The organism is Streptomyces sp. NPDC098781 (assembly GCF_044759995.1).
Taxonomy (GTDB): Bacteria; Actinomycetota; Actinomycetes; order Streptomycetales; family Streptomycetaceae; genus Streptomyces.
In genome coordinates this window covers 112,383-170,053 of record NZ_JBIWAK010000001.1, presented here as the reverse complement: position 1 = coordinate 170,053, position 57,671 = coordinate 112,383, and the positions used below count along the sequence as shown (strand labels likewise).

The 57,671-nt window shown below is 71.5% G+C and carries 42 protein-coding genes, 2 pseudogenes and 2 riboswitches (2 of these 46 cut by a window edge); of the genes and pseudogenes, 19 read left to right on the top strand and 25 right to left on the bottom strand.

Features of this window, described 5'->3' with window-relative positions; genetic code table 11:
• The 4 genes from ACIQWG_RS00765 to ACIQWG_RS00750 form a co-directional block, all read left to right on the top strand.
• Window positions 1-1,500, top strand: partial view of an alkaline phosphatase D family protein gene (locus ACIQWG_RS00765; protein WP_404088787.1) — the 3' portion only. Its footprint begins 75 nt before the window's first position; only the last 1,500 of its 1,575 coding nucleotides appear in the window; the start codon falls outside the window, past its left edge; the stop codon is at window positions 1,498-1,500.
• 234 nt (window positions 1,501-1,734) lie between these two features.
• Window positions 1,735-3,144 carry an SWIM zinc finger family protein gene (locus ACIQWG_RS00760; protein ID WP_404088785.1) on the top strand — a complete coding sequence of 470 codons (1,410 nt, stop codon included), beginning with the start codon at window positions 1,735-1,737 and terminating at the stop codon, window positions 3,142-3,144.
• On the top strand, window positions 3,141-5,804 hold the full coding sequence (locus ACIQWG_RS00755) for a DUF6493 family protein (protein ID WP_404088783.1): 2,664 nt from the start codon (window positions 3,141-3,143) through the stop codon (window positions 5,802-5,804). The genes ACIQWG_RS00760 and ACIQWG_RS00755 overlap by 4 nt, the downstream gene beginning before the upstream one ends.
• A 130-nt stretch (window positions 5,805-5,934) precedes the next feature.
• Complete coding sequence (locus tag ACIQWG_RS00750; protein ID WP_404088781.1) at window positions 5,935-7,368, top strand: GNAT family N-acetyltransferase; 1,434 nt, start codon at window positions 5,935-5,937, stop codon at window positions 7,366-7,368.
• Between the two features lie 12 nt (window positions 7,369-7,380).
• On the opposite strand, the gene ACIQWG_RS00745 is transcribed toward ACIQWG_RS00750, so the two are convergent.
• Entirely contained in the window at window positions 7,381-8,604 is a 1,224-nt protein-coding gene (locus tag ACIQWG_RS00745) for a trans-sulfuration enzyme family protein (protein ID WP_404088779.1), read from the bottom strand.
• Between the two features lie 59 nt (window positions 8,605-8,663).
• Between ACIQWG_RS00745 and ACIQWG_RS00740 the strand changes: the two genes are divergently transcribed.
• Together ACIQWG_RS00740 and ACIQWG_RS00735 are read left to right on the top strand one after the other, a co-directional pair.
• Entirely contained in the window at window positions 8,664-9,155 is a 492-nt protein-coding gene (locus ACIQWG_RS00740; protein ID WP_404088777.1) for an Lrp/AsnC family transcriptional regulator, read from the top strand.
• Between the two features lie 33 nt (window positions 9,156-9,188).
• Entirely contained in the window at window positions 9,189-10,877 is a 1,689-nt protein-coding gene (locus tag ACIQWG_RS00735; RefSeq protein ID WP_404088775.1) for a DUF885 domain-containing protein, read from the top strand.
• A 15-nt stretch (window positions 10,878-10,892) separates the two neighbouring features.
• On the opposite strand, the gene ACIQWG_RS00730 is transcribed toward ACIQWG_RS00735, so the two are convergent.
• From ACIQWG_RS00730 to ACIQWG_RS00720, 3 genes are all read right to left on the bottom strand, one after another.
• The gene (locus tag ACIQWG_RS00730; RefSeq protein ID WP_404088773.1) at window positions 10,893-11,726 is read right to left on the bottom strand and encodes an SDR family oxidoreductase; all 834 of its coding nucleotides are present in this window, start codon (window positions 11,724-11,726) and stop codon (window positions 10,893-10,895) included.
• Window positions 11,727-11,789: 63 nt separating this feature from the next.
• Window positions 11,790-12,305, bottom strand: a complete 516-nt coding sequence (locus ACIQWG_RS00725; RefSeq protein ID WP_404088771.1) for an immunity 21 family protein — start codon at window positions 12,303-12,305, stop codon at window positions 11,790-11,792.
• Between the two features lie 57 nt (window positions 12,306-12,362).
• On the bottom strand, window positions 12,363-12,842 hold the full coding sequence (locus ACIQWG_RS00720; RefSeq protein WP_404088769.1) for a rhodanese-like domain-containing protein: 480 nt from the start codon (window positions 12,840-12,842) through the stop codon (window positions 12,363-12,365).
• A 94-nt stretch (window positions 12,843-12,936) separates the two neighbouring features.
• Between ACIQWG_RS00720 and ACIQWG_RS00715 the strand changes: the two genes are divergently transcribed.
• Both ACIQWG_RS00715 and ACIQWG_RS00710 read left to right on the top strand, forming a co-directional pair.
• Window positions 12,937-13,383 (top strand): Lrp/AsnC family transcriptional regulator, encoded by a 447-nt coding sequence (locus ACIQWG_RS00715; RefSeq protein WP_404088767.1) that lies wholly within the window; start codon window positions 12,937-12,939, stop codon window positions 13,381-13,383.
• Between the two features lie 76 nt (window positions 13,384-13,459).
• Window positions 13,460-14,071, top strand: a complete 612-nt coding sequence (locus ACIQWG_RS00710; protein WP_404088766.1) for a hypothetical protein — start codon at window positions 13,460-13,462, stop codon at window positions 14,069-14,071.
• 29 nt (window positions 14,072-14,100) lie between these two features.
• Here the strand turns inward: ACIQWG_RS00710 and ACIQWG_RS00705 are convergent, their stop codons facing one another.
• From ACIQWG_RS00705 to ACIQWG_RS00670, 8 genes and pseudogenes are all read right to left on the bottom strand, one after another.
• Window positions 14,101-17,133 carry an AAA family ATPase gene (locus ACIQWG_RS00705; RefSeq protein ID WP_404088764.1) on the bottom strand — a complete coding sequence of 1,011 codons (3,033 nt, stop codon included), beginning with the start codon at window positions 17,131-17,133 and terminating at the stop codon, window positions 14,101-14,103.
• Window positions 17,130-18,293: an exonuclease SbcCD subunit D gene (locus tag ACIQWG_RS00700; protein WP_404088762.1), complete on the bottom strand. Its 1,164-nt coding sequence runs from the start codon at window positions 18,291-18,293 to the stop codon at window positions 17,130-17,132. The genes ACIQWG_RS00705 and ACIQWG_RS00700 overlap by 4 nt, the downstream gene beginning before the upstream one ends.
• A gap of 610 nt (window positions 18,294-18,903) precedes the next feature.
• A pseudogene (locus ACIQWG_RS00695) lies at window positions 18,904-19,142 on the bottom strand (transposase); the annotation flags it as partial.
• 512 nt (window positions 19,143-19,654) lie between these two features.
• Window positions 19,655-22,090, bottom strand: a complete 2,436-nt coding sequence (locus ACIQWG_RS00690; protein ID WP_404088760.1) for an SAV_2336 N-terminal domain-related protein — start codon at window positions 22,088-22,090, stop codon at window positions 19,655-19,657.
• 7 nt (window positions 22,091-22,097) lie between these two features.
• A complete protein-coding gene (locus ACIQWG_RS00685) occupies window positions 22,098-23,168 on the bottom strand; it encodes an AAA family ATPase (RefSeq protein ID WP_404088759.1) in 1,071 nt (356 codons plus the stop codon).
• Between the two features lie 38 nt (window positions 23,169-23,206).
• On the bottom strand, window positions 23,207-25,225 hold the full coding sequence (locus ACIQWG_RS00680) for a hypothetical protein (RefSeq protein ID WP_404088758.1): 2,019 nt from the start codon (window positions 25,223-25,225) through the stop codon (window positions 23,207-23,209).
• Window positions 25,222-26,463 carry a hypothetical protein gene (locus ACIQWG_RS00675; protein WP_404088756.1) on the bottom strand — a complete coding sequence of 414 codons (1,242 nt, stop codon included), beginning with the start codon at window positions 26,461-26,463 and terminating at the stop codon, window positions 25,222-25,224. The genes ACIQWG_RS00680 and ACIQWG_RS00675 overlap by 4 nt, the downstream gene beginning before the upstream one ends.
• Window positions 26,464-26,496: 33 nt before the next feature.
• Window positions 26,497-27,600 carry a GntR family transcriptional regulator gene (locus ACIQWG_RS00670; RefSeq protein ID WP_404088754.1) on the bottom strand — a complete coding sequence of 368 codons (1,104 nt, stop codon included), beginning with the start codon at window positions 27,598-27,600 and terminating at the stop codon, window positions 26,497-26,499.
• Window positions 27,601-27,720: 120 nt separating this feature from the next.
• Between ACIQWG_RS00670 and ACIQWG_RS00665 the strand changes: the two are divergent.
• The 3 genes and pseudogenes from ACIQWG_RS00665 to ACIQWG_RS00655 form a co-directional block, all read left to right on the top strand.
• Window positions 27,721-28,245 (top strand): annotated as a pseudogene (locus tag ACIQWG_RS00665) (winged helix-turn-helix domain-containing protein); the annotation flags it as partial.
• A 12-nt stretch (window positions 28,246-28,257) separates the two neighbouring features.
• A complete protein-coding gene (locus ACIQWG_RS00660) occupies window positions 28,258-28,647 on the top strand; it encodes a Fur family transcriptional regulator (protein ID WP_404090742.1) in 390 nt (129 codons plus the stop codon).
• A gap of 300 nt (window positions 28,648-28,947) precedes the next feature.
• Window positions 28,948-30,348, top strand: coding sequence for a hypothetical protein (locus tag ACIQWG_RS00655; RefSeq protein ID WP_404088753.1), 1,401 nt, complete (start codon window positions 28,948-28,950; stop codon window positions 30,346-30,348).
• Between the two features lie 451 nt (window positions 30,349-30,799).
• Here the strand turns inward: ACIQWG_RS00655 and ACIQWG_RS00650 are convergent, their stop codons facing one another.
• From ACIQWG_RS00650 to ACIQWG_RS00595, 12 genes are all read right to left on the bottom strand, one after another.
• The gene (locus ACIQWG_RS00650; protein ID WP_404088751.1) at window positions 30,800-31,735 is read right to left on the bottom strand and encodes an L-tyrosine/L-tryptophan isonitrile synthase family protein; all 936 of its coding nucleotides are present in this window, start codon (window positions 31,733-31,735) and stop codon (window positions 30,800-30,802) included.
• A gap of 151 nt (window positions 31,736-31,886) precedes the next feature.
• Complete coding sequence (locus ACIQWG_RS00645; protein WP_404088749.1) at window positions 31,887-33,131, bottom strand: cytochrome P450; 1,245 nt, start codon at window positions 33,129-33,131, stop codon at window positions 31,887-31,889.
• Window positions 33,132-33,144: 13 nt separating this feature from the next.
• A complete protein-coding gene (gene asnB / locus ACIQWG_RS00640; protein ID WP_404088747.1) occupies window positions 33,145-34,965 on the bottom strand; it encodes an asparagine synthase (glutamine-hydrolyzing) in 1,821 nt (606 codons plus the stop codon).
• Between the two features lie 17 nt (window positions 34,966-34,982).
• Complete coding sequence (locus tag ACIQWG_RS00635; RefSeq protein ID WP_404088745.1) at window positions 34,983-36,392, bottom strand: MFS transporter; 1,410 nt, start codon at window positions 36,390-36,392, stop codon at window positions 34,983-34,985.
• Between the two features lie 123 nt (window positions 36,393-36,515).
• A complete protein-coding gene (locus ACIQWG_RS00630) occupies window positions 36,516-36,740 on the bottom strand; it encodes a hypothetical protein (protein WP_404088743.1) in 225 nt (74 codons plus the stop codon).
• Between the two features lie 21 nt (window positions 36,741-36,761).
• A complete protein-coding gene (locus ACIQWG_RS00625; protein ID WP_404088741.1) occupies window positions 36,762-37,592 on the bottom strand; it encodes an ABC transporter ATP-binding protein in 831 nt (276 codons plus the stop codon).
• 60 nt (window positions 37,593-37,652) lie between these two features.
• Window positions 37,653-38,720, bottom strand: coding sequence for a FecCD family ABC transporter permease (locus ACIQWG_RS00620; RefSeq protein ID WP_404090739.1), 1,068 nt, complete (start codon window positions 38,718-38,720; stop codon window positions 37,653-37,655).
• Window positions 38,721-38,737: 17 nt separating this feature from the next.
• Window positions 38,738-39,793: an ABC transporter substrate-binding protein gene (locus ACIQWG_RS00615; RefSeq protein WP_404088739.1), complete on the bottom strand. Its 1,056-nt coding sequence runs from the start codon at window positions 39,791-39,793 to the stop codon at window positions 38,738-38,740.
• Between the two features lie 108 nt (window positions 39,794-39,901).
• Entirely contained in the window at window positions 39,902-40,423 is a 522-nt protein-coding gene (locus ACIQWG_RS00610; RefSeq protein WP_404088737.1) for a copper chaperone PCu(A)C, read from the bottom strand.
• Window positions 40,420-42,705, bottom strand: a complete 2,286-nt coding sequence (locus tag ACIQWG_RS00605) for a heavy metal translocating P-type ATPase (RefSeq protein ID WP_404088735.1) — start codon at window positions 42,703-42,705, stop codon at window positions 40,420-40,422. The genes ACIQWG_RS00610 and ACIQWG_RS00605 overlap by 4 nt, the downstream gene beginning before the upstream one ends.
• Window positions 42,705-42,962 (bottom strand): hypothetical protein, encoded by a 258-nt coding sequence (locus ACIQWG_RS00600; protein ID WP_404090737.1) that lies wholly within the window; start codon window positions 42,960-42,962, stop codon window positions 42,705-42,707. Before ACIQWG_RS00600 ends, ACIQWG_RS00605 begins: the two co-directional genes overlap by 1 nt.
• A 140-nt stretch (window positions 42,963-43,102) precedes the next feature.
• Window positions 43,103-43,327: a heavy-metal-associated domain-containing protein gene (locus ACIQWG_RS00595; RefSeq protein ID WP_404088733.1), complete on the bottom strand. Its 225-nt coding sequence runs from the start codon at window positions 43,325-43,327 to the stop codon at window positions 43,103-43,105.
• 332 nt (window positions 43,328-43,659) lie between these two features.
• Here ACIQWG_RS00595 and ACIQWG_RS00590 point away from each other — a divergent pair, with 332 nt between their 5' ends.
• Both ACIQWG_RS00590 and ACIQWG_RS00585 read left to right on the top strand, forming a co-directional pair.
• Window positions 43,660-44,346: a hypothetical protein gene (locus ACIQWG_RS00590; protein WP_404088732.1), complete on the top strand. Its 687-nt coding sequence runs from the start codon at window positions 43,660-43,662 to the stop codon at window positions 44,344-44,346.
• A 222-nt stretch (window positions 44,347-44,568) separates the two neighbouring features.
• Window positions 44,569-46,092, top strand: coding sequence for a PepSY-associated TM helix domain-containing protein (locus ACIQWG_RS00585; protein WP_404088730.1), 1,524 nt, complete (start codon window positions 44,569-44,571; stop codon window positions 46,090-46,092).
• A 48-nt stretch (window positions 46,093-46,140) separates the two neighbouring features.
• Here ACIQWG_RS00585 and ACIQWG_RS00580 read toward each other — a convergent pair whose 3' ends face one another.
• On the bottom strand, window positions 46,141-47,553 hold the full coding sequence (locus ACIQWG_RS00580; RefSeq protein ID WP_404088728.1) for a short-chain fatty acyl-CoA regulator family protein: 1,413 nt from the start codon (window positions 47,551-47,553) through the stop codon (window positions 46,141-46,143).
• 384 nt (window positions 47,554-47,937) lie between these two features.
• Between ACIQWG_RS00580 and aceA the strand changes: the two genes are divergently transcribed.
• The 6 genes from aceA to nrdE form a co-directional block, all read left to right on the top strand.
• Window positions 47,938-49,221: an isocitrate lyase gene (aceA, locus tag ACIQWG_RS00575; protein WP_404088726.1), complete on the top strand. Its 1,284-nt coding sequence runs from the start codon at window positions 47,938-47,940 to the stop codon at window positions 49,219-49,221.
• 100 nt (window positions 49,222-49,321) lie between these two features.
• A complete protein-coding gene (gene aceB / locus ACIQWG_RS00570) occupies window positions 49,322-50,914 on the top strand; it encodes a malate synthase A (protein ID WP_404088725.1) in 1,593 nt (530 codons plus the stop codon).
• Window positions 50,911-51,780, top strand: coding sequence for a 3-hydroxybutyryl-CoA dehydrogenase (locus tag ACIQWG_RS00565; protein WP_404088723.1), 870 nt, complete (start codon window positions 50,911-50,913; stop codon window positions 51,778-51,780). The genes aceB and ACIQWG_RS00565 overlap by 4 nt, the downstream gene beginning before the upstream one ends.
• A gap of 183 nt (window positions 51,781-51,963) precedes the next feature.
• A riboswitch (cobalamin riboswitch) is annotated at window positions 51,964-52,185 on the top strand.
• A gap of 165 nt (window positions 52,186-52,350) precedes the next feature.
• A complete protein-coding gene (metE, locus tag ACIQWG_RS00560; RefSeq protein WP_404088722.1) occupies window positions 52,351-54,669 on the top strand; it encodes a 5-methyltetrahydropteroyltriglutamate--homocysteine S-methyltransferase in 2,319 nt (772 codons plus the stop codon).
• 124 nt (window positions 54,670-54,793) lie between these two features.
• Window positions 54,794-55,017, top strand: a riboswitch (cobalamin riboswitch).
• Between the two features lie 175 nt (window positions 55,018-55,192).
• Window positions 55,193-55,624 (top strand): class Ib ribonucleoside-diphosphate reductase assembly flavoprotein NrdI, encoded by a 432-nt coding sequence (gene nrdI, locus ACIQWG_RS00555; RefSeq protein WP_404088720.1) that lies wholly within the window; start codon window positions 55,193-55,195, stop codon window positions 55,622-55,624.
• Window positions 55,582-57,671: the 5' portion of a class 1b ribonucleoside-diphosphate reductase subunit alpha gene (gene nrdE, locus ACIQWG_RS00550; RefSeq protein WP_404088718.1), read on the top strand. 118 nt of this gene lie beyond the right edge of the window; only the first 2,090 of its 2,208 coding nucleotides appear in the window; its start codon is at window positions 55,582-55,584; its stop codon lies beyond the right edge, outside the window. The genes nrdI and nrdE overlap by 43 nt, the downstream gene beginning before the upstream one ends.

The following is a 57,671-nucleotide window of genomic DNA, read 5'->3' as shown; positions in this document are numbered from 1 at the left end:
CCCACGGCACTCGGCTCGGCACCGGCGTTCGCCCTGTCGGGGCGCCCCAAGGCCGGCTGGGGTGTGCAGGCGGGTGACGTGACCTGCGACTCGGGGCTGGTGTGGGTGCGCTCGGACCGTCCGGCCCGGATGATCGTCGAGACGTCCGCGACCGCGTCGTTCCGCAACTCACGCAGATGGCGCGGCCCGTTGCTGGGCGCCGGCACGGACTTCACCGGCACGACCCGGCTGCGCGGCCTGCCGTCCGGTGAGCAGATCCACTACCGCGTGCTGCTCGCCGACCCGGACGACCCGCGCCGCACCGGCGAACCGGTCACCGGCACCTTCCGGACCGCCTCCGCGCGGCGCCGTGACGGCATCCGCTTCGTCTGGTCCGGCGACCTGGCGGGACAGGGCTGGGGCATCAACCCCGACTTCGGCGGCTACACCATCTACAACGCGATGGGCAAGCTGGACCCGGACTTCTTCCTGTGCAGCGGCGACAACATCTACGCCGACGGCCCGATCACGTCGTCCGTGGTCCTGCCCGACGGCAGCACCTGGCGGAACATCACCACCGAGGAGAAGTCGAAGGTCGCCGAGACCCTCGCCGAGTTCCGCGGCAACTTCCGCTACAACCTGCTCGACGACAACCTCAAGCGGTTCAACGCGCAGGTCCCGTCGATCATCCAGTGGGACGACCACGAGGTGACCAACAACTGGTACCCCGGGGAGATCCTCGGCGACACCCGCTACACGGAGAAGAACGTGGACGTCCTGGCCGCCCGTGCCCGGCAGGCGTTCTCGGAGTACTTCCCCATCTCGACGCTGCGCCGCCCCGACGGCCGGGTGTACCGCACCGTCCACCACGGCCCGCTGCTCGACGTGTTCGTGCTGGACATGCGCACCTACCGCAACGCCAACTCGCCGGACAACCAGACCACCGACGCGCAGGGCATCCTCGGCGCCGAGCAGCTGAGGTGGCTCAAGGGCGAGCTGGCCCGCTCCCGGGCGGTGTGGAAGGTGATCGCCTCGGACATGCCGCTGGGCCTGGTCGTACCGGACACCGGCGACGGCATGCCGAACATCGAGGCCGTCGCCCAGGGCGACCCGGGCAACCCGCTCGGCCGTGAGCTCCAGATCGCCGAGCTGCTGAGGTTCATCAAGCACCGCAGGATCACCGGCACGGTGTGGCTGACCGCGGACGTCCACCACACCTCCGCCCAGCACTACCAGCCGTCGCGGGCGGCGTTCGCCGACTTCGAGCCGTTCTGGGAGTTCGTCACCGGCCCGCTCAACGCGGGCGCCTTCCCGGCCAGCGCGCTGGACGACACCTTCGGTCCGGAGCGGGTGTTCGTGAAGGCGCCGACCGCCGCGAACGTCTCCCCCGCCGGCGGCTACCAGTTCTTCGGCGACGTCGAGATCGACGGCCACAGCGGTGAGCTGACGGTGCGGCTGCGGGAGCAGGACGGCACGGTGCTGTTCACCAAGGTGCTCCAGCCGGGACGCGTCGGCCAGTAGGTCGCCGGGCCCGACAGCCCGGTCCCGTACAGCCCGGTCCGGTACGCCCCGGTCCGTACACCCCGGTCCCGAACGCTCGTGACAGTGCCGCGCATCTGAGTCATCCCCTGGTGCGCGGCACTCGCGTATCCGGCGCCGAACGTATGTGATGTGAACTCCCTGACATCAAAGCGTTTTCGCAGGCCTTTTCGCAGGTCGGAGCCGATTGTCAGTGGTCGCCTCTACGGTTTTCCCATGACGCGATCTTTGCAGGCCGTGGCCTACCGACGACCCTCCGTGCTGGAGTCCGCGACGACCGGACAGCGGCTGGGCCTTGAGACCTCGCGGGGTGCGACGCCCTCCGGAGTCCAGGACCATCCGCAGTTCTTCGCGGGGTTCCTGACGTCTCCTCAGGTGGCGTCGGCGGCGCTGCTCGCGGTGGCCGACGTGGCGTCGGCGCGGTACTACCAGCGCCGGCTGCCCGCCTCGCTGGACCCGGTGGTGACGGGCAACGGCGACCGGCTGCGCTTCGAGTCCTTCTCCGGCTGCTGCGGGGTGTACGCCCGCCTGGACGTGCTGGAGCCGGGCCTGGACGGCGGCGAGGTGGGGCACGGCACGACGAACGTGGACGTCAACAACCCGCTGCGTGAGGCCCTGTCCAGGATCGGCTCGGACGATCCGCTCCATCTGCGGGTCGGTCCCGAGGAGTTGGCGGTGACCACGCTGGACGGGCCGGTCGTGGAGAAGAAGGTGCCACTGCCCGACCGCTGGCTGCGCGGCTTCGCCGAGGCGCAGGTGATCGCGGCCGGCTTCGACCTGCGGGCGGAGCTGCCGGCCGCCGAGGCGGTGCGGTTCCTGAGGGCGCTGCCGCGCGGTGGGGCGCGGGGTGCCTCGGCCGGACCGCGGTGGGTGGTGCCCTCGGGCGGCGGACTGCGGCCGACCACACGCGCGGTGCCCGGTGCGGTGTGCCTGCCGGGTCCGGAGCGGCTGGTGGCGCTCCAGCGGGTGCTGCGCCACGCCACGGCCCTGCGTGTGTACGGCCCCTCGGTCGCCGGAGGTACGGCTGCCACGGCCAGTGCCTGGGAGGCGGTGCTGCCCGGCATGCGGCTGACGCTGACGCTGTCGCCCGACGCCTCGCGCGGCTTCTCCGGCGAGGGCGGCGTTCTGGACGCGCTCGCCACGGACGAGGCCGCCGAGGACGCGGAGCTGATCGCGGTGCTCCTCGCGTGGGAGCCCCGGGTCGATGTCGCCGACCTGGCCGCGTCCTCGGGTCTCACACCGGAGCGCGTCAGGGCGGCCCTGATCCGCCTGGGCACTTCGGGGCGGGTCGGGTACGACACGGCGGAGGCGGCCTACTTCCACCGCGAACTGCCCTACGACGCCGAGCGCGTGGAGCGTCACAATCCCCGGCTGCGCTCGGCGCGGGCACTGGTGGCGGCGGGCGCGGTCGCGCTGGACGGCGTCATAGGCACGGTGACGGCCGAGGACGGGCATCTGCACCGGGTGCGGGACGAGTCGGGAGTGCTCAGCTGTAGCTGTCTGTGGTGGGCGAAGTACCGGGGCGGGCGCGGGCCGTGCAAGCACGCGCTGGCGGTGCGGATGGTGCGGCGCGGTGTCGCCGCGACGGAGCGGGACATGGCACGGGTCGAGGGGGACGCGCGATGACTTCACTGATGGATGCGGTAAGGGCGGGGCGGACGGCCGAGGTGGTGAGCCTCCTGGACGGGATGACGGACCCCGAACGGCGGGCGGTCTTCCCGCAGTTGAAAGCGCTGCGCAAGGAGCTGCGGGCGGACCAGTGGACCGCGCAGGCCCGCCGCGCCTATCCCGCCCTGCATGCGGCCGGAGCCGCGTGCCAGACCGGCGCGGCCGGTGTGGCGAGCTGGCTGGCCGCCGCCGACATGCGCTGGTGGCCGGCGTCTCCCGGCGTGCTGATCGACGTCCTGGGCGACCGTGCCCCGGCGTGGCTGGGCGATGTCGCGCACCGCATCGCCGAGCGGCCGCCGACGGCGAGAGTGCCGTACGAGCTGATGGCGGGCCTGGTCCGGCTCTCGGGCTGTCCGGTACCGGCGACGGAGGCGTACGTCCACGGCTGGGTGGACCACATCGGCCACACCTGGCAGCGCGGCGACACGGTCCTGGCCCGGCTGCGCCAGGACCCGCACCTCGCACAGCTCACGGCCGCGCTCTTCGAGACCGACGACATCGGCGGCCGGCTCGCGTGGGCGGCCGGCGAGGGCCCGAACAGCTGGACCGGGGCGATCGCACGGCTCACCGTGGACGGGGTGCTGGACCGCGGGGCGACGGTCGACGCTTGTGTGGCCCGGCTGCTGCGCGGCGGCCCGGTCGCCGATCACCGGGTGTTCCTGCGCATGCTCCAGGCCCTCGCACTCACCCGGGACGAGGAGCGGGAGCGCACGGCCGACTGGCTTGCGCTGGCCGCCGATGCCGCGCCCGTCGTGGCCGCGCACGCGCAGTCCGTGCTGGCGTCGCTCGCCCTGGACGGTGAACTGCCCGCGCGTCGGCTGGTCGAGATGTCGGGCGCGGTCCTGTTCCGCACCGAGAAGAAGCTCGTACGCGCCCAGCTCGTCCTGCTCGGCAAGGTGATCGCCCGTGACCCGTCCACCGCCGAAGAGCTGCTGCCCGCCGCCGCCCAGGCGTTCGGACACGAGGACTCGGACGTCCAGGAGCGTGCGCTCAAGCTGGTGGAGCGCCATGTCCGCAAGGTCGGCACGGCCGAGGTCCGGGAGGAACTCGCGGCGGCGGCCGACCAGTTGATCCCGACGCTTCGCACGCGGGCGACGCGGAGTCTGGGTGCGTCCCCCGTGCCCTCGACGCCGGTGACGTACGAGGAGGTCCTGCCGCCCGCACCGGCGCCGGTGCGTCTCGCGCCCGCACCTGAGTCGGTGACGGAACTCGCCGAGGAGGTCGGGGCGTTGCTCGCCTCCGGCGGTGACGTGGCGGAGTTCGAGCGGACCCTGGACGGACTCGTGCGGCACGCGTACCGCGATCGTGAAGCGCTCCTCAAGGCGCTGGAGCCGGTCGTCGCACAGCGCTGGTGGGCCGAGCCGAATCCGCAGTACGCGTACCACGCGGGGGACTACTTCACCAGGCGCAACGGCCTCTTCAACGCGGCGCACGGCCTCGAACTCCTCCTGGCGACTCTGCGTGAGAAGGTGCCCGTCTCGACGCTCCACGACGTTCTCCGGCGCGGCACGACCGTCGCCGGCGACTGCGGCCACTCTCCGCTCGCCCGAGCCTTCGAGGCCCGCGTCTGGGAGGTGGCGCACCGGATCGCCACCGAGCCGCTGCCGCTGCTGCTGTCGACGCCCACCTGGGGCACCGGGCTGCTGGAGCAGGATGAGTTGGTGGCACGCCTCGACGAGTACCGCCGCCTGGGCGCGCGGGTGTCGGCGGCGGACTTCGCTCAGGCCCTGCTGCGGGTCCGGCGCGGCGACCGCGCGGCGGCCGGGGTCGCCGCGGAACGGGCGGCGGCACTCGGCACGGCGGAGGGCACGCGTCTCGCCCGGTGGCTGACCTTCGGCGGTCCCGCCGAGCCCACGTACCGGCGGCGGACCTCGGGCGACCGCGTACTCGTCGAATGCGGAGAGATCACCGAGCTGCAAGACGACTTCCCGGCCGATTTCAGCCCGTTGGGCCGGCCCGTGACCGTCTTCCGGGACCGGTGGCACTGCTACCACTGGAACGACGACATGCGGCCGCACTGGCTCGCCCTGCTGCCCGAACAGCGCGAACTGGTGGCGGTCAGGATGCTGCGCGAGCTCTCGGCGGCCGCGGTCGACGACACCCGGGGCGCGGCGGCGTTCCTGCCCCGGCTGGCCGAGTCGGGCGGCGCGGCCGGTGAGGCGACGCACCTGTGCCTGGCATACGGGCTCGGCGCGCGGCACCCGGAGGACCGGCTCGCCGCCGTGGACGCCCTGCTGGTGCTCGCGGCGCGGGGGCAGCTCGACAGGGACCGGCTGGGTTCGGATCTGGGGCAGTTGATACGCAGCGGTGCGGTGAAACCGTCGCGGCTGGTCGACTCGGTGCGGACGGCGGTGGCCACGGGCGCGCACGCCACCGTCTGGGCCGTGCTGCGGCACACCCTTCCCGCCCCGCTCGGTGACCTCGTGACCGGCGCGGCAGCCGCCCCGGCGCGGGGACTGGCCGACCTTCTTGCCGTCGCGGCGGAATGCGCCGAGCGAACAGGGGCACGCGAGGAGCTGCCACACCTGGCGGGAACGGCGGAACGCCGGGGTTCGTCCCGGATCGTGACGCAGGCCCGGCGGCTTCAGAGCGCGCTGGCGGAGGGATTGGCCGCCTGAGGGGCGCGCATCCGTCCCGGCCGTTTCATCCCACACAGTTGAATAAGCCACAAAAAAGACATAGGCGGTCTTTACCGCCCGGTCACAAAGCGTTCGTGATCACGCAACACCGTTCCTTCACAGTGGGTGCATGAGTCGAGACATATCTGATGTGACGCGTGCGAGGCATGGCCGTCCCGTCCACCACCGGCGGCGCAACGTCGTCGAACTCGCCGCGGTCCTTTCGGCGGTGGCGGTGGCCGAGGCCGTGGCAACTCTGAACGGACACGGGCCCCGTGTATCGGCGCTGCTGCTCACCTCGGCGGCCCTGCTGGTCGCCGGCGCGGGGTTCCACGTATGGCGGACACGTCGCCACGGTCACGAACCCCCGACGAGCGATACCGGTGCCCGGCCGCGCTCCGAGGAGCCGGCCGGGCCGTCGGACCAGCCGCGGGAGACGGCCGCGACGGTGTCCGAGGGGGGTGCGCTGTGGCGGATGCGGACGACGGTGCGCGACGAACCCGGGTCGCTGGCCGCGCTGTGCCTGGCCCTCGCGGAGTTGCGGGTCGACATACTGAGCCTTCAGACGCATCCGCTGGCCGAGGGCACGGTGGACGAGTTCCTGCTGCGGACGCCCGCGGAGCTGGCGGCGGACGAACTCACCCGTGCGATCGCGGCGGCCGGCGGTGACGGCACCTGGATCGAGCGGGCCGACGCGCATGATCTGGTGGACGCGCCGACCCGGGTGCTGAGCCTCGCCACCCGTACCGCCCTGGACGCGGCGGAACTTCCGCTGGCACTACGGCAGTTGCTGGGCCGCTGCACCATCCGGTCACTGCCCGCGACGCCTGCCGTGGGCGGCCGGGGTGCCGAGCCGTTGCCGGTGGAGGGGGCGCTGGAGGACACCGTGATGCGGCTGCGGGCACCGGAAGGCGGAGTGATCACCGTGGAGCGGCCGTATCTGCCGTTCACGCCGACCGAGTTCGCGCGGGCGCGGGCGCTCGTGGAACTGGACGCCCGGCTCGGCCCGCGCGTCCCGCGGAGTGAGGATGTGCTGACGCTGCCCAGGGGCAACGACATCACCGTGCGCCGGGCCGACGCCGGTGATCTCCAGGCCGCGAAGGAGATGCACGAGCGGTGCTCGACGCGGACGCTCGGGATGCGGTATCACGGGCCGGTCGGCGACGCCGACCGCTATCTGCGGCACCTGCTGAGCCCCCGTTTCGGGCGGACGCTGGCCGTGCAGTCGGCTTCGGGGCGGATCGTCGGTCTCGGTCATCTGCTGTGGGACGGTGACGAGACGGAGGTCGCGCTGCTCGTCGAGGACACGTGGCAGCGGCGTGGCATCGGCGCGGAGTTGCTCCGCAGGTTGGTGGCGATGGCCGCGGCGGCCGGCTGCGAGAGCGTGTACGCCGTGACGCAGTCCTCCAACACCGGGATGGTCGCGGCGATGCGTGGGTTGGGGCTCCCCCTCGACTATCAGATCGAGGAGGGGACCCTGGTCATCACGGCTCGTGTGGGTGCGTCGCTGGAGGAGCCGGTCGGGAAGCGGCTGTCGGGTGCCGGTGAGTTGGGGACGGCCTGAGCGTCGTAGGGGTCAGGGCCTGAGGGCGGCCGCGGGTTGTTGGTAGCCGGTCGCGCTGTTCCCCGCGCCCGTGTGGGCGCGCTCCAGCGCGGCGTCCAGATCCGCCCACAGGTCCTCCACGTCCTCCAACCCCACCGACATCCGCAGCAGTCGGTCGCTCACCCCCGCACCCCGGCGGTCATCGGCGTCCACGATCCGGTGACTGATGGACGCCGGGTGCTGGATGAGGGTGTCGACGCTGCCGAGGCTCACGGCGGGGGTGATCAGGCGGACGCCGGCGATCACCTCGTGCGGGTCGCCGTGCACCTCGAAGGCGATCATGGCGCCGCCGATGCGCGGATAGTGGACGCGGGCCACACGCGGGTCGGCGGCGAGGCGGCCGGCGAGTTCGGCGGCGTTCGCCGAAGCGGCCCGGACCCGGACGGGGAGGGTCGACAGGCCCCGTAGCAGCAGGTAGCCGGCCAGCGGGTGCAGGACGCCGCCCGTGGCGAACCGCACCTGCCGCAGCCGTCCGGCGAACTCCTCGTCGCAGGCCACCACGCCCGCCATCACGTCCCCGTGTCCGCCGAGGTACTTGGTGGCGCTGTGCAGCACCAGCCGCGCGCCCTGCTCGGCGGGGCGCTGGAGCACGGGAGTGGCGAAGGTGTTGTCCGCGAGCAGCGGGACGGAGCCGCAGGCGTGGGCCAAGGCCCGCAGATCGAGTTCGGCGAGGGTCGGGTTGGCCGGGGACTCCACCATGACCAGGCCGGTGTCCGGGCGCAGCGCCTCCGCTATGCCGGCCGGGTCGGTCCAGGTCACCTCGGAGCCCAGCAGTCCGGCGGTGAGCAGATGGTCGCTGCATCCGTACAGCGGGCGTACGGCGACGACGTGGCGCAGGCCCATCGAGCCCCGTACGAGAAGGACCGCGCTCAGCGCCGCCATCCCGCTGGCGAAGGCGACCGCGGCCTCGGTGCCCTCCAGGCGGGCCAGGGCCGTCTCGAAGCGGGCGACGGTCGGGTTTCCGAGGCGGCCGTATACGGGCGGGCCGTCGGGCTCGGCGCCGGTCGTCGCGAAGGCGTCGATGCGGGCGGCCTCGCCGCGGCTGTCGTAGGAGGGGTAGGTGGTGGACAGGTCGATCGGCGGGGCGTGCAGGCCCTGCCGGGCGAGGTCGTCACGGCCGGCGTGCACGGCCTCGGTGGCGAGTGCTCGGGACATGGTGCGCGTGTCGTCGTAGGCATCCCTGCTCAATGCGTCCATGGGCGAAGACTGAACACCGGCCGGGTCCCAGGGATCGAATGCCGTGCTACGTTCGGCCAATGGCCGAATCTGTCGTACTGGATCCGGTGGATCTCCATCTGTTGCGGCTGTTGCAGAACGACGCCCGGGCGACCTACCGGGATCTCGCGGCCGAGGTGGGGGTCGCACCGTCGACGTGCCTGGACCGGGTGACCCGGCTCCGGCGCGCGGGCGTGATCCTCGGACATCAGCTGCGACTGGATCCCGCCAAGCTGGGACGTGGTCTCCAGGCCCTGCTCTCCGTGCAGGTCAGGCCGCATCGGCGGGAGCTGGTGGGGCCGTTCGTGGAGCGGATCCGGGCGTTGCCGGAGTCCCTGACCGTCTTCCATCTCACGGGCCCGGACGACTACCTGGTCCATGTCGCGGTCGCGGACATGACCGACCTGCAACGGCTCGTGCTGGACGAGTTCACATCCCGGCGGGAGGTGGCCCGTGTGGAGACCCGTTTGATCTTCCAGCAGTGGGACTGCGGGCCGCTGCTTCCGCCTTCGCCCACAGCTCAATCCGGGTGACGTCCGGCGGCCCGTCGTATGAGGATGGACCGCATGTCTGAGACCAACAGCCCGCTTCCCCGTGAGGTCGCCGACGCGTACGTCGACGAACTCATCGCCCTCGACCCGGTCACCGGTACGTATCTCGGCGTGAAGGAGAGTTCGGGCAAGCTTCCCGACCTCTCGCCCGCGGGCCAGGAGGCGCTCGCGCGGCTCCAACGGGCCACGCTCGCCCGGCTCGACGAGGCCGAGCGCCGGCCCGGCGCGGACAGTGACATCGAGCGCCGGTGCGCACGCCTGCTGCGCGAGCGGCTGAGCGCGGAGCTGGCCGTGCACGACGCCGACGAGGGTCTGCGCGCGGTCGGCAACATGGCCACGCCCGCGCACTCGGTGCGCGAGATCTTCACGGTCACGCCGAACCAGACCGACGAGGAGTGGGCGGCGATCGCCGAGCGGCTGCGCGCGGTGCCGGCGGCGTACGCGGGCTACCGCGAGGCTCTCGCGCTGGGCCTGGAACGCAAGCTGTACGCGGCGCCGCGCCCGACGGCCACCTTCGTCGAGCAGCTCACCGAGTGGGCGGACACCGGTGAGGGGCGTGGCTGGTTCGAGGACTTCGCCTCGGCCGGACCGGACTCGCTGCGCGCGGAGCTGGACGAGGCCGCGCGCGCGGCGACGGCCGCCGTGGTGGAGCTGCGGGACTGGATGCGGGACGTGTACGCGCCGGCGGTCGAGGGGGCGCCGAACACGGTGGGCCGCGAGCGCTACGCCCGCTGGGCCCGCTACTTCAACGGCATCGACCTCGACCTCGACGAGGCGTACGCCTACGGCTGGTCCGAGTACCACCGTCTCCTCGGGGAGATGAAGAAGGAGGCCGAGAAGATCCTCCCGGGCGCCGCTACCCCTTGGGTGGCGCTGGCGCACCTCGATGAGCACGGCCATCACATCGAGGGCGTCGACGAGGTCCGCGAGTGGCTCCAGGGCCTGATGGACGAGGCGATCGAGAAGCTGGACGGCACCCACTTCGAACTCGCCGAGCCGGTACGGAAGGTGGAGTCCCGCATCGCCCCGCCCGGCGGTGCGGCAGCCCCGTACTACACCTCCCCCTCGGAGGACTTCTCGCGGCCGGGCCGCACCTGGCTGCCGACGATGGGCCAGACCCGTTTCCCGGTCTACGACCTCGTCTCGACCTGGTACCACGAGGGCGTGCCCGGCCATCACCTCCAGCTCGCGCAGTGGACGTACGTCGCCGGGAACCTCTCCCGCTACCAGGCCACCATCGGCTTGGTCAGCGCCAACGCCGAGGGCTGGGCGCTGTACGCGGAACGGCTCATGGACGAGCTGGGCTTCCTGACCGACCCGGAGCACCGGCTCGGTTACCTGGACGCGCAGATGATGCGGGCCGCCCGGGTCATCGTCGACATCGGCATGCACCTGGAGCTGGAGATCCCCGCCGACTCGCCGTTCCACCCGGGCGAGCGCTGGACTCCGGAGCTGGCGCAGGAGTTCTTCGGGTCGCACAGCAGCCGTCCGGCGGACTTCGTGGAGAGCGAGCTGACCCGTTATCTGACGATCCCGGGCCAGGCCATCGGCTACAAGCTGGGCGAGCGAGCCTGGCTGCTCGGCCGGGAGAATGCGCGCGCACGGCACGGCGACGCCTTCGACCTCAAGGCGTGGCACATGGCGGCCCTGTCCCAGGGCTCCCTGGGACTGGACGACCTGGTGGACGAGTTGTCCGCGCTCTGACGGCCCGTCCGGTGCTCAGCGCCGGAACCCGCCCTCGGAGTCGATGACCTGTCCGGTGATCCAGCCCGCCTCGTCCGTGGCCAGCCAGGCGATGAGGCGGGCCGGGTCGTCCGGCATCCCCCAGCGCCCCGCCGGGAAGCGGTCCGCGACGGCCCGGTACGCCTCGCCGGTCAGGTAGTCCGTGTCCACCGGGCCGGGGTTGACGGTGTTCACCGTGATCCCGTGCTCGGCGAGCGTGGTCGACAGGGAGCGGGTGACGGAGGCCAGGGCACCCTTCTGCAAGGCGTAGGCGATCTCGCCGGGCATACCGCCGGCGATGTCCTGGCCGGAGGTCATCATCACCACACGGCCGCCGGGACGGACGGGCCGGAGCCGGGCGTAGGCCTGCACGAGCAGCAGCACCGAACGGGTGTCCACCGCCCAGTGCGTGTCGAGCATCGCGGCGTCGATCTCGTCGAGGGTGCCGTCGGAGCCGCTGACCGCGTGGTTGGCGACCAGGATGTCGAGCCGGCCGCCGAGCGCCGAGGCGGCCGTGGCGACCAGTTCGGCGGGCGCGGCCGGGTCGGACAGGTCACCAGGGCCCGCGAGCACCCGCGCATCCGGATCGCCGAGCGCCTCCCGGACGGAGGCGACGACGTCCTCGGGCCGGTCGGCTCCCCAGGGCATGGCGGCGTCGTGCGGCACATGGTGGTGCAGATAGACACTCGCCCCGTACGCGGCGAGCCGCCGGGCCACGGCGTGCCCGATGCCGGCGCGTCTACTGGCGCCCGTCACCAGGGCGGTACGGCCGCGCAGGGGCAGCGGGTCGCGGCGGAGGTCTTCGGGGATGGGGTGCGGGAGTCGGGGCATGGCAGACCATGGTGGACAACGGACGGGTGCGGCGCATCCGCGTTTCTCGCGCGCCCCGCGGGATCAGTGCGGCAGTCGCCGCAGCTGGACGAGCCCGAGCCAGGTCTCCGGGCCGGGCTGCGCCTGGGCGGCGCGCACGGCGTAGGCACCCGGCTCCAGAGCCACCCGCAGATGCTCGGTCCGCTCCGTCGCCGGTCCGGGCCAGGCGGAGTCGAACAGCACCACCGTCCCCGGCACCTTCCAGCGCACCTCGTGCCCCCAGTCCGCGGTGGTGAGCGCGGCCGGGACGGTGGCGAGCAGTTCCTCCTCGGAGTCGGCGGCGCACCACCGTACGAAGATGCCGTGGTCGGGGAGATAGGAGGTCGAGGCGGGCTCGTCACCGAACACCAGCGCCGCGCTGTCCCCCACGGGCAGCAGTCCCACGGAGCCGTCGACCTCGCAGGCCCGGTCGTAGTCCGACGCGGTCTCGTCGCCGTCGGCGCCCGCCCAGAACGGGAGCACCTGCTCCGGTACGGCTATCAGGGGGCCGCCGCCCGACTCGATCCACTCCACGGCGCCCGGATCCGCGTATCTCACCATGGCAGCAGAACCTACACGCACCGCGAACCCACAGGCCCACCGCGTCCGACCGGCGCCTCAGCAGCCGCAGTCGTCGGCGTCGCCCGGTGCCGTCAGCGGGTCGGGGGCACGGCGCTCACGCCCCTGCCAGGTCTCGAACTCGAAGCCTTCCCGCGCCCAGTACTCGAAGCCGCCGAGCATCTCCTTGACCCGGTAGCCGAGTTCGGCGAGGGCGAGGGCGGCGCGGGTCGCGCCGTTGCAGCCGGGGCCCCAGCAGTACGTCACCACGGGGACGGACTTGTCGAGGAGCCGCTCGGCCTGTTCGGGGACGAGGGCGGTGGGCAGGTGGATCGCGCCGGGGATGTGGCCCTGGTCCCAGGACGCGGTGGACCGGGAGTCCACGACGACGAACCCGGGGTCACCGCCGGCCGCGAGCGCGGCGGCGACGTCGGACACGTCGGCGTGGAAGGCGAGGCTCGCGCGGAAGTGGGCGGCGGCCTCGGCGGGCGTGGCGGGCGCGATGCGCAGGACGGGGTGGGCGGTGGTGGCGTTCGTCATGCCCACAAAGCTACGTACGCTGATCCACTCCCTGAACGGACAATCCCCGGCGCTCTCCTTGCACCGCCGCCGATTCCCTTGCTACTTCTCCCCCATGACCGCGTTTTCCCCGGACGCCACCGACTGGCGCATCCTCGACGTCCTCCAGCGCGACGGCCGCGCCAGCTTCGCCGAACTGGCCCGTGCCGTGTCGATGTCCCCGAGCGCGGTGACGGAACGGGTGCGGCGGCTGGAGGAGGCGGGCGTCATCCAGGGCTACGCCGCGGTGGTGGACCCGGACCGACTCGGCCTGCCGATCCTGGCCTTCGTACGCCTGCGCTACCCCAACGGCAACTACAAGCCCTTCCACGACCTGGTCGCCGTCACCCCCGAGATCCTTGAGGCCCACCACGTCACCGGCGACGACTGTTTCGTCATCAAGGTCACGGCCCGCTCGATGCGCCACCTGGAGGAGATCTCCGGAAAGATCGGCACCCTGGGCTCGGTGACGACGAGCGTGGTCTACTCGTCACCGCTGCCGCGACGGCCGTTGGGGCAGTGAGGCCGAGACGATCGTGGCCGATCGACCCGATCCGGCCTCCCGAGCCTCACCGCTTCACCATCATGGCCCTGTGACCATGACCACACGCCACGCCGCCCAGCAACTGGCGGCCCATGCAAGAACCGCCCTCGGCGACGGCCCCTTCCCGCCGCCCCGCGGCTGGACCCACATGGGCGCCGTGATCTGCGACGCCAGTTTTCACGCGCGTCGGAAGTACAGGTCCACGCTGCTGCCGAGACTTGAACGCCTCCAGGAGGCATGGCCCGACGCGGCGACGGTCCGCGGCTTCCGGGCGCGCATCGTCGGGGAAGACCTCGCCGTGGCCATGGACTTCAACGCCCCTCGAAGGGTCGCGACGGCCCACGGCATCACCGACGTGCTGGCCGCGAACAGCATCGACACCCGTGCCCAACTCCACGCGTGGCTCGACCACCAGGCCGGCCGTACCGCCCTGCGTACGGTGAAGGGCGTCGGGCCGAAGACCGTGGACTACATCGGGATCCTCGTCGGCCGGTCGCAGGTCGCCGTCGATGTGCATCTGCGCGCGTTTGCCGCGGAAGCCGGTGCGTCCGGGCTGTCGTACGCGCAGTTGAAGGCGGCGTACGAGGAGGCCGCCGTGCTGCTCGGTCACGAACCGGGTGGGTTTGAGCACGCCGTCTGGCGGCACAAGTCGACGGCCGTCCGATAGGCCGGACGGCGGGCCGGTGATCAGCGGGCTCATGCGCCGCGCTGGCGCAGCGCCGATCCCGATCGTCCCTTCACGACCTCCAATTGCGCGTGGATCCGTCGCCGCAGATCGGCGACGTGGCTGACGATCCCGACGCTGCGGTCGCGTTCGCGCAGGGAGTCGAGGACGTCGAGGACCTCGTCGAGGGTCTGGTCGTCGAGGCTGCCGAAGCCCTCGTCGATGAAGAGGGTGTCGAGGCGGACGCCGCCGGCCTCGTCGGTGACGACGTCCGCGAGGCCGAGGGCGAGGGCGAGGGAGGCGAAGAAGGTCTCGCCGCCCGAGAGGGTCGCCGTGTCCCGTTCGCGGCCGGTCCAGGCGTCGACGACATGCAGTCCGAGGCCGCTGCGGCCGCGGCCGGTGCGGTCGTCGGAGTGGACGAGGGTGTAGCGGCCGGAGGACATGCGACGCAGTCGTACGGTCGCGGCGGCGGCGACCTGTTCCAGGCGGGCCGCCAGCACGTACGACTCCAGGCGCATCTTGCGTTCGTTGTCCGCCGAGGTGCCGGCGGTGAGCGTGGCGAGGCGGGCCACCCGGTCGTACTCCGTGCGCAGCGGGGCCAGTTGACGCACGGCCGCCGCCACCCGCGTGGACAGGCGGTCGAGTTCGGTGCAGCGACGGGCGGCGGCGTCGCGCGCGGAGGCGGCCTCGCGGGCCCGCCCCGCGGCGTGGGAGGCGGTTCGCTCCGCTGTCATGACGTCCGCGGGCGGCTGCTGGGCGGCGGCCGCCGTGTCGGCCTCGGCGAGGACGGCGCGTACGGCGGCCTCCTCGGACTGCCAGGTGTCCAGCCGTCGTTGCAGATCGCGGTGCGCGGCGTCGTCGAGCAGCGCGGCGGCCGCGGCCTGCGGGGTGTCGAAGCCCGCGCGGAAGGCGGCGTCGGCGAGGCGCGCGTCGGCGGTCTTGAGCCGCTGGGCGGCGTCCTCGGCGGCGCGGGCGGTGTCGGCGGCCTCGGTGAGCAGGGCGACCTGCCGCTCCAGTTGCGCGGCGCGCGCGGCGACACTGTCGGCGGTGCCGCGGGCCTGGGTCAACTCGGCCTCCAGAGCGACCCTTTCGCGGTCCAGCCGCTCGCGGTGGCCGACGCGGGCGGCGGCCCGCACCTCCGCCTGCTGCCGGGCGGCCACGCGCCGCACTTGTTCCGCCTCGGCCCGCCGCAGTTCCTCGTGGGCGGCGTGCAGCGCCGAGGCGTCCCTGCGGGCCCGCGCGTACTGCTGCTCCAACTCGTCGGCGGCCTGCGCGAGTCGACTTGTCGGCAAGTCGTCGGCCTCCGCGGTGGCCGCGGCGAGAGCTTCCCGTACGACGCCCAGGCGCCCTTCGGCCTCGGTGTGCCGTTCCTCCGCCCGCTGGTAGGCGGACTGCGCCCGCTCCTCGGCTTCCCGGCCGACGTGCCCGGCGTCCTTGCGGGCGGGGGCGGGGTGGTCGACGGCACCGCACACGGCACAGGGCTCGCCGTCCGCCAGCTGTGCGGCGAGTTCGGCGGCGATGCCGTTCAGGCGCTGTTCTTTGACGTCCAGCCAGTGCGCCTTGGCCTTCAGCGCCCGTTCCTTCGCCTCGGTCGCCTCACGTGCGGCCGCGTCCGTGTCACCGGCCAGCTGGTCGCGCATCCGCGCGGCGGTGAGCCGCCGGCGCGCGGGCTCTCGCTGTACGGCCAGCTGGTCGGCGCGGTTGGCGGCGTCCTGCGCGGACTCGATACGCGCCTGGAGCGCGGCCCGGGTCTCCTCCCAGGCGGCGAGCCAGGCCTCCGCGTCCAGCCGGACGTCGTCGTCCGCCCGCTCCTGACGGTCCAGGTCCGTGCGCTCCGCGACGAGTTCGGCCAGCCGACGTTCGCCGCGACGGGCCGACTCCAGCCCGCCGAGTTCCTCGGCGACCCGGCGCGCGGCGGTGGCGAGCCCCGCGGCACCGGCCTCCGCGAGCGCGCCCGGCGCCGGGGAGTCGGCGCCGTCCGCTTCACCGAACGCGTCCCGCAGCAGCGCACGCGCGCGTGCCTGTGCCGTGGCCGCCTGCCGGTGTTCGGCGTCGGCGGTGTCCCGCAGTTCCAGCGCGGGTGCCACCGCCTCGGCCTTGCGGGACCGCTCCATGCGCGCCTGCGCCGCGCGATACGCGTCGGCCCGCTCCTCCAGCAGCTCGGCCCGCCCCCTCGCCTCGGCGAACCGCCGCTGCAACCGGGCCACTTCGCGTACGTCACCCAGGGCGCGGTCCGCTGCGGCCTGGGCGGACTCGGCGGCCAGCAGGCCGCAGTGGGCGACGGTGAGCTGCTCACGGGCGGTGCTGCGGGCGACGGCGGCGGCGGCGAGGATGGCGTCGGCCAGCCCGGGCTCGCCCGGCGCGAGGTCGGGCAGCGCCATGGCGTCGCCCGCCGCCTGCTGCATACGGTGGGCGTCGGCCAGCAGTGCCGTGTCGCCGTCGCGCACCTGGGCCTCGGTGGCCCGGCGGCGCTCGGCGAGGCGCTTCTCGACCTCGGCGAAGCGGTGGGTGTCGAAGAGACGGCCCAGCAGCCTGCCGCGCGCCTCCGCGTCGGCGCGCAGGAAGCGGGCGAAGTCGCCCTGGGGCAACAGCACGACCTGGCAGAACTGCTCACGGCTCATGCCGAGCAGCTGTGTGATCTCCTCGCCGATCTCCTGGTGCGAGCGGCTGAGGTCCTTCCAGCCCCGGCCCTGTGCGTCGTACTCGCGCAGCCAGGTCTGTGCCTTGTCGAGCGTGGTGCCCGAGCCGCGCTTCTTCGGACGCTCCCAGGGCGGCTGCCGGGTGATCTCCAACCGGCGTCCGGCGACGCTCAGTTCGAGGCGGACCTCGGTGCGGGTGCCGGCCGCGGCGTGGTCGCTGCGCAGGGTCGTGCCCTGACCGCTCTGCCGGGCGCCCGGGACGGAGCCGTAGAGCGCGTAGCAGACGGCGTCCAGGACGGAGGTCTTGCCGGCGCCGGTGGGTCCGTGCAGCAGGAACAGGCCGGCCGACGACAGCGTGTCGAAGTCGACGCTCTGGGCGCCGCCGAACGGCCCGAACGCCGTCATGTCGAGGCGATGCAGCCTCACCGCGCCACCTCCCGCACGGCGTCGTCCGCCCGCACCGCGTCGAAGGCGTCCCGCAGCACGGTCTGTTCGTGCGCGTCAGGTCCGGCCCCGCGGACATGCGCCACGAAGTCCTCGGCGATCTCCTGATCGCTGCGGTCCGCGAGCCGCCGGGCGTAGGACACCTCGGGGTCGTCGGGGGCCCGCTCGGGGTCGAAGACGAGGCTGAGGGTGTGCGGGAAGCGTTCGGTGAGCCGGACCATGGGGTCGGCCGGGCGCACGGCGTCGGTCAGCGTCGCCTCGACCCAGGCCTCCTGGTGCCGGTCGAGCGCCGGATCGGCGAGCAGGTCCTCCAGCGTCCCGCGGATCCGGGCCAGCGCGCGCGGCACCGGGCAGTCGACCCGCTCGGCCGTGACCGCTCCGCCGGCGTCGAGGTCGACGAGCCACATGGTCTTGCGGTGGTCGGCCTCCGAGAAGGAGTACGGCAGCGGCGAGCCCGAATAACGGACCCGCTCGGTGATCGTCTGGCAGCCGTGCAGATGCCCCAGCGCCGCGTAGTCGACGCCCTCGAAGACCCCGGCGGGCACCGCGGCCACGCCGCCGACGGTGATGTCGCGTTCGCTGTCGCTGGCCTCGCCCCCGGTGACGAAGGCGTGGGCGAGCACCACCGACCGGGTGCCGCTCGGTCGTGTGGCGAGGTCCGCGCGCACGCGGTCCATGGCGGCGGCGAGCACGGCCTCGTGTCCGGCCTTCTCGACACCGAACTCGTCCTTCACCAGGGCGGGTTCGAGATAGGGCAGGCCGTAGAAGGCGACGTCACCGAAGTCGTCGGGGAGCACGACGGGCGTGCCGCACGCCGCCGGCTCGGTCCGCAGATGGATGCCCGCCCGGCCGATCAGACCCGCGCCCACGCCGAGCCGGCGCGCCGAGTCGTGGTTGCCGGAGATCATCACCGTCGGCACACCGAGGTCGGCGAGCCGGTGCAGGGCGTCGTCGAACAGCTCGACCGCGGCGAGCGGAGGCACCGCCCGGTCGTACACGTCTCCCGACACGACGACCGCGTCGACGCCCCGCTCCCGCACGGTCGTGACGAGGTGGCCGATGAACTCGGCCTGGGCGCCGAGCATGCCGACCCGGTGGAAGGCCCGACCGAGGTGCCAGTCGGAAGTGTGCAGCAATTTCATGAAATCGCTCTGACCTGCACGTTTACCCCCACTGCACCTCAAAAACCAGCACGAACCAGCACGGGGCTCGCCGTCAACGCTTGCCACGCTAACGCATGTCACCCCCTGATCCACCACTCACCTCAGATCACCCTGGTAATTTGAAAGTCCTTTCCCGATGCCGCGGATCCGTCTTGCCTCGCTGAAAGTCGCCAGCCGCAGCAACACGTCGTGCTCGTGTGCGCTCTCAGAACTTGGCGAATCGTGTATCGAGGTAGTCCTGACACATCTCCGCTTCTTCCAAAGCGAAGTCAGCTGCTCGGTCGCAGTACTGGCAGTGCCCTCGAACGTGTTGCCGTCGGCGAAGCAAATCAGCACCCCCACCCCGTCCGAGCTCGCGGGTGGAGTGACGAAAACAGCGGTCGTGTCGCATTCAGAGCAGACGTGGCCGTCAGGCGAAGATCGGCAATCAGGCTGCGTACGCGGCCCAAGAAGTGGACCAGAACCAGTTCTCGTGGACAGAGCCGCCCGACATAGTCACGCGATGTCACCTCGTACTGCGAACGCATACATTCCCCAGTGGCGCCCATTTGGCCCGTCATGATCGTGCCCCTTGTCGTGGTGTAGCCGATCAACGGGTCGGCTTGTTCGTGATGTTGGGAAGTGCGGGGGCGCTTTCGGGGAGCTCGGGGTAGAGCTTGTCCATGCTGCCTTCGGGGAGATAGCGGCGGGGAAGGCGATCCATTCGTCGTGCATCTCGCAGAGCGCTGCGGTCGTTAGCCGTTCCAGGGCGGGCGGGTTGGGAAAGACCTGGACGACGTCGGTGCGACGCTTGATCTCGCGGTTGATCCGTTCCAGCGGGTTGGTGGACGGGACTGAGACAGGGCCATCGTGCACTCCTACCGCTTGAACTGGCGTTTTAGCAGGGAGAGTTGCACGATGGCTCGCCTTTGGTCAGGGAGCGGCCACCCGCATCAGGTGTGCGCCCCGGGCAGACGCCCGCGCACTCCCACACCTTGATCGGCTACACCACTACAAGGGGCACGATCCCCGTCATATCCGCCGTATCGCCCGCTCGTTGCTGCGCGAATGGGAGCCAGCGAAGCTGTCCGACGCCGGGGAACTCTGAGTGACGGAGCTGGTCGCCAATGTCGTGCGTCGTGTCCCGTATCGGCAATGTGCGGTACTGGTGCTGCGAGTGCCCGAAGGAGTACGGGTCGAGGTCTGCGGAGACTCTCGTCAACTTCCCTGCAGGCCACTGGAGTTTGTGTTTAGGCGGAGAGCGGGCGGGGGCGGATATTACTGGACGCGGGTGGTGGACAAGGGGGTATGAGGGTGTGGTCCGGGGGCAGACCATGTGGTGCGAGTGTCTGGGGTGAAACCTACAGCTCCTCGAACAGCTCCCACCAGGAAGCGAACCACTCCCGTGTCTCCTCCGTCCGCTCCTCGGGAAGCAGATGCAGCCTGTCCGGACCGGCGCCGGGCAGGTGGACGTGCGATGTGAGCACGGTCCGGTCATTGATCAGATACAGCTCGGTGGGGGGCTCGGTCGCGGATCTCCGCACCTGGAACGACACTTCGGCGGAGCCTCGCTCCGCCCACGCCTCAAACATGCGCTGCAGCTGCGACATATCGCTGTCGTCGGTGTTGTCACCCATGACCAGGACCCGTATGCGGATCGGCGTCTGGCGCGGTGCTGGGGTGGTCTGGTCCACGAACATGAATGCCGCGAGCAGGGCAGTGACACTGCTGACGATCGCGTCGACGGTCACCTGGGGGAAGCGGAACGCGTCGCCGATGGCACGGTTCAGCTCGGTGAGCCGGTCCACTGCCCGGGGCGACGCCTCCAGGACAGGGACAGGCGGGCGCGATACCTGGGCGATGACGATCATCGGCTTGTTCCCGCGGGATCGGACCAGACCGAGGGTGACCAAATCCCTCAGGGCACGCTGCACGGTTCCGCGGGAGACATCGAATCGGTCGGCCAGCTGCTGCTGCGGAGGCAACGCACCTCCCACCGGGTGGACGCCGTAGGCGATCTCCTGCCGCAACGCGTCGGCGACGACCTGGTACGCGGGTCGGTCGTCCGGCCCGGGAGCCGTCGTCCGGGCGAAAGGCAGGGCGTCGGAGGCGATGACACGGGTGCCGGCCGTGGCGATGGTGCCCTGGAGCGCGAGGAAGTCGCCGGTGCCGCGACGGCGGTTCAGGTAGGCGGAGACCTCCGCACGGACGAGTTCCAGCGCTCGGACGTCGGAGATCTCCTCGCGGCGCCGACCGCCCAGGAGCGCGTCGCGGACACCCGGGTGGAAACGGAACTCCGTGTACGTCGGGTCGGTCCGGTGGTCGGCGGACCAGGGGGTCAGCAGTCCGCCCAATGCCACTTCTGCGAGATGCCCGTGGTCCGATGCGGGGAGCATGGCGCGGCGCACGATGTTCATCACGGGGAGCGTGAGCGGTACGGCGGCGAGGAAGCCCGCGAGTTCTCTGGCCGTGGGCGTGGCGCTCTCCTCGAACCAGCGCACCGCCTTCAGCGCGGCCTGGTCCGCCTCGTTCACCTCGTCGCCGTACGGCTCCGAACCCCCTGGCCGGAGCGACGAATCGTCGGGGTACGCGCCCGTGAACCAGTCGGCGTCGAGAGGGAGGCAGGGCAGGTGGTGCCAGCGGCCACTGCCCGAGACGAGAGAGGCGAGCACGGACAGCGCGTGCGGTGACGCGTCGACCACCGGCAGGGCGGCCTTCGGGACTGTCGAGAAGCCCGTGCCCAGATGCGGACGGGCAGGGGGCGGTGCGGCCAGGCCCCAGGAGACGTTCGGGGTTGCGGGCCCGACGGTGCGCAGCAGACAGTGGGCCGGCTGGACGGCGGTGCGCCACCACAGCCGCTCGGGCAGGACGTTCAGCAGGGCCACCGAGCTGTGCGAGCACCACTGGCCGACCGCTTCGCGCAGTTCGGGCCAGTGCCACATGTCGGACACCGTGTCGCTGAGGATCAGGATCAGGCTGTGCCGTCGGCCGGTGGCGATCTCCCGGGGGCTGCGCGGCACGCCGCCCGGTGTGGCGGACAAGCTGATGCGGGTGCCCGGGCGCGCGTCGTCGGCAGCGCGCAGGAACCACATCCGCAGCGCCCGGAAGAGACCGGTCTGGAGAAGGAGCGTCCGCAGTTCCGCGACCAGTTCGTGCCACAGCAGCATCGAGCGGTGGGTGTCCACCACCAGGGTCAGGTCGAGCCAGCGGTCCCGGGCCGGACGCAGCACCGGCACCAGCGTGTGATGGTCGACGCTGGCCACGACGGTCAGTTCCTCGTCCAGCTCCATGCGGTTGCCGACGATGCGGCGGCGCCGCAGGGGCCGTAGGGCACGCATGACGTCGAGCGGGTCGTCCAGGTACGCGGCCCTGCCGACGCGCACCGGCGTACCGTGCTGCCGTTTCCGTTGTGGTGGTGCCTCGGCTTCAGGAGAACTCGGGGGAGATTCGGGAGGTCTTGGGTGGTCGGAGGGTTTCTGGGGCGGCTTGGGTGTCTCGGTGGAGGTGAACAGCAGGTCGCCGGTCTCCGGGCGGCCCGTACGGGGCTTTGGCGGCGGGACCGGAGCCGGAGTGGGCGGGACCGGTCCGGGATCGGGGGGCCGTCGCACGACGGGTCCGGTGGATCCGGGACTGCGGACGTCGTCGGGCTGCCCGCCCCCGGTAGCTAAGGTGTGGCCGTCCGCCGGATCCGGGCGGGTGCCTTGCAGACAGCGGGCCAGCCACAGGACGTCGGCGAGTTCCTCCGGGCCCGCCTCCACGCCCGTGTCCGCGATGATCTGCCGCAACCTGTCGATCACGGCGGCGTCACCGGCGGTAGTCGCCGGTCAGCTGCTGCAGGGCGGTGGCCAGAAGTCCCGCACGGTCGGCGGGATCGGACCAAGCGCCGCTCAGGCGCAGTTGGATGGCGTTGAGCAACTGGTCGGTCGCGAGGTCACCGTCCGCGCGCCGGTCGAGGAACTCCTGGATGAGGTCGCGGCAGGGCTCCTCGGTCGGCGACACCCCGAGCCGTTGGCGCACGATCTGTTCCAGCTTCCCCCTGGCGGGCGGCTCGATGCGCAACTGGATGCATCGGCGCAGGAAGGGCGGCGGGAAGTCGCGTTCGCCGTTGCTGGTCAGGACGATGACCGGGAAAACGCTGCACTGCACTTCGCCGCGCTCCACCCGCACATGGGGGACCGGGCTGTCCTGGGTGCCGATGCGTACCTGGGGATGGTGTGCGGCGGCACGGGCCAGTTCGGGGATCTCGAAGGCCCCCTCCTCGAAGATGGTCAACAGGTCGCCGGGGAGGTCCACATCGCCCTTGTCGAGTTCGTCGACGAGTAGCACGCGCGGCTGTTCCTGCGGCAGGAGCGCGGTGCCCAGCGGGCCCAGCCGCAGATAGGAGGCGATCGACGCCGTACGCGAAGAGGCCGGACCGGTCTTACGGGACCGGGCCGCCCGCCGCACCGACCGGTTGCGCGGCTCCGCCGCCAGATGCCTGAGGTTGGCGTCGTGCAGCCGCCCGATCGCGTCGTATCGGTAGAGGCCGTCCCGTACGGTGCTGCGGCTGGTGATCGGCCAGCGCAGCACCGGTCCGAGCCCGAGGTCGGTGGCGATGCTGTACGCCAGCGTGGACTTGCCCACCCCGGGCTTTCCGGTGACGAGCAGCGGACGGCGAAGGTACAGGGCGGTGTTGACGGCGTCGGTCTCGGCGTCGTCCGGAACGTAGCCGAGACCACGCTGCCTGGTCTCCTCCCAGGCCGTACCGCTGCGGGGCGGCCGGTAGTCGGGGTCCGGGGTGCCGGTGAAGCGGCGCCAGGGCGGCAGGCCGGCGCCGAGCCGCTCAAGCCGTTGAGCGGGGGTTCCCGAGCCTTGGTAGATCCACCAGTCCTTCACTGTGTTCCCGTCCTGAGTGCTGTCCTGCGGGGGCGTGTTCACTTCAGTGGCCGAGGCGGGAGTCTTCGGTTGGGATCGTCCCACAGGAGCACGAGCGGGTGGCTCCAGTCCTGGTCGGACGGGTCCACGCCACCGGCCACGACCCGCAGTCTGCGCAGCGCGCTCGGCAGGTTCCGCAGGTCGACCCCGGATTCGGAGGATGCCAGGGTGGTGGCCAGATCGCCCGCGGAGCCGCTCGGTGCTCCGCCCCTGCGCCACAGCACGATGGGTATCCCGGCCTTGTGGACGGCCGTCAGCGCGTCCCCCAACAGGGCGGGAGCGAGGGGGGCCAAGACACATACCGGGAGACCGTTGAGCTGCAGGAGTCCGGAGAGATTGTCCGGAATCCGGTCATCGGCGAGGAGCCAGACCGGGTGCCGGGCGTCGGGTGTCGGTGCCTCCCAGAGGCCCCCGCCATGACGTTCGTACGCCTGCCATTTCCGCATCCAAGTCCTGAGCCCGACTCTCTTGCGCTCGTCGGGACAGCGCACCACGACCTCGAACAGGAAGCCCATGGGCTCGGAGCCGTCTTCGGGCCCGGTCGGCACAGCCCAGCTCTCGAACTCCTCCTCGACCAGCGGGAGGGGGACATGGAACTCGACGCGTGCGATGTCCGGGTCGTCTCCCAGCGGGTCCCGTTCGGCGTCCGCTTCGACCAGCTTGGCCACCTGCTCGCCGATCTCGTCGCGGGCGGCCGCCAGCACCAGGGCGGTCCCGGAGTCCCACGCCGATGTGAACCCGTCCCGGTAGTGCCAGATGCGCACTAGATAGGTGTCCTCCTTGACCGCTCTGGTGAGTTGCACATGCAGGGCGGCAGGCTCCGTCGGGGGCTGCGGCGGGGCCGGTACCGGCTCGGCGCCGATCCGCTCGCGGGTGGCATCGACCCAGGAGGCCAGCCGCGCGCCCCAGTCCCGGTCCGGGGAGTGCGCGGCCAGATAGCGGACGAAGGCCAGGGTGAGCGCTCTGCCGGGCCGACCCTGTCGCTCGTCGAGATCGTGGACGATCTCGGTCAGGCCGCCCGAGGGCAGGCTGTCGGCGGGAGCGGCACAGCCGCAGACCCGGAAGGCCCATCGGTAGGCGTCGTGGACGTGGGGCGGCAGACCGCGGCGCTGTGCCAGGACTTCGAGGTCGTCCCAGGCCGCCTGGTCCAGGATCGGCGCCGGAGGCTCCGCGGCGAACGCGGGCCAGGGGTCGTCGAAGAGCGCCGAATCGTTCCATCCACGATGAATCTCGAACGTCGGCGTCTGCCAGGTCTCCCCTGTCTCGCGCAGTCTGTCGAACTCGGCCTGGAGCCGACGGGCCGCGTCCGGCAGGTGGCGGATGCTCTGCCCCACGCTCATGTCCCTCAGCGTGTGCACGAGTTTCCTGGTGAAGAGCCCGGACTGCCGGTCCGCCTCGTTCTTGGCCGCCTCGCCCGGCCGCGCGGCGTAGAGGACGAACTGGCGCCGCTCGCCAGTCAGGTCACCCCTGCCGTAGTCGAAGTTCCCGAAGGTCAGCTGCGGGATGAGCCGGTGGTCCACACGGCAGGCGTCGACGAGAGCGACCTGGTGCCGGAAGAGGCTGGGATTCACGGAGGTGGAGCGCCACCAGCGCAGCGTCGACTCCAGGTTGAGATGGCTGGTGTTCTCGGTGGTGGCGTCGGCGCAGGGCAGCAGCAGGCCCCCGCGGTGGTCCACGAAGCCGTGTCCGGCCCAGTAGATCCACAGCAGATCGCCGTCGCACGCCGGGAGTTCACGGAACAGGGCCTGCCTGATCCCCGCCTCGGTGGCGGGCCGGTGCTCCGGCAGTCCGTCCTGGTCGGCGAGGCGGGTTTCGGGCAACGGGGAGAGGAACAGCCGTACGTTGCACGACGGCACCCCGCCGGGGCCGGTGATCCACCGGGTGAAGTTCAGGGCGTCCTGAGCCGCGCCGGGCAGCTTCCAGTCACTGCTGACCTCGTCGTAGGACTCCACTCCGACCACCAGCGCGTACGTTCGCTCCGCGACGATGTCGGGCAGGTCGTCGGCCGTTCGACTCACCCGGCCGTCCCTGCGGCTATGCGCTCGTATACGTGCTCGTACAGGGAGTCGAGTTTCCAGTAGGCGCCGTGGGAGAGCGGAAAGGGCTGACGGCTGGTCACTTCCCGGTCCGTCACCCGGGTGTCGCCCGGGAACACCGGTTCGGCCCGGAACGCGAGCAGGTCCTGACGGTCGTAGACGTTCAGCCAGTCCGGGAAACGCGGCGGGAGGTGGGCGCCCGGCGGCAGCCCGGTCAGGGCCCCGCATTCGTGCAGGTAGGGGGCCTGCGATCCGACCGTGACGAGCAGCCGTACCCGCGACAACGGTTCCTTCCGTGCGGCGGCCATCGCCAGTACGTCGACCAGCGCGATCCCGCCCAGACTGTGGCCGATCACCACCGTCGGCCCGGCGGCACCGGCCAGCAGTTTCTCCAGATGCGCGCGCAGTGGGCCGCCCCGCGCCTGATAGCGCAGGATGTCTCCCAGCGCGGGCGCCGAACCGTCGGTGAGTGGCCCCCGCCAGTGGTTCAACGCCGGCTGCGCCAGCATCCGCAGGGCCAGGGTGCCGAGCGCGGCCACGGCCCGGCCGCCGGGCACCCGTGCGGTTCCGCCCAGCAGACCGCTGAGCAGATCCACCAACCGGTCCCGCTCGGCACCGGTGCACACCGTGTCCTGGCCCGCCGTGGCGAGGAGTACGGCCGTCACTGCACGGGCGGTGGCCGTGGCCACTTCGCGGGCGTCTACGACCTGGCGGGCCTGTGCGCAGGCTCCGTTGAACTCCGGCGCGTCCGCGACATGGCGCAGGGCGGGGTGGTAGTGGTCGACGACTCCCAAGGTGTCGAGCAGCGTCGGAAGTTCGTCCGGATCGCCGCTCTCCGCCTGGCCGGTGCGCCGCGCCGCGAGGTCGGTGAGTCGCTGAGCGACCGTGTCACCCGCGGACCGAACCCCGGGCATGCCGAAGCGCCCGTCGCCCGACGGCACCGCCAGCACCCGCAGTTCGCACAGCGGGTCCGCCAACAGGAGCGACCACAGGGCGACTTCCTGCTCTCCGGGCCCGGCTGCCGGCACCCCACGCGTCACCTGGGCGGAGGGGAGCGACCGCAGCCCGTCCGCCACCGTCACGCCGTAGTCGTCTCCCCAATAGCAGGGGACCGGATCGGCGTCGGGCAGATGGCGGCGCAGTCCGTCGGCGACGAGCGTGAACGACTTCTCGAAACTCGCCTGTCTGACACCCGTGCCGTGCACGAAAAGGACCCGCAAACCCGCTCGCCCCCTTGGCCCTTCCTGTTCCCGCTACGACGATACCCTCGGGGGCGCCGCGTTTGCCCAGGTGTGATCGAACCACTGCTTTGCCTTGTTCACGATGGTGAGTTGCTGGGGGTCGGCCGTGGAGTGGTGGTGGAGCGCCGCCTCGAAGCCGAGGGCGTCGTAGACCTCGATCTCCTCGTAGTCGTCCAGCAACACAGGGCGGCGTACGACGCGGTAGTAACCGGTGATGAGTTCGGTGCTGTTGAGCAGATACAGCTTCTGCATGGGCACCACCGGGCTCTCTCGACATTCAAACCGGAGCTCTGAGACCAGCCTCTCCACCTCGAGTCTCCGCAGCGCATGCCGGATCGACTCCGTGTGGCGGATCGCTATCTGCCGGAGTCGGTCCAGCATCCGGCGGTCCTCGGGGTCATGCACGGCCCTGGCCAGTTTGAAGTCGCCGTCCGTGCGTGGCAGCAACAGGCGCACGCTGATCGATTCGGGCCGGATCTCCCCGAGCCGTGTCCTCTCCATCTGCAGCCGTATATGCGTGTCGAGTGACTCACTTGTCAGGGTGAAGACGTCGAGGGTGACAGTCGGGGATGTGAAGGCGGCGGAGATGTGCGTACCCAACTGTGCGAAGCGTCCGCCCGATGGTGCTCGCCGCGTGGCAGGTGTTGCGAGCACGCGGGTTCCGCTGCCCTGTCGTGATTCGACGTATCCCTGCGAGTTCAGCTCTCGCAGTGCGCGTTGGATGGTGTCGCGTGAAATGCCGAATTCGCCGGCCAACTCGCGTTGGGTCGGCAACATCGCACCGGGAGGGTAGGTACCGTCGACGATCCGGCTGAGCAACGCAGTCACGACCTGCTCGGCGGTACGGCCTGCTGGGGCCGGGGTCGAGGTCCTGGGTGTCCTGAGCACGCGGGTTCCGCCGCCCTGTCGTGACTCGACGTATCCCTCCGCGGTCAGCGTGTGCAGTGCGCGCTGCACAGTGTCGCGTGACACGCCGTATTCCTCAGCCAGTCGCCGTTGTGGCGGAAGCACAGAGCCGGGTGGGTAGGCACCTGTGTCTATCAGGTGCAGCAACGAGGTCACGAGACGCGCGACCTCGCGACCTGCGGGCCTCTCCCCGCCGGGCCCTTCGTCCATGCCTCCCATTGTGCCGATGGTGTAGCCGGCTACACCACTTCGTCGGGAGAGCGGTACATCGTGGCGGCGGGCGCGGACGGGATCGTGAATCACAGATCGCGGGTCGCAAAGTCTACAGCCATGGCACGATCCGCCACGGCGCCCTGGACCAACGAGCCACTGGCGGTGGCGAGCGACAACAGCAGGGTGGCGACTGCCACGCCGACCAGAAGGGCAGCGCCGAGTCGCTCGTCGCGGTACGCCTCGCGTACAGAGAGGACAGTGACCTGTGGGCACCGCTTGTCATCCGTGGTGATCTCTCCCGTGCTGGGTGTGTGCTGGGTCTACCAGGAAGGCGACTTGATGGCGATGGAGGGGCCCCAAGGCGCGGCGCGGCGGCACCTCAGCCGACCGCAGCGACCGAGTCGAACAGTCGGAGGCGTGAATGCATTACGGGGCCTCGTGCTTGGCTTGGTCGAAAGTCGCGGGCTTGCTCCAGACGAGGCGTCTGAACCGACCAATTACGAACGCGTGGCAGAGGCAATCCGCACGGACATCCTGAACGGCACATTCCCCCAGGAGGACCGGCTGCCCACGCAGCAGGCCCTCGCCGACCGCTATTCCGTCTCCCGGAGCACCGTGCGCCGTGCTCTGGAGCAACTGCGTCTCGACGGGCATATCGCGAACGACCCAGCTTCCTCCGGCGTCGTCCCCGCTCGCGGCCGAGCCGCCCGCCAGCGGGCCGTCGTGGCAGCGGCCCTGGACGAGCTGAACGAGTTCCGCAGCGCCCAGGACCTCCACGACTTGCTCAAGCACAAGGGTGACTCCATCGAGTTGACGACGGTGTACCGCACCCTCCAGTCCCTCGCGGACGCTGGCGAGGTCGACGTTCTGCGTACCCCCGACGGCGAGTCCGTCTACCGTCGTTCCACCTGCGAACACGACCACCACCTCGTCTGCCGCGTTTGCGGCAAGGCCGTCGAGGTCGAGGGCCCGGACGTTGCGAGGTGGGCGGAGGCGGTCGCGGCCGAGCACGGGTACGTGGACGTTGCATGGCGTCGCTGGTGACGACGACTCCTGGCAGGTCGGCGATGGTGTCCAGCAGCGGTTGAAAGCAGGTGATCCCGTTCGTCTTCTCACCGACGTCCAGCTGGCCCAGGACCAGGCCGGTGGCGAGCTCCAGTGCGGCGAGCAGGTGGATTTTGCGGCCGTTCGCGGCGGCGCCAGCTACACCCTTTACGCAAGTTGACATCCCCCTGAATGACATGTCCGGTTTCGCGTCATGGCCGCCCCTGCGCACTTGTATGCGCCCCGATGTTCCGAACTACCGTCCCGCCGGCCAGAGCACGCGGAGACGATGGGGGACACATGGCGAGAACTGCGCGACAGATCCTGGCCGCACTCAGCCGCTCTACGAACGTTCACGTCAGGTCGACGGCCGAACTGGCCGCGCACGTGGACTCCGCGGCTGCGGCCATCGACAAGAAGCGCCAAGAGAACGGCCAGGAAGCAGTCCGCAGGAAGACCGACCTACGGCCGGTAGCGCTGGCCGAGCACGGCCGGGCCATCAACCTGACGCCGTGGCAGGTCCTGCACGCCGTAGCGCGCGGCTACGTGCTGGCCGGCCAGGGAATGGGGCGCGGGCTGGCAGAGCACTGGCTGAGCCTGAAATTCTGCGAGGCGCTGGACAGCAACCGCGCGGGCGCCATGGACCTCACCGCCAAGGGCCGCTCTTCCGAGAGCTGGTACAAGGGCATGCAGGCCCGAGAGCTGGCAGTCGGCTTCGGACTCGCCGTGGCGGAGCACGTCGTGCAGCAGCGCTACCCCGACCACATCGTCTCGGTCGTGGACACGAACACCGTGCTGCGAGCCGGCTGGCCGCTGAGCGTCTCCCAACGGAACAAGGTCTCACGGCCCCGGCCCGACTACCTCATCGAGGCATGGAAGCCCGGCGAGCCATCGAAGGTCATATTCGTGGCCTGCCGGGGAAACCACCAGAAACCGAGCAAGCGAACCGGCCGAACTCGCAGCACCACGATCCGGCAGCTGGTCAAGGGAGCCGAACTGACCGAGGGCATGCAGATCGGTCCATGGAACACCACCCCGTGCCTGATGCTGTCCACCGAGCTCATGGGCCAGGGTGGGGTCGTGGTCAATGTGCTGCAATCCCCCGGCGAAGCGCTGCTCCCCCTCCGTACACCCGGCGCTCCGGGAAACGCCGACGAGGAAATCAGAGACAGGTCCGGAATCCCCTACCCCAACGCCATTCGCATACCGGCCCGCGACGGCAGACGGGCAAGGACGGTCGACGGCTTCCAGGTGGGAGAGGACGACCTCGCCTGGTTCGGCCAACTCCTAGCCCGTACTGCAGCCGCCGGCCTGACCGCCTTCTCGGGCGGAGGGAAATATGCTGCCCGATACCTCACCGCCCGCCAAGGACGCGAGCACTACGCCGTGCCTGCCTTCGCCGCGACATCAAGCATCGACGACGCGGACATCGAAGTCGGTGACACAAAATTCGTCGGCACGGACCACGTCTTCCGCATGGGGGCCGCACGCATCGAGGCATTCTCCGGAGTGGAGTCAGGACTGTACGAACTGATCAAAGACGGCCGCATCGAAGAGTACCGGCGGGCAGTCTACGATCTCCGCTCCAAACGTCAGAAAAACCATGAGAACGGGAAATGGAAAGCCCCGATCTCATTCCAGGGCGACGGCACCGTCATGGCCCTCAGCGTCCTCCCCATCCGCCGACGGCGCCTCCTCTGAACAGCGGCTCACGGGATCTTGGCCCGTCTGCACTCACCGCTTCGGGTGCGCCAGAGCGAGCGGTCCGCCTGCCAGAGGGGGCTCCGCCACCATCGAAGCGCACCTCTCAGGACCCAGCACGGAATCAGCACGGGACAGTTGGCCAGGGATGACGAGGGGTGCCCGCAGGTCAGCACCAAACCAGCACCGGGATCAGCAGCGAGCTCATCCGGAGCGAACCGGCAACGCCCTGACCTGCGCATTTGCCGAAATCGGCAGGGTCACGCTAAGCGGCGCCCCGAAAATGTGTGCAGAATTTTCATGAAATCGCTCTGCCCCGCACGTTTACCCCTACTGCGCCTCTGGAACCAGCACGAACCAGCATGGGGCTCGCCGTCAACGCCCACCACGCTAACGCCTGTCGCCTCCTCATCCACCACTGACCTGGCCCGGGCCCGTCTCCCCCGGCCGCTCAGCCCTGCTCGAAGTGGCTCGGTCGGCCGTCGCGGTGGACCAGGCGGCCCAGTCGTTCGGCGCGGGCGCGGGGCATGAGGGTCCAGGTTCCGTCGGTGCGGCGCAGGGCGGCGGAGTGCCAGGGGGTGGTCCAGGCGTCCGGGGCGTCGAGGAGGCGGATGCCGAACTTGGGGTCGCCGACAGGCTGCGGGTGGATGGACAGCCGTACGGCGCGCGGGTGGTGCTCGGCGATCAGGGCGCCCCAGGCCCGGCTGCGCTGGATCACGCCGTACGCGCGTCTGCGGCACTCGCGTTGGAGGGCGGAGCGGGTGCCGGTGAAGTCGGCGGTGTCGTCGACCAGGAAACGGGTGATGCCCCGGTACAGGGCGAGGGTGTGGTTCTCGGAGCGGACCTCCGCGCGCAGCGCCTCCGGGGTGGGGGCGTACTGCTCGTGCACATGGGCGCGTTTGGCGTCGTGCGAGCGGTCGCCGAGGACGTCGCGCAGGTCGAAGACGGTGAGCCGGTGCAGGTCCGCGTCCCGGATGAGGGCTCTGAGGGCGTCCGAGTAGGCGTCCACGCGGTCGTCCGGGACGTGGATCAGATCGCCGAAGACATGGCCGTCGGAGCAGATGATCACGCGGGCGCCGGGGGCGTGGATCCGTTCGATCTCTCCGCAGAGCCGGTGCAGGAAGGTGAGGGACAGGCGTTCGCCCTGGTCGGGGAGGTGGCCGAGGACCTTGGCGGGGTTGGGGGACTTGCAGGGGAAGCCGGGCAGGGTGAGGACGACGGGCTCGTCGGCTCGTACGAAGTGGTCGATCCGGCGTAGCTGGTGCGGGAAGGACTCCGCGGGGGCGGGCGCCGGGTCGGTCGTGCGGTGGTGGGGCAGGAGCAGGTCGAGGACGGCGGCACTGATGCTGCTCGTGGAGCGGGTGTCCGGTGCGGTCGTCAGCGGCATGAGGTGGGGTCCTCCTGGACGGTGTGTAGGCGTGCGGGCATGGCCGTGCGGCGCCTCGGCGGGGTGGGCCGGACGCCGACGGGGCGTGGAGGCGGGGCTCGGTGTGGGCGGGCAGCCGCCGTCGGTCAGCCGGGGTGTGTCACGGGGGCGGTCAGATACGGCGGTCGTAGCCCACGGGCAGCCGGTTGGTGCCGCGGCCCAGGACCGCCGGGATCCACTCGATCCCCTCGTCCCTGATCGTCAGGCGCAGGCCGGGCAGCCTGGTGAGCAGGGTGCCGAGGGCGATCTGGAGTTCGGCGCGGGCGAGGGCGGCGCCGGGGCAGAAGTGGATGCCGTGGCCGAAGGCGAGGTGGGGGTTGGGGGTGCGGTCCAGGTCGAGGGTGTCGGGGTCGGGGAAGCGGCGCGGGTCGCGGTTGGCGGCGCACAGGGACACGATCACCGAGTCGCCGGCCGGGACCCGTGTGCCGTGCAGGTCGCCGTCCTCGGCGAGGAACCGCCAGGTGGTCAGCTCGAAGGCGCTGTCGTAGCGCAGGAGTTCGTCGACCGCGCGGGGCATCAGCTCCGGGGTGTCGCGCAGGCGGGCGAGTTCTGCCGGGTGGCGCAGGAGGGCGATCAGGGCGGTGGTGATCTGGTTGGTCACCGGCTCCTGGCCCGCGACCAGGAGCTGGAAGATCATGGAGTCCAGCTCCTCCTGGGAGAGTTCGCGACCGTCGCGGGCCACGACCAGGCGGCTGAGCAGGTCGTCGTCCCCGTGGTCACGCTTGTGCGAGACGACCTCGGCGATGTAGCTCTGCAAGCCGTGCAGCCGTGCCTCGTACCGCGGGCGCCCCGGGTCCGTCGGCCCGACCGGCTGGACGACCTTGCCCCAGTCCCGGTCGAAGCGTGCCGCCAACTCGGGCGGGAGGCCGATGACTTCGGCGAGGACCTGGAAGGGGAAGTGGGCGGCGAAGCCGGCGACCAGGTCGGCGGGGCCGGTCTCGGGCAGGGCGTCCACCAGCGCGTCGGCGAGTTCCTTCAGGCGCGGGCGCAGGCTCTCGACGCGGCGCGGGGTGAAGGCGTCGGTGACCAGGCGCCGCATGCGGGTGTGCTGGGGCGGGTCCTGGTGGAGCAGGTGGACCTGGAGCTGGGAGTGCTGCGGCTCGGGCATGATCGAGGCGCGGGCGCGCCAGCGGTCGTTGCCCCGGTCGTGGTTCTTGCCCAGGCGGTCGTCGTTCAGAGCGGCGTGGGCGGCGTCGTAGCCGGTGACGAGCCACGCCTGGACCCCGCTGGGGAAGAGGACCCGGTGGACGGGACCGGCCTCGCGCATCCGCTCGTACAGCGGATAGGGGTCCGCCTTGTAGGGGCAGCCCATGAGGGGGACGGGGTCCGGGGCCGTCTCGGGTTCCTGGATGGTCATGGAACGGGACTCCTCAGAGAGCGAGTTCGGGCTGGTGGTGGTCCAGCCACAGGGCGAGGTCGACGACACGTTCGAGGCGGAGCCGGTGACCCCATCGGAGTCGGTCGGGTGCCGTGTCGAGGCAGGGTTTGATGCGGGTCTCGTCGGCGAGGGAGCGGACGGTGTCGTCGGTGAGGGCTTCGCGGGCCAGGTTCTGGAGGCCGCGGTTGTAGTCGGGGTGGTGGGTGGCCGGGTAGTGGTTCTTGGGGCGACGCAGCACCGAGTCCGGCGCCAGGCCCGTGCTCGCCGCGCGCAGCAGGCTCTTCTCGCGGCCGTCGAAGTTCTTCAGCGACCACGGCACGGCGAAGGCGTACTCGACGAGCCGGTGGTCGCAGTACGGGACGCGTACCTCCAGGCCCTGCGCCATGCTCAACCGGTCCTTGCGGTGCAGGAGTTGGCGCAGCCAGCGGGTCAGGGACAGGTGCTGCATCTCGCGCTGCCGGTGCTCGGCGGGGGTTTCGCCGTCGAGGTGGGGCACGGCGGCCAGGGCGCTTCGATAGGTGTCGTCGCGGAACTCGCCGATCCGCAGGTCCAGTTCCGGATTCAGCGGCATCGCGGCCTCGTCGCCGGTCACCAGCAGCCACGGGAAGGTGTCGGCGGCGAGGGCCTCGGGGTCGTGGAACCACGGGTAGCCGCCGAAGACCTCGTCGGCGGCCTCGCCGGACAGGGCGACGGTGGAGTGCCGCCGTATCTCCCCGAACAGCAGATACAGCGAGGTGTCCATGTCGCCGACGCCGATCGGTGAGTCGCGGGCCGCGACGACGGCCCTGCGGTGCTCGGGATCGAGCAGGGCGAGCGGATCGAGTACGACGGTGCTGTGGTCGGTGCCGATGAACGCGCCGGCCTCGGTGGCGTACGGGGTGTCGTGGCCGGTGCGCAGCACGTCGCCGGTGAAGCGCTCGGCCTGGTCGCTGTAGTCGACGGCGTAGGAGCGGATGCGGGCGTGCGGGCCCTCGCGCAGCCGGAGTTCGTCGGCGAGCAGCGCGGTCAGGACGGTGGAGTCGATGCCGCCGGACAGCAGGCTGCACAGCGGGACGTCGGCTTCCAGCTGGCCGCGCGCTGCCGTGCTGACCAGGTCGTGGACGTGGGCGACGGTCGCGTCCCGGTCGTCCGGGTGTGCGCCGGGCTCCAGTCGCCAGTAGCGGCGCTCGCGGACGCCGTCCCGGTCCAGGGCGAGGACGCCGCCCGGCTCGACCTCCCGTACACCGGACCACACCGTAGGCCCGGTGTTGAACAGCAGGCTGTACGCCTCCCGCAGCCCGTCCGCGTCCACCCGGGGCCGTATCTCCGGGTGCGCGAAGAGCGCCTTCGGCTCGGAGGCGAAGGCGAGTCCGCCGTCGACGGCCGCCCAGTACAGCGGTTTCACGCCGAGCCGGTCACGGACGAGGAGCAGCCGCTGGGCGCGCTCGTCCCAGACGGCGAAGGCGAACATGCCGTCCAGGTGCTCGGCCACCGCCTCGCCCCACTCGGCGTAGGCGCGCAGGACCACCTCGGTGTCGCTGCGGGTGCGGAACTCGTGCCCCGACCGCCGCAGTCGCGCACGGAGTTCGTGATGGTTGTAGATCTCGCCGCTGTAGCTGAGGACCAGCTGACCGAGCGGATCGGTCATGGGCTGCGCGCCGCCCGCGAGGTCGATGACGGCCAGCCTGCGATGCCCGATCGCGGCCCGTTCACCGAGCCAGACACCGCCCGCGTCGGGGCCGCGCGGGGCGAGGGTGGCGGTCATGGCCTCGATGACCGGGGCCTGGGTGCGGGCGTCCTGGTGGAAGGACACCCAACCGGTGATTCCGCACATGGGGTACGACTCCTCGGTCAGCGGTGGGCGGCGGACGCCGCGTCGGTGGACTTCTCGGGCCGCGGCGCCGACGGGCGCGCGGGTAGCGCGAGCAGGGGTACGGCGAGACAGGCGGCGATGGCGGCCGGCACCAGGCCGGACCGCGCGCCGGCGTCCGGGCCGGCGAGGCCCCAGACCGCCGTGGCCAGGGCCGGGCCGAGCGTGAAGCCGAGGCTGCGGGCCAGCTGGACGGTGGAGCCGACGGTGGCGGCGCGGTCCGGCGGGGCCGCGCCCATCACCAGGGCCTGCGCGGGGCCGCCGTTCACCCCCATTCCGATGCCCGCCAGGGCGAGGCGCCAGGCGAGGTCGGGCGGGGACCAGCCGTCGCCCAGCGGGAGGAGCAGCAGCAGGCCGGCGGCGGTGAGCGCGGCGCCGGTGACCGCGACGGGACGGGCGCCGAACCGGTCGGCGAGGCGTCCGCCGAGCGGGCCGGCCAGCGCCATCCCGAGCGGGAAGGCGAGCACTGTCAGGCCGGTGGTGGTCGCGCTGACTCCCTCGTCGCGCTGGAGGTGCAGGGCGACCACGTAGTGCATGGCGGCGAAGCCCAGGGCCAGCGCGAGCACCGCGCCGTGCGCCCGCAGCAGCCCGGCCGCCCGCAGCACACCGGCCACCGGACGGCCGCCGGGCCCGCGCAGCCACCACCACAGCGGCGGTACGGCGACGAGGGCGAGCGGCAGCCAGGCGGAGGTGCCGGACGCCAGGGTCAGGGTCAGCAGCAGGGCGGTGACGCCGGTCGCCACCAGCAGCGCGTCGGCCAGTTGCGGCCGGTCGGGCGCGCGCAGCCGGCCGTCCCGGGGCATCGCACGCCGGGCGACGACGAGTGCCACGAGACAGAACGGGATCTTGACGAGGAAGATCCACCGCCAGCCCAGCTGGTCGAGGATCAGCCCGCCGGCCGCCGGCCCGGTCACCGCGCCCAGCGGCCCGAGTGTCGCGGGCACACTCATCGCGCGGCCACGCAGCTCCGGCCGTACGGAACGCAGCGCCAGCACCGGCATCAGGACGAACAGCACGGCGCCGCACGTGCCCTGCCCGACACGGGCGGCGATCAGCCACGCCACCCAGGGGGACACGGCAGCCAGTGCGCCGCACAGCGCGAAGCCCGCGGTCGCGGTGAGCAGCGCGGGGCGGGCGCCGACGGTGTCGAGCCACCGGCCGACGGGCAACAGCAGGGCGACCACGGGCAGTTGATAGCCCAGCACGGCCCATTGGGCCGTCGCCGCGGGCACCCGCAGGCCCTCGGAGATGTCGGCGAGGGCCACGTTCACGATGTTCATGTCGAGCATCGCCACGAACGACAGCGCGCCCGCCACCGCCACCATCAGCCAGCGGTCGCCGGCCGCCGGTATGTCCCCGGGCCGCTCCGCACCGGAACCCTGGTCGGACACCTGCGCTCCCCCCACTCGGGTGGGCTGCCGAGCGGCAGCCTCATCCCAGAAGTCGGGGGAGTCAGGTCATGAGTTCCCGGACTTGGCCGGAAATATGGGAATTCGTGCTCGGTCGGGGGCGGGTCAGGCCGTCGTCACACCGTCGAGCCTGCCGGACTTGGCGTCCTCGACGAGGTTCGCGAACTGGTCGGCGCTCATCTGGACCCGCTGCCCGAAGTCGTCGGTGAGGACGACTCGGCGTTCGGCGGGGGCGGCGGGGTCGACGAACAGTTGGGGGCATCCGCAGTTGCAGTTGCCGCAGAAGGTCGCCACCGGTTCGAGGCCGGTCGGCGCGTCGATGTCACTCATGGTTCCACCCTTTCCTCATCCCTACATTTCCCGGGAACTCGACGACAATTCGGTGCGGCTCCCCGACGGGGGCGCCGCGTCCGCCGATTCCCGGTGGTCGAAGGCGATCAGCGGATCACCGGTCAGCGGGTGCTCGACGACGGCCGCGCGCACGCCGAACACCTCGGCCAGCAGGGCCGGCCGCAGCACCTCGCGCGGCCGTCCGGAGGCGACCACCCGGCCTTCGTGCAGGACATGCAGCCGGTCGCACACGGAGGCGGCGGCGTTCAGGTCGTGCAGCGACACCAGAGTCGTCCGACGCCGTCCACGCAGCAGGGCGAGCAGTTCCACCTGGTGGCGGATGTCGAGGTGGTTCGTCGGCTCGTCCAGGACCAGGACGTCCGGCTGCTGGGCGAACGCGCGGGCCAGCAGCACGCGTTGACGCTCGCCACCGGACAGCTCCGTGAAGCGGCGCTCGGGGTGCTCGGCCATGCCGACGTCGGCCAGGGCGGTGGCGACGACATCCCGGTCGGTGGCGTCCTCCCCGGCGAAGGCCCGCTTGTAGGGGGTACGGCCCATGGCGACGACCTCGCGGACGGTCAGCTCGAAGTCGCCGCCGCGTTCCTGCGGCAGCGCGGCGACGTGCCGGGCCGAGCGGGCGGGGGTCAGCTCGCGGACGTCGGTGCCGTCGAGCAGGACGCGCCCCGCGGCGGGCTTCAGATGCCGGTACACCGTGCGCAGCAGGGTCGACTTGCCGCTGCCGTTCGGCCCGACCAGGCCGGTGATCTCGCCCTCGGCCGCGATCAGTCGGGCGCCGGCGACGACCGTACGGCCGGCGTAGGCGACCTTCAGGTCCTCGATGTCGATTCTCAACGTCCGCTCCCCCGCCTTGTCCGCTCGCTCAACGTCCGCTCACCCGCGTCTTCCGCGCGCTCAACTTCCGCTCCCCAGGCGGCGGTCCAGCAGATACAGCAGGGCCGGAGCGCCGATCAGCGAGGTGACGACCCCGACCGGCAGTTCCTGGGTGTCCATGGCCGTACGGCACACGATGTCGACCACGACCAGCAGCAGCGCGCCGAAGAGCGCCGACACCGGCAGCAGCCGGCGGTGGTCGCCGCCGACGACCAGGCGGCAGGCGTGCGGGACCATGAGCGCGACGAAGGCGATGGCTCCGGACACGGCGACGAGCACGCCGGTGAGCAGGCTGGTCACCGCGAACAGTTCCCTCCGTAGCCGTACGACGTCGATGCCGAGGCCGGCCGCCGTCTCGTCGCCCATCAGCAGTGCGTTGAGGCCCCGGGCGCGGGCCTGGAGCAGCAGCAGGACCGCCGGGACGGCCACCGCCGGGGCGGCCAGCAGTTCCCAGTCGGCGCCGCTCAGGCTGCCCATGAGCCAGAACAGCACGCTGTGGGTCTGCTGCTCGTCCCCGGCCTGGAGGACGAGGTAGCTGGTGAAGCCCGACAGGAACTGGCCGATCGCCACTCCGGCCAGCACCAGCCGCAGCGGCGCGAATCCCCCGCCGCGCCGCGCCACCGCCCAGACGAGGGCGAAGGTGGCCAGAGCTCCGGCGAAGGCGGCGCCGGACAGACCGAGGCCGAGGACCCCGCCGGTGCCGAGGCCGAGCACGATGGCGGCGACCGCGCCGAGCGAGGCGCCGTTGGAGACGCCGAGGAAGTACGGGTCGGCCAGCGGGTTGCGCACCAGGGCCTGCATCGCCGTACCGACGAGACCGAGCCCGGCACCCACCAGGGCCGCCAACAGGGCGCGGGGCAGCCGGAGTTGCCAGACGATCAGGTCGTCGGTGCCGGGTCTCGGGGCCTCGCCGGTCACCCTGCGCCAGACCACGCTCCACACCTCGCCGGGCGGGATCGATGTGGAGCCCCAGGCGACCGCCGCCGTCAGGGCCGCCAGCAGCGCCACCCCGAGGAGCAGCGCCAGCGGCCCGGCGGGCACGGATCGCCGGATCTGCGCGTGCGGCGTGTCCGTGCCCTTCCTGCGCACCGGAACGTCGAGCACGGTCAGCCGACCTTACCCGGGTGGACGGTCTTCGCGATCTCCTCAACGGTGTCGGCGTTCCGCACACCCGCGATGGTGGTCCGCTCGGAGCCGATGCGAAGGAAGTGTCCGTCCTTCACCGCTTTCAGGCCCTTGGTGGCCGAGTTGGACTTCAGCCACTTCTCGGCCTCGTCGAAGGCCTTCTCGTTCGCCGCCTCGCTGCCCCGGTCGCGCACGCCGAGCTGGATCCAGTCCGGGTTCTCGGCGATCACGTCCTCCCAGCCGACCTGCTTGTAGTCGCCGTCGCAGTCGGCGAAGACGTTGCGGGCGCCGGCCAGGGTGATCACGGCGTTGGCGACCTGGCGGTTGCACACGGCCATGGGCTGCTTGGTGCCGGCGTCGTAGTCGAAGAAGAAGTAAGTCGGCCGTTCGCTCTCCGCGGTCCGGCCGACCGCCTTCTGGACGGCGTCCACCTTCTTCTTCATCCCGTCGACGAGTTCCCTCGCCTTCGCGCTCGTGCCGGTGACCTCGCCGAGGGCGGTGATGTCCGCCTCGACCGCCGACAGGTCGGTCACCGCGCTCCTGCTCTGCGCGGCGCAGGCCGTGGACTTGAGGAAGATGTGCTTGATCCCGGCGGCCTCGAACTCCTGCTCCGTGGGCGCGTCGCCCATTCCGCCGCCCATGTTCATCGAGGCGAAGGTGTCGATGTAGAGATCGGCGCCGGAGCCGAGCAGCTTCTCCTTCGGGATCACGGTGTCGCTGAGCACCTTCACCTGCTGTGCCTGCGCGTCGAGCCCGCCGGGCAGGGTGCCCTTGCCGGGCGGGAAGCCGGTGCCGATCACCTTGTCGCCCGCGCCGAGCCGGAGCAGCAGTTCCAGGCTGGAGGCGTTGCTGGTGACGATCTTCTCCGGGGCCGAGTCGAAGGTGGTCTCGGCGCCCATGCAGTCGGTCACGGTCACCGACGGGTCCCCGGCACCGCGGCTCGCCTTGTCGCCGTCCCCGCCGCCGTTTCCGCAGCCCGCCATGAGAAGACCGCCCACCACGACGGCCGCGGTACCGGCCCACCTACCAGAACGCATCGAACAACTCCCGGATCCACTCGGTGAGAAGGCGGACCGACGCCACCCCCGATGCAGTAGTCGGGGCGGACAGGGTCTGAGTTCCCGCCGCTCGCACTTCCCCGGCGGTCAGGACGGGTCGTCCGTGCCCGGCCGCAGCACCACCGCCGAGACGGTGATCCGCCCCTGGTGCTCGAAGTGCAGCGTGAACGGCACCTCGTCGCCGATCTCCCAGCCCGGTTTCGCGAGCACTGTGACGTTGAAGCCGTCGGGGGACATGGACAGGGTGTCCCCGGCCGGGGCCGGGATCGAGGAGACCTCCTGCCCGGTCGCGGCGTTGCCGTCGAGCATGCGGTGACGGCTGAGGGCGGGGGTGCCGGCGACCGCGGTGGACGTCACCCCGAGCAACCGGTCGTCCGCGCCCCCGGAGTTGATGACGCGGAAGTACGCCGAGGTGGCGCGGGTGTCGCCGTAGGGCAGCCAGACGCGGCCGTCGGCGACCTCGATGCGTGGCGGGCTGCCCGCGTTGCCGGTGTTCACCCAGGTGGTCAGGGCGCCGAGGGCGACGCCGCACGCGGCGACGGGCGCGAGCGCGGCGGTGAGGGTGTCGGTCAGGCGGCTGCGGGTGGGCCGCCGGAAGGAGGTGGTCATCGGGCGTCGCTCCCGTTCGTCGTGAGGGCCGGCTTGCGGCCGGGTACCGGCTGCCAGGCACGCAGGCGCAGGCTGTTGCCGACCACGAGCACCGAGCTGAGCGACATCGCCGCGGCGGCGACCATCGGGTTGAGCAGGCCGACCATGGCGAGCGGCACGGTCACCACGTTGTAGCCGAAGGCCCACAGGAGGTTGACGCGGATGGTGCCGAGGGTGCGGCGGGCGAGCCGTACGGCGTCCGCCAGCGTCTCGATGTCCCCGCGTACGAGGGTCACGTCGGCGGCGCCGATCGCCGCGTCCGTGCCGCCGCCCATGGCGATGCCGAGGTCCGCTCCGGCCAGCGCGGCGGCGTCGTTGACACCGTCCCCGACGACCGCGACCCGGTGGCCTTGCTGCCGCAACTCGCGGACGAGGTCGGCCTTGTCCTCGGGTGTGCAGTGCGCGTGCACGTCGTCGATGCCGAGTGCGGACGCGACGGCCCGCGCGGACGCCTCTCGGTCGCCGGTGGCCAGCACGGGGCGTACGCCGAGCCGCCGCAGCCGGTCCACCGCCCGGTAGCTGCCGGGCCGTACGGTGTCCCCGACCTCGATCAGGGCCTCGGCCACGCCGTCGACGCGGACCAGCACGGGCGTGTGCGCGGCGGCCTCCGCCAGCAAAAGCGCGTCGGCCAGACCGTCGGGCAACTCGCGGTCCGGTGCCACGACTTCCACCAGCCGCCCCTTGACGCGGCCCCGCACTCCCTTGCCGACGGTCGCCGCGAAGTCGCTCACATCGGGCAGCCGCGTCCCGTTCAGGGCCCGGTTCGCGTACGAGACGATCGCCCGGCCCACTGGATGCTCGGAGCCCTGCTCGACCGCCCCGGCCAGCCGCAGCACCTCGTCCCGGCCCAGCCCGCCGGGCACCGCGGTGACCCGGGCGACGGTCATGTGGCCGGAGGTGAGCGTGCCGGTCTTGTCCAGCACGACGGCGTCCAGGTGCTGGAGCCCCTCCAGCGCCTGCGGGCCCTTGACCAGGACGCCGAGCTGGGCGCCGCGTCCGGTGGCGGCCATCAGCGCGGTCGGCGTCGCCAGGCCCAGGGCGCACGGACAGGCCACGACCAGCACGGCCACGCACGCGGTGACGGCGGCCTGCGGATCGGCCCCGGCGCCGAGCCAGAACCCGAGCACGGTCACGGCGAGCGCCAGCACCACCGGTACGAAGACACCCGCGACCGCGTCCGCCAGCCGCTGTGCCTTCGCCTTGCCGGCCTGTGCCTCCGTCACCAGCCGGGTGATCCGGGCCAGTTGGGTGTCGGCGCCGACGGCCGTGGCCCGCACCAGCAGCAGCCCACCCGCGTTGACGGCGCCGCCCACCACGGCCGAGCCGGGGCCGACCTCGATCGGATCGCTCTCCCCGGTGACCAGGGACAGGTCGACGGCGGAGTTGCCCTCCACCACCTCGCCGTCGGTGGCGACCCGTTCCCCGGGCCGTACGACGAAGACCTGGCCGACCGTCAACTCCTCGATGGCGACGAGCCGTTCCGTTTCGCCTTCGCGGAGGGCCACTTCCTTGGCGGCGAGCCCGGCGAGCGAGCGCAGGGCGTTCCCGGTGCCGTGCCGGGCCCGTGCCTCCAGATACCGGCCCGCCAGCACGAACAGCGGGACGCCGACGGCCGCTTCGAGGTAGACGTGCGCCATGCCGTCCGAGGCGTCGGGGAGCAGACTGAAGGGCATCGTCATGCCCGGCTCGCCCGCGCCGCCCACGAACAGCGCGTACGCCGACCAGCCGAAGGAGGCGATCACGCCCAGCGAGACGAGCGTGTCCATGGTGGCCGTGGAGTGCCGCAGTCCTCGGGCCGCCCGGATGTGGAAGGGCCACGCGCTCCATACGGCGACCGGCGCGGCCAGCACGAAGCACAGCCACTGCCAGTTGCGGAACTGCCAGCCGGGCACCATCGACAGCACGAGCACCGGGACCGCGAGCAGCGCGGTGATCAGCAGGCGTTCGCGGTCCTGTCGGGTGTCGTCCGGCTCGTCCTCGCGGTCCTGGCGGGCCGGCTGTTTCGCGGGCGGCTCAGGCAGCGCGGCCGTGTAGCCGGCCTGCTCGACGGCCGTGACCAGTTGCGCGGGGCGGACGTCCGCCGGGTGGCTGACGCGGGCGCGCCCGGTGGCCAGGTTGACCGTCGCCGACACCCCGTCCAGCTTGGCCAGCTTCTTCTCCACCCGCCGTACGCAGGCAGCGCAGGTCATCCCGCCCACGGTCAGGTCGGTGATCGTCATCGGGGGTGCCGGTTCGGTGGCCATCAGTTGCCGCTTCCGTGGTTCATGTCCATGCCGCCCGTGCCCCCGTGTTCCATGTCCGTGCCGCCGCCCCCGTCCTGGCCGCTCGTTCCGGAGCGGTGCATGCCGGGCGCGACCGGACCCGCGGCGGAACCGACGGCGTAGGACACCGTGAAGACCAGCGCGAGCAGCAGCAGGAAACCGCAGAGGGCGGGCGGCGGCACCGGTCGGCGCCGGGCCGCGCCCGCCCTCGGGGACGTTGTCTGCGCGGGTTCTTCGATCACCGGGCCTCCTGATGCCTGTCCGACGCCGGGACGAGCGGTGCGCTCAAGGCCCGGAGCGGCCGTTACGGTTCAGGAGTCGGGTGGGTCGGCGGTCAAGTTCCCCCACTCACAAGTGATGTGGCTCACACTCAGCCGGGTCAGACGGCGAGTGCCGACGTCGCTCCCGTCACCTCGAAGCCCGCCTCCACGATCGCGGCGCGCACGGCGGCGTCGTCCACCGACTCGCCCCGCACGGTCACCCGCCCCGCCGGGACGTCGACATCGACCTCGATGACTCCGGAGACCTCGACGACCTCCTCGGTGATGCTCGCCGCGCAGTGGCGGCAGCTCATGCCGGACACGGTGTAGGTCTGCTCAGCCATGGCGGACGCTCCTGTCCTCGCCGTTTCTCGATGGCCGCGGGAACCGCGTGCCGTCGAGTACGCGGTAGGGGACCGCCCCGTTCACCGTCCCCGCGCACCGAAAGCGCGGCCGCCGGACTGGTGAGGTGGATTTCGGTCACGGTACGCTCTGCCGGCTCTTGCCCCGCGCGCCGCTTCCACACCAGTGGGCGGGTGGGTGCACGGACACGGACACGCGCGTCCGCCCCGGCACTGCCGACGATCACGCGTGGCCGGAAATGAACGGTCACGGCGTCGCACACGTATGAGTGCGGCAAGGAGCGGGGGCAGACCGACGAACACGAGGAGGAGCGATGGCTGACCGCGGCCTGCTCCGTGCCTCGCGGGTGGCGGTGTTCAGTCTGGTGTGCGTGCTGCTGGCCGCCACCGGGCACGGCGTGGCCGCCGGACATCATCCGCCGCTCACGCCGCTGGCGGTCGGCGGCCTGGCTGTCGCGGTCACGGCGGGACGCCTGGCCGGTCGCGAACGCTCCCTCGCCCAGATCGCGTGCGCGGTCACGGTCGTCCAGGCCGCGCTGCACCTGCTGTTCGCCCTGTCCGGACCCGCCCGCACCGGCCCGACGCCCTCCGCACACCAGGGCGGGCACGCAGGCCACATGGCGCACGCCGGGCACCACGCCCCGGTGGCCGCCACCGAAGCCACCGGGACAGGTGCGGAATCGGTCGGCATGGCCATGGACGCCGCTCACCCGAGCCCGCTCATGCTGCTCGCGCACCTGCTCGCCGGACTCGGTGCCGCCTGGTGGCTGCGCCAGGGCGAGGCCGTGGTGTGGCGGCTGTGCCGTCTGCTCGGCGCGCCCGTTTCGGCCACGCTCCGTGCCCTGGACCTGTTGCGGCGGTGGGCCCGGCACCGGGCGGCGCTGTCCCGGCACCGTGTCCCGCCCCGGTCCCGCGCGGCGGACCACGACGTGCCCCTCGGCACCCGGGTACTGGACCACACCGTCGCCCGACGCGGGCCGCCCCTGCTGTTCACCCGCTGACCCGGCCGAACCGAGGGTGCCCGCGCACCACTCACCCGGCCGGAGCCCTAGCCGCGCGCGCCCCGGACTCACCCGGCCGCACGCGCCGGCTCTCACGGGCATGCCGTGCGATCGCGGCCCGCTCCTCGCGACGGGACCGGCGGTGGCACGCGCCCGTCCAGCAGTGACAGCGCCCGGGTTCCCCGCAGTGGGCCGGGCCGACTCCAGGAGCTGAGCCCTTTCATGAGCACCACGTCCGAAGCCTCCCCCGAGGAAAACCAACCCGCCGACTCGCCCGACCCCGGCCCACCGGCCGCACAGACCGCCACCGATGTTCTGCCGGGTTCGGCCGCGCCGGCGAGGAACGGTGGCGCCGGCGGTCGTTCGCGTTCCGGCTGGTGGCCGCTGCTGACTCGGCTGCACTTCTACGCGGGCATCCTGGTCGCCCCGTTCCTGCTGGTCGCGGCACTGACCGGGCTGGCGTACACCGCCGTGCCGCAGCTCGACCAGCTGGTCTACGGCGACCAGTTGCGGGTGGAGCGGGTCGGTGACGAGCCCAGACCGCTGACCGAGCAGATAGCCGCCGTCCGCAAGGCCCATCCCGAGGGCAGCGTCGTCTCGGTCGCCCCGGCCGACGCGCCGGACCACACCACCAAGGTCGTCCTCTCCGTCCCCGAACTCGCCGAGCAGGACAAGCAGCGCACGGTCTACGTCGACCCCTACACCGCCGAGGTACGCGGCGCCCTCACCACCTGGTTCGGTTCGACACCGCTGGCCACCTGGCTGGACGACCTGCACCGCCACCTGCACCTCGGTGAGACGGGCCGGCTCTACTCCGAACTCGCCGCGAGCTGGCTGTGGGTGCTCGTCCTGGGCGGTCTGCTGCTGTGGTTCGGACGCCGCCGTACCTACGCCGGCGGCTCGAAGCGGAACACCGTGCTGCCGGAGCGCGGGGCACGAGGGGTGCGCCGCAGCCGTAGTTTCCACGCGGTCACCGGAGTGTGGATCTCCCTCGGCCTGCTCGCCCTCAGCGTCACCGGTCTGACCTGGTCGACGCACGCGGGAGAGCGCATCACCGACCTGCGCACCTCGCTGAGCGCGTACCCGCCCGAGCTGGACACCACCGCCTCCGCCGGAACCGGATCCTCGGGTCACCACCACTCGGGCGGCGAGGGCGCCACGGACGGCGGCCTGCCGGAGGGACTCACCGTCGACCAGATCCTCGACAAGGCGCGCGCCGCGGGCCTGGACGGGCCGGTGGAGATCAGCACTCCCGCCGACGACAAGAGCACTTGGACCGTGGCCCAGACCGACGGCCTGTGGCCGGTCCGTAAGGACCAGGCGGCCATCGACCCGCACAGCGGTGAGGTCACCTCGCGGGTCGACTGGGCGGATCATCCCGTGCTCGCCAAGCTCAGCACCCTCGGTGTGGCCGCGCACATGGGCACCCTCTTCGGTCTGGCCAACCAGCTCGTGCTCGCGGTCATCGCCCTCGGTCTGGCCGTGGGAATCGTGCTCGGCTACCGCATGTGGTGGCAGCGCAGGCCCACCCGGGCCGACCGCCGCGCCCGGGTGGGCCGCCCGCCCGCGCGCGGTACGTGGCGGAACCTGCCCTGGCCCGCGCTGGCCGTGGCCGTGCCGCTGACCGTCGCCGTCGGCTGGGCGGTCCCGCTGCTGGGCTGGTCCCTGCTGGCCTTCCTGGTCCTGGACGGCGTGCTCGGGCTGATCCAGCGACGGCGGGCCACGCCTTCGGCCGAGGGGGCCTGACGCTCCGTCGGGTCCGTGCGTCCGCAGGGGGTGGGCCGAGAGCTCGGCCTACTCCCCGGACCCGTCGCCGCCGACCGGATAGGGCACGAAGGTGCTGCTGTTCTGGTCGATGAGCAGTGGACGTCCCAGCGGCGGCGCGGCCCGCTGGGAACAGCCGAGGCGTTCACAGACTCGGCAGCCCATCCCGATCGGGGTGGCGGCGGACGCGTTGGCGAGGTCCAGTCCGTCGGAGTAGACGAGGCGGTGTGCGTGGCGGATCTCGCAGCCCAGCCCGATGGCGTACGTCTTTCCGGGCTCGCCCCAGCCGCCACGGTGCCGGGTGACCGCGCGCGCGGTCCACAAGTACCGCTGCCCGTCCGGCATTTCCGCGATCTGCACATGGATGCGGCCGGGCGAGGCGAACGCCTCGTAGACGTTCCACAGGGGGCAGGTGCCGCCGGCCCGGGAGAAGTGGAACCCGGTCGCGGACTGCCGCTTGGACATGTTGCCGGCCCGGTCGACCCGGACGAAGGAGAAGGGGACGCCGCGCAGTCGAGGGCGCTGGAGAGTGCTGAGGCGGTGGCAGACGGTCTCGTAGCCGAGGCCGTAGCGGTCGGTGAGGCGCTCGATGTCGTAGCGGACCTCCTCGGCCGCCGTGTGGAAGGCGGTGTACGGCAGCACCAGCGCGGCTGCGAAGTAGTTGGCGATCCCGATCCGGGCCAGCGCATGTGCGGACGAACCGGGTTCGAAGTCCTCCGCGGCCAGCCGGTCCAGGTCCTCGCCGTGTTCCAGCAGGGCCAGCTGGGTCGCCATGCGGAAGGCGCGCTGGCCGGGCCGCAGTCGCGAGGACAGATGGAGGGTGCGGCTGCGCTGGTCGTAGCGGTGCAGCCGTTCGCCGGTCTCCGCGGCGAGATGGATGCCGTGGCTCTCGGCCAGCCTCCTGGTGAGTGCCCCGATCACCTCGCCGGGCCGGATGCCGATCTTCTCGGCCAGTTGCTCGGCGGCGAGGTCCGTGTCGTGGAGATAGTTCTGCCGGCGGTAGAAGAAGTCCCGGATCTCCTCGTGCGGTGAGGGCGAGGGTTCCCGCTCTCCGCCTCGGCCGTCCGCCGCCCCCGCCAGCCGCTCGGACAACTGCTGGTTGCGGCGGCCCAGATCCAGCAGGACCTGGGCGACCTGGGGCATCCGTGAGGCCAGTTCGGCGAGATCGGACGGGGCGACCCGGGCGGCGGCGATCTCACCCGTCAGCGCCTCGCGCAGGTCGGCCACGAGGCGGGCGGTGTCCCGCTCGGAGAAGAAGGCGGCGTCGACGCCGAAGGTCTCCGTGAGCCGGAGCAGGACGGGAACCGTGAGCGGGCGGGAGTCGTGCTCCATCTGGTTCAGATAGCTCGGCGAGATACCGAGGACGCGGGCGAGTTCCGCCTGGCTCATCCGGCGCTCCTCACGTAGCCGCCGCAGCCGCGCACCCGCGTACGTCTTGCTCACCCGCGCTCCTCCACACCCGGCGTCCCGATGCGGTCAGCGTACGGGAAGAAGCCGCCACCCAGACCTTCGCAAAGTTGGCAATCCGCGGCGAGAAGATTCGCAGAAGTTGGCATTGATCCAAGCTTGATGGCACTCAGTGCCAGTGCCAGAGTTTCAGTGCGGCCCGCCGGACCCGGCAGGCACCAAAGGGAACCGGGGCTCGATTTCATTGCCCTGACGTCGGTGACCCCGGCATCCACAAGGGCCCGCGCAGGCAGCATTGCTCAGCTTCACCCTCCAGGGTGACGGCGGGCCGCACCACAGTAAGACGACACGCAGTGCCACCTCTGTTCATCCGGACGGTGGGATTGGCAGCCAGTACAAACCGAGGAGACGGTGACAGTCATGGCAGAAGCGAGGACGCAGGCGGCCGAGGAACTGGCCCGGCGCTGGGCCACCGACGCGAGGTGGCAGGGCATCGAGCGCACCTACAGCGCCGAGGACGTCGTACGGCTCTCCGGCAGCGTCCGTGAGGAGCACACCCTGGCCCGGCGCGGCGCAGAGCGGCTGTGGCGCCAGCTGCACGAGCTGGACTACGTCCACGCGCTGGGCGCGCTGACCGGCGGCCAGGCGGTGCAGCAGGTCAAGGCGGGCCTCCAGGCGATCTACCTGTCGGGCTGGCAGGTCGCCGCCGACGCCAACCAGGCCGGTCACACCTACCCGGACCAGAGCCTGTACCCGGCCAACTCCGTTCCGCAGGTGGTCCGCCGGATCAACAACGCGCTGCTGCGCGCCGACCAGATCGCCACCGCCGAGAACGCCGGCGACACCACCGACTGGCTCGCGCCGATCGTCGCCGACGCCGAGGCCGGCTTCGGCGGCTCGCTGAACGCCTTCGAGCTGACCAAGGGCATGATCGCGGCGGGCGCGGCGGGCATCCACTACGAGGACCAGCTCGCCTCCGAGAAGAAGTGCGGCCACCTCGGCGGCAAGGTCCTCGTCCCGACCTCGCAGCACATCCGCACGCTGAACGCGGCCCGGCTCGCCGCCGACATCGCCGACACGCCGACGGTGATCATCGCCCGCACGGACGCGCTCGCCGCCAACCTGCTGACCAGCGACGTCGACGAGCGCGACGCCGAGTTCGTCACCGGCGAGCGCACGGCGGAGGGCTTCTACCGGGTGCGGGGCGGCATGGCGCCGGTCATCGCCCGCGGTCTGGCCTACGCCCCGTACGCCGACCTCATCTGGGTGGAGACCGGCACCCCCGACCTCGCCCAGGCCCGCGAGTTCGCCGAGGCGATCCACGCCCAGTACCCGGACCAGATGCTGGCGTACAACTGCTCGCCGTCCTTCAACTGGAAGGCCGCGCTGGACGACGACCAGATCGCCAAGTTCCAGCGCGAACTGGGGGCGATGGGCTACAAGTTCCAGTTCATCACGCTGGCCGGCTTCCACTCCCTCAACCACGGCATGTTCGACCTCGCCCGCGGCTACGCCGATCACGGCATGACCGCCTACGTCGACCTCCAGGAGCGGGAGTTCGCCGCGCAGGCCCACGGCTTCACCGCCGTCAAGCACCAGCGTGAAGTCGGCACCGGCTACTTCGACCTGGTCTCCACCGCCGTCAACCCGGCCTCTTCCACCACCGCGCTCGCGGGGTCCACGGAGGAAGAGCAGTTCCACTAGGCCGCCGGGCCGGACGCCTCGCCGTCCGGCCGGCCCTCGGCCGAGCGGAGGGGGACGACCGTCTCCGTCCCCCTCCGCTCCCATCCCTCAGGAGAGCCCGATGTCCACCACCGCACTCACCCACGACGTCCGCGTCCTCGCCGCTCCGGGACACCGGCACGACGAGATCCTCACCCCCGCCGCCCTGGACTTCGTCGGCCGGCTGGCCGCCGCCTTCGGCGGGCGGCGCCAGGAGATCCTCAAGGAGCGGCGCAGGCTGGCGCTGCGGCTGGCCTCGGGCTCGCCCCTCGACTTCCCCATGGTCACCTCGGCCGTCCGCGCCGACCCGACCTGGCGGGTGGCACCGCCCGCCCCCGGGCTGACCGACCGGCGCGTGGAGATCACCGGGCCACCCGAACGCCGGATGGCGGTCAACGGACTCAACTCCGGTGCCGACGTCTGGATGGCGGACTTCGAGGACGCCACCGCTCCCCTGTGGGACAACGTCGTCGGCGGGCAGCTCAACCTGCTCGACGCCATCGAGCGCCGTATCGACTTCACCTCGCCGGAGGGCAAGGAGTACCGGCTCGGCGAGCGGCCCGCCAGCATCGTGGTCCGCCCCCGTGGCTGGCACCTGGAGGAGGAGCACCTGGAGTACGACGGCCGGCCCGTGCCCGCCGCCCTCGTCGACTTCGGCCTGTACTTCTTCCACTGCGCCCGGCGTCAGATCGACGCCGGTCACGGCCCGTACTTCTACCTGCCGAAGCTGGAGAACCGGTACGAGGCCCGGCTGTGGAACGACATCTTCGTCCTCGCCCAGGAGCTGCTCGGCATCCCGCGGGGCACGGTCCGCGCCACCGTCCTCATCGAGACGATCACGGCCGCGTTCGAGATGGAGGAGATCCTCTACGAGCTGCGGGAGCACAGCTCCGGGCTCAACGCAGGTCGCTGGGACTACCTGTTCAGCCTGATCAAGACGTTCGGCCACCGCACCGACTTCCTCCTGCCCGACCGGGCGCAGGTGACCATGACCGCCCCCTTCATGCGGGCGTACACCGAGCTGCTCGTGCGCACCTGCCACCGTCGCGGCGCCCATGCCATCGGCGGCATGGCGGCCCAGGTCCCCGGCAAGGACCCCGCCGCGAACGAGGCGGCGCTCGCCAAGGTCCGGCTCGACAAGGAGCGGGAGGCGGAGGACGGGTTCGACGGGTCCTGGGTGGCCCATCCGGGGCTGGTGCCCGTCTGCCGCGAGGTCTTCGACGGCGTCCTCGGCGAGCGGCCGCATCAGCTCGACCGCACCCGGGACGACGTGGAGGTGTCGGCCTCCGACCTGCTGTCGGTGCGCCGGATCAGCGGCCCGCCCACCCCGGAGGGAGTCCGCACCAACATCTCCGTGGCGCTGCGCTACTTCGCCGCCTGGCTGCGCGGACAGGGCGCCGTCGCCATCAACGGGCTGATGGAGGACGCCGCCACCGCCGAGATCGCCCGCGTGCAGATCTGGCAGTGGCTGCGGCACCGCGTGATCGACCGGGAGACGGTGCTGCGCCTGCTGGACGACGAACTCGTCGCGCTGGGCGCCGAATACCCGTGGGCACCACTCGACGACATCCGCGCCCTCTTCGAACGAACCACCCTCGCGGGCGAGTTGCCGCTCTTCTTCACACCGGACGCCTACACCCGGCACCTCGTGCGACGGACGGAGACACTGGCATGAGCACGGTCATCGGACGCGTCGGCGTGGTCGGCGGCGGACAGATGGGGGCCGGGATCGCCGAGGTGTGCGCGCGGGCGGGGGTCGACACCGTGGTGTGCGAGGCCGACGCGTTCGCCGCCCGGGCCGCGCGGGACCGGGTCGCCGGTTCCCTGGACCGTGCCGTGCGACGGGGCAAGCTGACCCAGGACGCCGCCGGCGACGCCCTCGCCCGACTCGTCTTCACCAGCAGCCTGGACGACCTGGCCGACCGGCAGCTCGTGGTCGAGGCCGTGGTGGAGAACCCGGACGCCAAGACAGAGGTCTTCGCCGCCCTCGACAAGATCGTCGAGGACCCGGCGGCCGTGCTGGCCACCAACACCTCCTCGCTGCCGATCATGCGCCTCGGCATGGCGACGGGCCACGCGGACCGGGTGGTGGGCCTGCACTTCTTCAACCCCGTCCCGGTGCTGCCGCTCGTGGAGGTGGTGACCTCCCTGCACACCTCGGCCGCGACCACCGCCACGGTCGAGGACTTCGCGACCCGCACCCTCGGCAAGACCGTGATCCGTTCCCAGGACCGGGCGGGCTTCGTCGTCAACGCGCTGCTCGTCCCGTACCTGCTGTCCGCGATTCGGATGGCGGAGTCCGGCTTCGCCACCGCCGCCGACATCGACGCCGGCATGGAACTGGGCTGCGCCCACCCCATGGGCCCGCTGAAGCTCGCGGACCTGATCGGGCTGGACACCGTCGCGTCCATCGCCGAGTCGCTGTACGACGAGTTCAAGGAACCTCTCTACGCCGCTCCCCCGCTGCTCCAGCGGATGGTCGAGGCGGGGCTGCTGGGCCGCAAGACCGGCAGGGGGTTCCACACCTACGACCAGGGCTGAGGGCCTGGTACGACGCGGGCTGAGGGGCCCGCGCCGCCGCCGGGATGAGGGTCCCGGCAGTGTCACAGGGGAAGGGCGGGAAGCGCGAGTGCGGCGCTTCCCGCCCTCTGCGTTCGCCCCGGAAGTCCTCCGGAATCGCCTTCCAGATCCTGGACGCCTCTCCCTCGCGGGGCGACACCACGTAGGCTGATGTGTGCAGCTGGTTCGCCCCGTCCGCCAGACGGGGTGTCGTAAGAGGGAACCCGGTGGGAATCCGGGACTGCCCCGCAGCGGTGAGCGGGAACGACCGCCGTCATACGCACTGGGTCCGACGTACGGGCCCGGGAAGCGACGGCCAGTAGGTGTCCTCCGGTCAGGAGGGCGTGCCCGCGAGTCCGAAGACCTGCCATCTGCCCGTGTGCGGACCATTCCGCGCGCGGACAATCCGGTGACCTCGAGGGCGGGTCGGCGTACATACCAGGCGAACGACCGCGCTGTGCCGCGCGAGGTCGGTTCCGTCCGGTTCGTCACCCTTCGCGTTCTCGTCCCGTCTCCGGGATCTCAGGGATTCATCTCGCGAAGGAGATCTCCGTGACCAGCAAGTCCGCAGCCGCGGCAACACGGGCCACCGTGTACGGCTACCCCCGCCAGGGCCCGAACCGGGAACTGAAGAAGGCCATCGAGGGCTACTGGAAGGGGCGCGTCACCGCCGACGCCCTCCACTCCACCGCCGCCGACCTGCGTTCCGCCAACTGGCGGCAGCTCGCCGACGCCGGTATCCACGAGGTGCCGACCGGCGACTTCTCCTACTACGACCACGTGCTGGACACCAGCGTCGCGCTCGGCGCGATCCCCGACCGCCACCGCGCCGCCGTCGAGGCCGACGCCCTGGACGGCTACTTCGCCATGGCCCGCGGCACCCAGGACATCGCGCCGCTGGAAATGACCAAGTGGTTCGACACCAACTACCACTATCTGGTCCCCGAGTTGGGCCCGGACACGGTGTTCACGGCGAACTCCGCCAAGCAGGTCGCGGAACTCAAGGAGGCCGTGGCACTCGGCCTCGCCGCCCGCCCGGTCCTGGTCGGCCCGGTCACCTACCTCCTGCTGGCCAAGCCCGCTCCCGGCGTGGCGGCCGACTTCGAGCCGCTCACCCTGCTCGACCGACTGCTGCCGGTGTACGCGGAGATCCTGGCCGACCTGCGCGCGGCCGGCGCCGAGTGGGTGCAACTGGACGAGCCTGCCCTGGTCCAGGACCGCACTCCGGCCGAACTGAACGCCGCCGAGCGCGCCTACCGTGACCTCGGGGCCCTCGCCGACCGGCCCAAGCTGCTGGTCGCCTCCTACTTCGACCGGCTCGGCAACGCCCTGCCCGTTCTGGCGAAGGCCCCTGTCGACGGGCTCGCCCTGGACTTCACCGAGGCCGCCGCGGCCAACCTCGACGCGCTCGCCGCCGTCGGCGGGCTGCCAGGCAAGCGGCTCGTCGCCGGAGTCGTCAACGGCCGCAACATCTGGATCAACGACCTGTCGAAGTCCCTGAGCACCCTCGGCACCCTGCTGGGTCTGGCCGACCAGATCGATGTCGCGGCCTCCTGCTCCCTCCTCCATGTCCCGCTCGACACGGGCCTGGAGCGGGACATCGAGCCACAGATCCTGCGCTGGCTCGCGTTCGCCGAGCAGAAGACGGCCGAGATCGTCACGCTCGCCAAGGGCCTGTCCCAGGGCACCGACGCGATCACGGCCGAACTCGCCGCCAACCGGGCCGACCTGGCCTCCCGCGCGGGTTCCCCGATCACCCACGACCCGGCGGTCCGGGCCCGTGCGGCGGCCGTGACCGACGCGGACGCCCGCCGGTCGCAGCCGTACGCCGAACGGGCCGCCGCCCAGCGCGCCCACCTCGGCCTGCCCCTGCTGCCGACCACGACCATCGGTTCCTTCCCGCAGACCGGCGAACTGCGCGCCGCCCGCGCCGATCTGCGCGCCGGCCGCATCGAAACCGCCGGCTACGAGGAGCGCATCAAGGCGGAGATCCAGGACGTCATCTCCTTCCAGGAGAAGACCGGCATCGACGTCCTGGTCCATGGCGAGCCCGAACGCAACGACATGGTCCAGTACTTCGCCGAGCAGCTCACCGGCTACCTCGCCACCCAGCACGGCTGGGTGCAGTCCTACGGCACCCGGTACGTCCGGCCGCCGATCCTGGCCGGCGACATCTCCCGCCCCGAGCCGATGACCGTGCGCTGGACGACGTACGCCCAGTCCCTCACGGACCGTCCGGTCAAGGGCATGCTCACCGGCCCGGTGACGATGCTCGCCTGGTCCTTCGTCCGCGACGACCAGCCGCTCGGCGAGACGGCCCGCCAGGTCGCCCTCGCCCTGCGCGACGAGGTGAACGACCTGGAGACGGCCGGTACCTCCGTCATCCAGGTCGACGAGCCGGCCCTGCGCGAGACGCTGCCGCTGCGCGCCGCGGACCACGCCGGGTACCTCGCCTGGGCGACGGAGGCCTTCCGTCTCACCACCGCCGGAGTGCGGCCGGACACCCAGATCCACACGCACATGTGCTACGCCGAGTTCGGCGACATCGTCCAGGCCATCGACGATCTCGACGCCGACGTCATCAGCCTGGAGGCCGCCCGGTCCCACATGCAGGTGGCCCGGGAACTCGCCGCCCACGGCTACCCGCGTGAGGCCGGTCCCGGGGTGTACGACATCCACTCCCCGCGCGTCCCCAGCACGGAGGAAGCGGCCACCCTGCTGCGCACGGGCCTGAAGGCCATCCCCGCCGAGCGGCTGTGGGTCAACCCCGACTGCGGCCTGAAGACCCGCGGCTGGCCCGAGACCCGGGCCTCCCTGGAGAACCTGGTCGCCGCCGCCCGCACGGTCCGGGGCGAACTGCCCGCCTCCTGACCGCGGCTCCCAGTGGGCCGGGACGCCACGCGCGTCCCGGCCCCGCCGAGCCGGACTTAGGTATACCTAAGTTTTTCCCACAACACAACATCTGGGATGCGCATGCTCGACGCGTTCTAGATGTAGTGTTGGCGGTGCTGGTGGTTCGCCGGACATACCTGTGTCCGGCGTCGCAAGAGGGAACCCGGTGGAAGTCCGGGACTGCCCCGCAGCGGTGAGCGGGAACGACCGCCGTCATACGCACTGGGTCCGACGTACCGGGCCCGGGAAGCGACGGCCAGTAGATGTCCTCCGATCGGGAGGACGTGCCCGCGAGTCCGAAGACCTGCCACCGGCGCGCACGCCGGACAGCGGTGTGCGCGCTCCGAGGCCCCGAGGGAGGGCCACGTGGCAGCCGCACGGATCCGGGTCGGGCGTACCGTTTCTCCCCGCCGCCCCGATGCTCCCCCGTTCGCGCCGCGACGCTCCTCCCCTCCCGGTCCTCGGACGAGGACGGGAACGAGCGAGAGGAGGCGGCGGACCGATGAGCGGTCTCGTGTATTTCTCCAGTGTCTCGGAGAACACCAAGCGCTTCGTGGAGAAGCTGGACCTGCCGGCCACGCGTATTCCCCTGCACCCCCATCGCGAGGGTATGCCGCGGGTCATCGAACCGTATGTGCTGATCGTGCCGACCTACGGCGGCGGCGAGCGCGCGGGCGCGGTGCCCAAACAGGTGGTGCGCTTCTTGAACGTCGAGGCCAACCGCGCACTGCTGCGCGGGGTCATCGCCTCCGGCAACACCAACTTCGGCGCCGACTACTGCCTGGCCGGCCGAGTGATCTCGGCGAAGTGCCGGGTCCCGGAGCTGTATCGATTCGAGCTGCTGGGCACGGACCGCGACGTCCGTGCCGTGCGGGAAGGACTACAGAGGTTTTGGACACGACACTCATCGACGGCGGGACGGCCGGCGGCATGAACACCCTCACCACGGCGGTCACCATCCCAGCGGCCCAGCGCGAGTCGATCGGCACGCGCAAGGACTACCACGCGCTGAACGCCCTGCTGAACATGTACGACTGCGACGGCCGCATCCAGTTCGACAAGGACCGCGAGGCCGTCCGCCAGTACTTCCTCCAGCACGTGAACCCGAACACGGTGGTCTTCCCGACGCTGAAGGAGAAGATCGACTACCTGGTCGGGAACGACTACTACGAGGAAGCCCCGATCCGGCGCTACGACTGGGACTTCATCGAGGAGCTGTACCGGCAGGCGTACGCCCACGAGCACCGCTTCCGCACCTTCCTCGGCGCCTTCAAGTACTACACGTCGTACACCCTGAAGACCTTCGACGGCTCCCGCTACCTGGAGCGCTACGAGGACCGGGTCGTCGCCACCGCGCTGTATCTCGGCGGCGGTGACCCGGAGTTGGCCGCCCGCCTGGTCGACGAGATGATGACCGGCCGCTTCCAGCCCGCCACCCCGACCTTCCTCAACGCCGGCAAGGCGCAGCGCGGCGAGCTGGTCTCCTGCTTCCTGCTGCGCGTCGAGGACAACCTGGAGTCCATCGGACGCGGCATCAACTCCGCGCTCCAGCTCAGCAAGCGGGGCGGCGGCGTGGCCCTGCTGCTGACGAACCTGCGCGAGCAGGGCGCCCCGATCAAGAAGATCGAGAACCAGTCCTCCGGTGTCGTCCCGGTGATGAAGCTCCTGGAGGACTCCTTCTCCTACGCCAACCAGCTGGGCGCGAGGCAGGGCGCGGGCGCGGTGTACCTGCATGCGCACCACCCCGACATCATGCGGTTCCTGGACACCAAGCGGGAGAACGCGGACGAGAAGATCCGCATCAAGACCCTCTCGCTGGGTGTGGTCGTGCCGGACATCACTTTCGAACTGGCCAAGCGCAACGAGAACATGCACCTGTTCTCGCCGTACGACGTCGAGCGCGAGTACGGCAAGCCGCTGTCGGACCTGTCCGTGAGCGAGCACTACGACGACCTGGTCGCCAACCCGCGGATCCGCAAGACCACGCTCAGCGCTCGCGAGTTCTTCAAGACGATCGCGGAGCTTCAGTTCGAGTCCGGCTACCCGTACCTGCTGTTCGAGGACACGGTGAACCGGGCCAACCCGATCCCCGGCTGGATCAACATGTCCAACCTGTGCTCGGAGATCCTCCAGGTCAACTCGCCGAGCACGTACGACACCTCGCTCGGGTACGAGACCGTCGGCAAGGACATCTCCTGCAACCTCGGCTCGCTGAACATCGCCGCCGCCATGGCCTCCCCGGACCTGGGCGCGACCGTCGAGACCGCGGTGCGCGGACTGACGTCCGTCTCCGACCAGTCGAACATCGACGCGGTGCCCTCCGTGGCGCACGGCAACGACCTCTCGCACGCCATCGGCCTGGGCCAGATGAACCTGCACGGCTACCTGGCCTCGCAGCGCATCCACTACGGCAGCGAGGAGGGCGTGGACTTCACCAACATGTACTTCTACGCGGTCGCCTTCCACGCGCTGCGTGCCTCGAACCGGATCGCGATCGAGCGCGGCACGACCTTCGACGGCTTCGGGCAGTCGGCGTACGCGGACGGCTCGTTCTTCGACAAGTACACCGAGCGGGCGTGGGAGCCGGCCACCGAGCGGGTGCGCACCCTGTTCGCCGAGGCCGGGGTGCGGATCCCGGACCAGGACGACTGGCGCGAGCTGAGGCGTTCCGTCATGGAGCACGGCCTCTACAACCAGTACCTCCAGGCTGTCCCGCCCACCGGTTCCATCAGCTACATCAACGACGCCACCGCCTCCATCCACCCGATCGCCGCCAAGGTGGAGATCCGCAAGGAGGGCAAGCTCGGCCGCGTCTACTACCCGGCTCCGCACATGGACAACGACAACCTGGAGTACTTCCAGGACGCGTACGAGATCGGCTACGAGAAGATCATCGACACGTACGCGGCGGCCACCCAGCACGTCGACCAGGGCCTGAGCTGCACCCTCTTCTTCCGCGACACGGCCACCACCCGCGACCT

What these genes read in the sequence shown, in the direction of transcription:
- ACIQWG_RS00760 (WP_404088785.1), top strand. Translation starts at nt 1,735, where the DNA reads ATGACGCGATCTTTGCAGGCCGTGGCCTACCGACGACCCTCCGTGCTG.
- ACIQWG_RS00755 (WP_404088783.1), top strand. Translation starts at nt 3,141, where the DNA reads ATGACTTCACTGATGGATGCGGTAAGGGCGGGGCGGACGGCCGAGGTG.
- ACIQWG_RS00750 (WP_404088781.1), top strand. Translation starts at nt 5,935, where the DNA reads ATGAGTCGAGACATATCTGATGTGACGCGTGCGAGGCATGGCCGTCCC.
- ACIQWG_RS00745 (WP_404088779.1), bottom strand. Translation starts at nt 8,604, where the DNA reads ATGGACGCATTGAGCAGGGATGCCTACGACGACACGCGCACCATGTCC.
- ACIQWG_RS00740 (WP_404088777.1), top strand. Translation starts at nt 8,664, where the DNA reads ATGGCCGAATCTGTCGTACTGGATCCGGTGGATCTCCATCTGTTGCGG.
- ACIQWG_RS00735 (WP_404088775.1), top strand. Translation starts at nt 9,189, where the DNA reads ATGTCTGAGACCAACAGCCCGCTTCCCCGTGAGGTCGCCGACGCGTAC.
- ACIQWG_RS00730 (WP_404088773.1), bottom strand. Translation starts at nt 11,726, where the DNA reads ATGCCCCGACTCCCGCACCCCATCCCCGAAGACCTCCGCCGCGACCCG.
- ACIQWG_RS00725 (WP_404088771.1), bottom strand. Translation starts at nt 12,305, where the DNA reads ATGGTGAGATACGCGGATCCGGGCGCCGTGGAGTGGATCGAGTCGGGC.
- ACIQWG_RS00720 (WP_404088769.1), bottom strand. Translation starts at nt 12,842, where the DNA reads ATGACGAACGCCACCACCGCCCACCCCGTCCTGCGCATCGCGCCCGCC.
- ACIQWG_RS00715 (WP_404088767.1), top strand. Translation starts at nt 12,937, where the DNA reads ATGACCGCGTTTTCCCCGGACGCCACCGACTGGCGCATCCTCGACGTC.
- ACIQWG_RS00710 (WP_404088766.1), top strand. Translation starts at nt 13,460, where the DNA reads ATGACCACACGCCACGCCGCCCAGCAACTGGCGGCCCATGCAAGAACC.
- ACIQWG_RS00700 (WP_404088762.1), bottom strand. Translation starts at nt 18,293, where the DNA reads ATGAAATTGCTGCACACTTCCGACTGGCACCTCGGTCGGGCCTTCCAC.
- ACIQWG_RS00670 (WP_404088754.1), bottom strand. Translation starts at nt 27,600, where the DNA reads ATGGACGAAGGGCCCGGCGGGGAGAGGCCCGCAGGTCGCGAGGTCGCG.
- ACIQWG_RS00655 (WP_404088753.1), top strand. Translation starts at nt 28,948, where the DNA reads ATGGCGAGAACTGCGCGACAGATCCTGGCCGCACTCAGCCGCTCTACG.
- ACIQWG_RS00650 (WP_404088751.1), bottom strand. Translation starts at nt 31,735, where the DNA reads ATGCCGCTGACGACCGCACCGGACACCCGCTCCACGAGCAGCATCAGT.
- ACIQWG_RS00645 (WP_404088749.1), bottom strand. Translation starts at nt 33,131, where the DNA reads ATGACCATCCAGGAACCCGAGACGGCCCCGGACCCCGTCCCCCTCATG.
- asnB (WP_404088747.1), bottom strand. Translation starts at nt 34,965, where the DNA reads ATGTGCGGAATCACCGGTTGGGTGTCCTTCCACCAGGACGCCCGCACC.
- ACIQWG_RS00630 (WP_404088743.1), bottom strand. Translation starts at nt 36,740, where the DNA reads ATGAGTGACATCGACGCGCCGACCGGCCTCGAACCGGTGGCGACCTTC.
- ACIQWG_RS00615 (WP_404088739.1), bottom strand. Translation starts at nt 39,793, where the DNA reads ATGCGTTCTGGTAGGTGGGCCGGTACCGCGGCCGTCGTGGTGGGCGGT.
- ACIQWG_RS00610 (WP_404088737.1), bottom strand. Translation starts at nt 40,423, where the DNA reads ATGACCACCTCCTTCCGGCGGCCCACCCGCAGCCGCCTGACCGACACC.
- ACIQWG_RS00605 (WP_404088735.1), bottom strand. Translation starts at nt 42,705, where the DNA reads ATGGCCACCGAACCGGCACCCCCGATGACGATCACCGACCTGACCGTG.
- ACIQWG_RS00595 (WP_404088733.1), bottom strand. Translation starts at nt 43,327, where the DNA reads ATGGCTGAGCAGACCTACACCGTGTCCGGCATGAGCTGCCGCCACTGC.
- ACIQWG_RS00590 (WP_404088732.1), top strand. Translation starts at nt 43,660, where the DNA reads ATGGCTGACCGCGGCCTGCTCCGTGCCTCGCGGGTGGCGGTGTTCAGT.
- ACIQWG_RS00585 (WP_404088730.1), top strand. Translation starts at nt 44,569, where the DNA reads ATGAGCACCACGTCCGAAGCCTCCCCCGAGGAAAACCAACCCGCCGAC.
- aceA (WP_404088726.1), top strand. Translation starts at nt 47,938, where the DNA reads ATGGCAGAAGCGAGGACGCAGGCGGCCGAGGAACTGGCCCGGCGCTGG.
- aceB (WP_404088725.1), top strand. Translation starts at nt 49,322, where the DNA reads ATGTCCACCACCGCACTCACCCACGACGTCCGCGTCCTCGCCGCTCCG.
- ACIQWG_RS00565 (WP_404088723.1), top strand. Translation starts at nt 50,911, where the DNA reads ATGAGCACGGTCATCGGACGCGTCGGCGTGGTCGGCGGCGGACAGATG.
- nrdI (WP_404088720.1), top strand. Translation starts at nt 55,193, where the DNA reads ATGAGCGGTCTCGTGTATTTCTCCAGTGTCTCGGAGAACACCAAGCGC.